The sequence below is a fragment of the Oceanisphaera sediminis genome (genome assembly GCF_039539745.1).
GTDB lineage: Bacteria > Pseudomonadota > Gammaproteobacteria > Enterobacterales > Aeromonadaceae > Oceanimonas > Oceanimonas sediminis.
This window is the reverse complement of the sequence record NZ_BAABDS010000014.1, coordinates 1-57499: the sequence shown is the minus strand read 5'-3', so window position 1 is coordinate 57499 and position 57499 is coordinate 1. Positions and strand designations below refer to the sequence as shown.

The following is a 57499-nucleotide window of genomic DNA, read 5'->3' as shown; positions in this document are numbered from 1 at the left end:
TATCGCATACCAGCAGGCAGTCTTTATGCCGCCGCAGCGAGGATATTGGCCACAAGGGGCTGACATCGCCTTCCAGGGCCGCTCGCAGCGCCTGCGCCTTGTGTTGGCCGGTCACCAGCAACATGACCTGTTCCGCTTCCTGCAAGGTGCCCAGGCCAATGGTCAGCGCCCGAGTCGGTACCTGTTGCGGATCCTGGTTGAAAAAGCGGGCGTTGTCCTGCCGGGTGATCTCGCTCAGGGTGCTGATATGAGTAGATGAGTCGAAAGGTGGCATGGGCTCATTGAAGGCGATATGCCCGTTGCTGCCCACGCCGCCCATAAACAGATGAACAGGGCCAAAGTGGCGAATGGCCGCTTCATAGCGGCGGCACTCGGCCTCGAGATCGTCGGCCATGCCGTCGGGAATATGAATATTATTCGGCTTGATATCCAGATGCCGGAACAGGTTTTGGTGCATAAAGTAGTGATAGCTTTGTGGATGTTCTGGCGGTAATCCGACGTATTCGTCCATATTGAAGGTAACCACATGACGAAAACTGAGCTTTCCCGCCCGATGCAAAGCAACCAGTTCATGATAGGTGGCCAGCGGCGTGCTGCCGGTGGGCAGCCCGAGCACGAAGGGGCGTCGGGCGTCGGGCGCAAAGGCATTGATGCGCTCGGCAAGGTAATGGGCAGCCCAGCGGCTGACCTGGTTTGCACTGGCGAAAGGAATTAAACGCATGGCGGGCTTCTCGTGGTGATATGCCAAAAGCCTACCATATTTCGAATGGCGACCTAAGCAAGACGCTGGCCGGCATGGGCCGTGCCGGGGTGTTCCATATTGCATAAGGAGATCTGCCGTGAAGGTGCTGGGATACTTTCAGAAGCTGGGCAAGGCGTTGATGTTACCTTTGGCCACGCTGCCTGTTGCGGCCTTGCTGCTGCGCCTGGGTCAGCCAGATTTGCTGGGCATCGCCTTGATGGCCGAGGCGGGGGCGGCCATTTTCAATCAACTGCCGTTGTTGTTTTGTCTGGGAATTGCGGTGGGCCTGACTCAACACCACGCCGGGGCCGCCGCCCTGGCCGGCGCCGTGGGCTACCTGGTGCTGACCGGTGCGGCCAGCGCCATCAACGGCGACATCGACTTGTCTTTTCTCGGCGGCATTATCGCCGGCATCATTGCCGGTCACAGCGATAACCGCTTTCATCGCGTGCGGCTGCCCGGCTTTCTGGCCTGCTTCGGCGGCAAGCGGCTGGTGCCCATCATGAGCGGACTCTTTGCCTTGCTGGCGGCCTTTATCATGGGCCTGGTCTGGCCGCTGCTGTTGCAGACGGCTGATAGTATCGCTGCGGGCCTTCCGGCCCTGGGACCCTTTGGCCCGTTTCTCTATGGGGTGCTTAATCGTGTGTTGACACCACTGGGGTTGCATCAGGTGCTGAGCAGCCATATCTGGTTTGATTTTGGCGCCTGTCTGCAGTTGAGTTATGAAGCGGCGGATAAAGTACAGCAGCTGTGTCTGGACCCGGCACTGGTGCAGACGCTGGCGGTGGGCGGCCCGGTGCCGGGCGAGGATGGCGGCGTGATCACCGGGCTGGCCACCGAGGTCACCCGGGGTGATCTGCACCGCTTCTTTGCCGGCGACCCTGGCGCCGGGGTCTTTATGGCCGGCTTTTACCCGGTCATCCTCTTCGGTCTGCCGACAGGGGCGCTGGCCATGACCCTGGCCGCCCCCAAAGGACAGCGTGCCCAGGTGGGCGGCCTGCTGTTGTCATTGGCGATAACCGCCATGCTGACCGGCATTACCGAACCACTGGAATTCTTTTTACTGTTTATGGCGCCGTTGCTTTATGTGTTGCACATATTGCTGACCGGGCTGGCGCTGCTGGTGACCAACCTGTTCGGCGTACTGCATGGTTTTGGTTTTTCCGCCGGGCTGTTCGACCTGATACTGAACTGGGATCTGGCTACCCGGCCCTGGACGCTGGTGGCCATCGGCGTGGCGTTTGGCGTGATTTATTTCGTGACCTTCTATTTCGCCATTCGGCTATTCACGCTGCGCCCCTTGGGGGACGAGACCACGCCGGTTGATGACGCCGGGGGGGAGCGAGGTGATCCGGCTGGGTAAGCAAAACCTGCAATTGGTCGGGGCTCCGGGCGGACGCACTGGCCGCCACGCTCAATGTGCTGATGGCACAGCACACTAGCGTAGCAACACGATGACCTCGCGATATTACAAGCGGGATCGGCGCAAGTCGGGCCCGTTTTTATTATTTCAGCGTATAAGCGATGCAAACAACGTGAAAAAACAGCTTAAGTCGGCTCAGACATGCCACTCGACGGCAGTTAACTGTAATTAGTCGACGGCGGTATTTCGGTGCCGGGGGAGTGTTTTTCGCGCTGTCAAGTGTGTGCCCGACGGCCGGGCTGGCCCTCAATGTTATGCACAGAGCGCCTGAGCCTTGTGGCAACCGGCTTGGCTGCACTTATCCACCATTTCTGTGGATAAGGTTGTGGATTACCATCATACAACCGGTGCAAAGCCAGACAGGGCAGGCCTCTCGGATAAACAGCTATTTTTTTAACCAGAAAATAAATACTTAAAAAACAATATCTTGAAAAAGTCACGACAAAATTTCGCTCGATATCTGAACGATAACAGCGACATTAGAGTAAAGGCACAAATTGTGGGTTTCTTGGCGAAGGCAGAGTGCTTCTAGTGGATAAGTCAAGAGAGGTAGTGCGAAATTTGGCTCCCCCTGCTGGACTCGAACCAGCGACATACGGATTAACAGTCCGGCGTTCTACCAACTGAACTAAGGGGGAATCTCGTGAAGAGGCCGCAGATAATACGCAGCCATAGCAGGCGGGTCAAGGATAAAATACGAATTTTGACCCTTAAGACAGTAGCGGCAGTTTTTGCTTAAATTCAGCGCTTCACCGGGGGTAAACTGGGGGTCGAATCAAGAGGAGAGTAGGTGATGAGCAAAGATTTCCAACTGGTCAGCGAATATCAGCCCGGAGGTGATCAGCCGACGGCGATTGCGCAACTGCTGGAGGGGATCGATGCCGGCCTGGCTCATCAGACCCTGCTGGGGGTAACCGGCTCGGGTAAAACCTTTACCGTGGCCAATGTCATTGCCGAGCTGAACCGGCCCACCATGATACTGGCGCCCAACAAGACCCTGGCCGCCCAGCTTTATGGCGAGATGAAGGAATTCTTTCCTCATAACGCGGTCGAGTACTTCGTTTCCTACTACGACTACTATCAGCCCGAAGCCTATGTGCCGACGACCGATACCTTTATCGAGAAAGACGCCTCCATCAACGATCACATCGAGCAGATGCGGCTGTCGGCCACCAAGGCGCTGATGGAGCGGCGCGACGTGATTATCGTGGCCTCGGTATCGGCCATCTACGGTCTGGGCGACCCCCAGTCTTACCTGAGCATGATGCTGCACCTGCGGGTGGGCGATATGCTGAACCAGCGCGACATGCTGCGCCGGCTGGCGGAACTGCAATATACCCGCAACGACGCCGGTTTTCAGCGCGGTACCTTTCGGGTGCGGGGGGAGGTGATCGATATCTTTCCGGCCGAGTCGGACAACCAGGCGGTGCGGGTCGAACTGTTCGATGACGAAATCGAGCGCATCAGCCTGTTCGACCCCCTTACCGGCGCGCAATCCCAGACCCTGGCGCGCTTTACCATTTACCCCAAGACCCACTACGTGACCCCGCGGGAGAAACTGCTCGGCGCCATCGAGCATATCAAGGTGGAGTTGCAGGCGCGCAAGGCGCAGCTGCTGTCGGCCAACAAGCTGCTGGAAGAGCAGCGCATCAGCCAGCGCACCCAGTTCGATATCGAGATGATTCAGGAGCTGGGTTATTGCTCGGGCATCGAAAACTACTCCCGTTACCTGTCGGGCCGGGGCGAAGGCGAGGCACCGCCCACGCTGTTCGATTATCTGCCCGGTGACGGCCTGCTGATCATCGATGAATCCCACGTTACTGTGCCGCAGATTGGCGGCATGTATAAAGGCGACCGTTCGCGCAAGGAAACCCTGGTGGAATACGGCTTTCGTCTGCCCTCGGCGCTGGATAACCGCCCCATGCGCTTCGAGGAGTTCGAGGCACTGATGCCGCAAACGGTGTTTGTGTCGGCGACCCCCGGGCCCTATGAACTGGACAAGTCCGGTGATGATGTGGCCGAGCAGGTGGTGCGCCCCACCGGGCTGCTCGATCCGGTGCTGGAAGTGCGGCCGGTGGCCACCCAGGTGGACGACGTCTTGTCTGAAGCGCGGCTGCGTATCGCGCAAAACGAACGGGTGCTGGTGACCACCCTCACCAAACGCATGGCCGAAGATCTGACCGAATACCTGAACGATCACGGCCTTCAGGTGCGTTACCTGCATTCGGATATCGACACCGTGGAGCGCATGGAGATCATTCGCGATCTGCGCCTGGGCAAGTTCGACGTATTGGTGGGCATCAACCTGCTGCGTGAAGGGCTGGACATGCCGGAAGTGTCTCTGGTGGCGATTCTGGATGCGGACAAGGAAGGCTTTCTGCGCTCGGAACGCTCGCTGATCCAGACCATAGGCCGGGCGGCCCGTAACCTTAATGGCAAGGCCATTCTGTACGCCGACCGCATTACCCGTTCGATGGCCGCTGCTATGAGTGAAACCGAGCGCCGCCGCGAAGTGCAGCAGCAGTTCAACGAAGAGCACGGCATCGTGCCCAAAGGACTGATCAAGGGCGTGACCGACGTGATGGATCTGGACGGCAGCCGCCGTATCGGCTCCAAGCGTGCCAAGGACAAAACGCCGTTACCCGAACATCTGCCGACCGCCAAAGAGTTGGACAAGCAGATTACCGCGCTGGAAAAAACCATGCTCGAGCACGCCCGCAACCTGGAGTTCGAACAGGCTGCCGCCACCCGCGACCGCATCCACGAACTGCGTGAGCAGTTGATCCGCAGTTAAGCGGTAATACCGAACCGATTAAGTAATTGATCTGTTAGGTTACTTTGTAAAGGTCGGACAAAGGGCCAGCTCCGCCGACTCGCCGTGAACCCATCCATGGGGGCTCCACCACGCCATCCCTGGCGCGAAGGGTCGGCGGAGCAGATCCCTTTATCCTCCCTGATGCCAAGGAGTTGCCTGAGTGAGCGCCCTGCAGACACCTTGGTGCTAGAGGAGAGGCAACAGAGATCGGCTCCCACGACCGTGAAATGCCAAGGATGGCATTTCCTGAGCCCCCATGGATGGGTTTATGGCGTGTCGTGGGAGGCGGCTGTGTTGCCTCTGATCTGAGGCCTTAATATGACCAGATCATTACTGGGATTGGTATTACTGACCAGTCTGGGGGAGCTGATAAGCCAGGGTACCCCACAGCGGCACGGTGGACATGGAATGTTTGTAGCTGCCGCTGGTTTCCTTGGTGCTGTAGGCAACATATAGCAATGACTGGCTTTGGTCGTCATAGATGCGGCGGATCTTCAGGCTCTTGAGAAAAATACTCTTCGATTTCTTGAACACGATTTCGCCGCTCTTGGAGGTATCGATGGCGGCGATCATGGCGGCGGTAATTTCGCCGGTCTGACGGCAGCTGATTGACATGTCGGAGGGATCGGCCAGGTCCAGATCGGCGACGATGTTGGACATGTGGCAGGTCACGCCGGGCACGCCCGGATCGGTCAGCACCTCGATTTTGATGTCTTTGGTGGTGAACATACCCAGAGACACATCGCCCACCTCATTGTTATCACAACCTAGCAGCAGGGTAGACAGGCAAAGCAGGGCGGCCGTTCTTTTGAACATGAGCAGGTTCCTTGTATCAAGCAGCGTATTAACAAACAACCCCAGTTCTTACCATACTCGGCCGGTGCCGCCAAACTTAACTGCCTTTGGGGGCGCGGCTCTACCTGCCGTTTTGCCGAGGTAATGGTCGGCCTCGGGGCCTGCTTCAAACGAATCTATCACTCTTAAATACCCTATCGGTTTGCATGCCGAAGACTGATCCAGATCAGTGAAACAGCTAATGCGGTTGTTCGGCTGTTTCCATATATGGTGTTTATATTTACTCTTGGCACAACATGTAGTGTTTTTGGTGCCGTTATGCTGAATGCGTTTGAACCCAGGGTCGTGCTGCAGGAAGTGCCGGGTGAAGTCAGCCTGGCCTGGCTGGTAACGGGGTGTCCACTGGCGTGTCCCGGCTGTCACAGCCAGGACAGCTGGGATCCGGCGGCGGGGACCCGGTTAACACCCGAGCGGCTGCAAGGCTGGCTGACGCGCTATCAGGGGCTACTGACCTGCGTGTTGTTTTTCGGTGGAGAATGGGATCGGGATGCATTGCTGCCTCTGTTGCAGCTGGCGCGGGAGCAGGGGCTGAAAACCTGCCTGTACAGCGGTCGGGACAGAATAAGCCAGACCCTGATGGCCGAGCTGGACTACCTGAAAACCGGGGCCTGGGTGGCGCACCTGGGTGGCCTTGACTCCAGACACAGTAACCAACAGTTGATTTGCCTGCCCAGCGGCGAATCCCTCAATCATCATTTTTGGAGACGTTCATGATACACCTGCACCCCGACCAGCTTGAGGCCAAGATCGCCAGCTTCAATGCCTATCTGAATGCTAACAATGCGGCGGATGGTTCTGTAATGGACCCCAACGCCAATGTGACTCAAAAGAACATCGCTACCGCCGAGGCGGAGCTGATGAAGGATTTTTTTGTGCAGGTGAACCGTGGCCTGGTGAAAAACAAGATAGCCGAGTTGTTTGATGATGCTCTGGCCACGGAGTATGAACGCCAGATTGAAGCACATGAAATTTATGTGCACGATGAGACCAGTCTCAAGCCCTATTGCGTGTCGGTGACCATGTATCCCTTCCTGCTCGACGGCCTCACCAAACTCGGTGGCGAGAGCAAGGCCCCCAGACACCTGGAAGCGTTCTGCGGTGCCTTCGTCAATATGGTGTTTGCCATCAGCTCCCAGTTCGCCGGGGCGGTGGCTACGGTCGAATTTCTCACCTATTTCGATCATTTTGCCCGCCGGGATTATGGCGATAATTACCTGACCGAGCATACCCATGCCATCAACAATCATCTGCAGCATGTGGTCTATGCCATCAACCAGCCGGCCGCGGCCCGTGGCTACCAGAGCGTGTTCTGGAACATTTCCCTGTTCGACCGGGACTATTTCAACACCATGTTCGAATTCTTTGTGTTTCCCGACGGCAGCCAGCCCAACGGCGACTCGGTAAGCCGACTGCAGGAGCATTTTCTGGAATGGTTCAACGAGGAGCGGCGCAAGGCGATATTGACCTTCCCGGTGGTGACCGCCGCCATGCTCACCAAGGATGGCGCACCGGCAGATGATGCCTTTGCCGAGATGTGCGCCGAGCAGATGAGCCGGGGCAACAGCTTCTTCATCTATATGTCCGACACCCCCGACTCGCTGGCGTCCTGCTGTCGGTTGCGCAATGAGGTGACCGATCACACCTTTTCCTACACCCTGGGTGCGGGTGGAGTGGCCACCGGCTCCATTAATGTCATCACCCTGAACATGAACCGGCTGGAGCAGGACGGACGGGACCTGCTGGTCGAAATCGAGAAGATTCAGCGTTATCAGGTGGCCTACCGGAGCTTGATGGAGGACTTCCTGGCCAAAGGCATACTGACGGTGTATGACGCCGGTTTTATCAGCCTGGACAAGCAGTTTCTGACCATCGGCATCAACGGCATGGTCGAGGCGGCGGAATACAGAGGCATCAAGGCCAGTAACAACCCCGACTACCAGGCCTTTGTCAGTGAACGGCTGAAAATTATCTATGATGCCAACCGTAAGGCGCGTCAGGACTACGGCTACCTGTTCAATACCGAGTTTGTGCCGGCGGAAAACCTGGGGGTGAAAAACGCCAAGTGGGACAGGGCCGACGGCTATCAGGTGCCCCGTGACTGCTATAACTCCTACTTCTATGTGGTGGAAGACGAGGATGATACTCAGGTTCTCGACAAATTCGTGCTGCACGGGCGCGAGTTGGTGCAATTCCTGGACGGTGGTTCGGCGCTGCATCTGAATCTGGACGAGCATCTGACCCCTGCCGGCTACCGACAGTTGTACCGTGTTGCCGCCGCCACCGGCTGCCACTATTTTACCGTCAATGTACGCAGCACCATCTGCAACGAATGCAGCCATATCAGCAAGCATACCGACTGGAGCTGTAGCGCCTGTGGTAGTGAAGACATAGACCATGCCACCCGGGTGATCGGTTATCTGAAGCGGGTGTCGGCGTTCAGCGCCGGTCGCCGGAACGAGCATGGCCGGCGTTTCTACCACCGGTAATATCGGGACTGGGGACTGGGGACTGGGGACTGGGGATTCGGGGGAGCGGTTTTAAGCTCTTTCCCTAATCCCTGATCACAAATCCCTAGTCCCTGAAGTTACAGCCAGCCTTTGCGTTTGAAGAAGTAATAGGTGCCGCAGGCCGACATCAGCATCATCACCAGCGACATCGGATAGCCGTAATCAAAGCCCAGCTCCGGCAGGATCTTGAAGTTCATGCCATAGATGCTGGCAATCAGGGTAGGGGGCAGAAACACCACCGCCGCCACCGAGAAAATCTTGATCACCTTGCTCTGCTCCAGGCTGGTAAAGCCCATGGCGGCTTCCAGCTGAAAGTTGATCTTGTCGAACAGAAACTGGGTATGGGGCAGCAGCGATTCGATGTCGTAGAGCATTTCGTCGATCCATTTGCGCTGCTCGTCGTTGCCGCTCTGGCGCATGGATCGCTTCATGAAACGCAATGCCCGCCGGGTATCGTACAAGGCCAGCCGAATGTGGCCGTTGCCGTCTTCCTGCAACATCAAATCCGACATGGTCTGGCGCAGATCATCCACCTGCAGCACCTGTTTGGCGGTGGCTTCCAGGGTTTTGTAGCCGTCTTCAATCAAATCGGAAATATATTCGATTTTGAGCTGAAAAATTTCCAGCAGCAGCTCCGGGGCGTCTCTCGCTTCTAGCCGATCCTGCCGCATATAGTGGCGCAGCAGCCGCATCAGGCCGAGATCGTCTTCCCGAAAGCTGATCAGCATGTCTTTACGCAAGGTAAACAGCACGTTGATGCCGTCTATTTCCTTGCCCATGCGCTGAGGGAACAGCGAATGGATATGCAGTCCGTCTTTATCCCGGTAGAAACGGGCCGAGGCTTCGATATCGTCCAGCTCGTCCAGCTCCGGCACTTCTTCCACGAACAGCTGTTTCATCCAGCGTTGTTCCTGCTCGTCCGGTTTGAGGATATCCAGCCACAGGGTGTTGGGAGGCAGGCTGTCCTCCAGGTTGAGTGGCTGAATATCGAGAGATTTTCCATTCAGGGTGTAGGCTGTGATCATGCAGCGCTCCAACCGGTAAACAATGACTTGCACTATATAGAGGCCACTGCCGGATGTCAGGCAATCTATGTATGAGCGTGTTTTTTGGCGCGAATTTTAGCCTGAAGAGGGGTAGACTCAAATGACTTGACTCGGCGCCCGGCCTATAATGACAGGATCCCGCTACATAATGTGCCATCGGAGAACGCCAGTGAAACAGATATGTTGTGCCTTGATGCTGCTGCTGGCGATGCCTGTCGCTGCCGACATGGTGCTGAAGGCACGGCAAACCGTGGACGTTTATGGCTCCAGTGAGCTAGAGCCCAGCCTGGCCGATGTAGACTACCGCATGTCCTGGCAGTTATCGGGCCAGCATACGGATTACGGCTGCCGTCCGGGCCAGGTGGTGGTGTCGTTGACGGCCACGGTGACCGAGCCGCTGGAGTGGCCGCAAACCCCGGCCTGGCAGAATTACCGGCTGGCACTCACCGCTTACGAGCGACTGGTGCGCGAGCGGGCCTTGCTGTCGGCCGAATGGCTGGAGCGCTCACTGTTTCAGATAGCGCCCCAGGAAAATTGTGACCAGTTGCGCCAGGTCGCGGACAATGTCGGCTATCACCAGCTCGACATTGCCCGCACCCTGTTACAGCACTTTCAGCAGCAGAATGACTATGGCCGTAACCTGGGGCTGATCCGCCCGGATTCAGCCGCAGCCGAATAATACCGATTACATTAAACAAACGATCACTTTCCATTGCTGTGTAAGCGTCGGACAACGGACCCGCTCCGCCGACTCGCTATGAATACCTCCTTGTACGCTCTCTGTTTCATCCCTGAAACAGAAGGTCGGCTGAGCAGATTCCGTTATCCGACCTGATACTCCGGCACGGCTTGTTGGGTTCAGGTATGACTTGTACCGAATCGGCTGATGCTATTACTCCACGGGTTTTCCCTTCAACAGCTTGCGCACCCAGTGTCGGTTGGGGTTAAGCACCGCCAATTGCCCCTGGGACAGCGGGTAAGGCTCATCCAGCAACTGGGCGGTGATAAGCTCGGCCAGCAAGGGCGCCGAGCACAGACCGCGTGAACCCAAGCCGGACATCACAAAGAGCCCGGCATGATCGTCCGCCAGCGGCAAGGCTTCCCACTTTCGACGTGGCATCAGGGCATATTGCTGTAGTTGGGCGGTCTTGTCCGGCGCGGCGCCGGCCAGTGGCAGATGATCGCGACAGGCGGCGCGCACACTCACCCGGCCGGCGCCCGCCCTGGGCGTCAAATCGTCCAGCGCGGGCAGGGTGCGCACCAGCTTGTGCAGGTTGTCCTGCTCGTCCTGCTCTCGATAATCCAGTGCCGACTGCCTGCGACCATAGCTGGCGCCAACGCAATGGGCACCCTGCCAGGCCGGAGTGAGATACCCTTCGTAACAGACCACGGTATTCAGTGGCGCTATGCTGGGGCTGGAAGGCTGATAGTTTACCTGACCTCGCACCGGCGACAGCGCCAGTGCCCGGGTTTGCGGCCAGGTGGTTAATTCATGGCCGTTGGCCAGTACCAGGGTGTCGGCACAAAAAGAGTCACCGTCGGTGGTGATGTGCCACTGGCTGTCTTTTCGTGCCAGCTGCTCGACCCGGGTCTGGTAATGACACTCAAGCAGGCCGGTGTTCTGTGCCTCGACCAGCAGGGCGGCGGTCAGCTCAAAGGGGCAAATCCAGCCGCCCAGCGAATATTCGATGCCGGGCAGGTTGGCCGCGATACCGGTACGTGCATTGACCTGCTCGGCGGTTAACGGTTGCACCAGGGCGCGGGCAACGGGGCTTGCCAGCAACTTGTCTATTTTGGCGCTGCTCTTGGCGTCGTAGGCCAGCTGCACCACGCCACACCAGTCATGAATCACATCATGGCGTTCGGCCAGGGTGGGCAAGGTGCGGCGGCCGTACAAAAAGGCCTGCAGGTAGAACTGGCTCAGGTGATCATGATCGCCGTTGATAAGCGGATAGACGGCGGCCTGGCGGTTGCCCGAAGCACCCATCGCCGGTGCTGCATTCTGCTCAAGCAGGGTTACCTTTTGACCGCGCCGGGTCAGGGCGTGCGCCAGGGTGGCCCCGGCAATACCGGCCCCTACAATAATGGTGTGCCCGGCCCGACCCGGACGGCGCCAGAACCAGGGCGCAGGGTAGGGGGCACGGTTATCGCTGCCACGCACACCTGCCAGCATTTCCCGCTTGCGGCCAAAGCCCTTGACGCGCGCGACCCTGAAGCCGGCTTCGTTCAGCCCGCGGCGCACGAAACCGGCGGCAGTAAAGGTAGCGAGGGTGGCGCCACTACGTGCCAGACGGGCCAGTTGTGCGAACAGTTGTGGCGTCCACATCTCGGGATTCTTGCTCGGCGCAAAGCCGTCCAGATACCAGGCATCCACCTTGCCGGCCAGGCCCGCTTCCATCTGCGGCAGCAGTTCGGCCACGTCTCCGAGCCACAAATCCAGGCACACATCGTCGGCCAGATGCAGCCGATGACAACCGCCGATTGCAGCCGGATATTCAGCTAACAAACGTTCGCTTAAAATGCTAAGCTCTGGCCATTGGCCCAGTGCCTGCTGCAGATCGGCGTGGGTAAGCGGAAATTTTTCCACGCTGATCAGGTGCAGGCGTTGGGTGTTACCTTGCGGATGTTGCCGGCGATAGTCGATAAAGGCCTGCCAGGTGGCCAGAACATTCAGGCCGGTACCAAAGCCGGTCTCGGCCACCACAAACAGCGAGCGATCATGGTTAATCCAGCGCTCGGGCAGGCCATTATGGCCAAGAAACACGTAACGGGTTTCGGCCAGACCGTCGTCATTGGAAAAGTAAACATCGTCGAACGCAGCGGCGACCGGCGTGCCCTGGTCATTCCAGTCCAGACTCGCGGTTGTAATGAAGTGGGGTGACACTGAACCTCCGGGGCCGTAAAAACGGTCATTTTATGTGAAAGCAGACCAGTTTGACCATGTTTTATGGTTAGAATTGGCGGCAAATCAAGACAGTAGGAAAGATAGATGAGAAGAGCAGTCATTACCGGTATCGGCGTGGTATCCAGCATTGGTAACAATCAGGAAGAGGTTCTGGCCTCACTCAAGGCTGGCCGCTCCGGTATTAGCTTCTCCCAGCAGTTTGCTGATCATAACCTGCGCAGCCAGGTATGGGGGAACATTAAACTGAACCCGTCCGAGCATATCGACCGTAAAGTCATGCGCTTCATGGGCGACGCGGCGGCCTTTGCCTATCTTTCCATGGAACAGGCGATCGCCGATGCGGGCCTTGATGAGTCCATGGTTTCCAACGAGCGTACCGGCCTGGTAGCCGGCTCGGGCGGTGCTTCTTCCAAGAACCAGATTGAAGCCTGCGACACGCTGCGTGAAAAAGGCGTGCGTCGGGTTGGTCCCTATATGGTGCCGCGCACCATGTCCTCGACCGTGTCCGCCTGTCTGGCGACCCCGTTCAAGATCAAGGGTATCAACTACACCATCAGCTCGGCCTGTGCGACCTCAGCCCACTGTATCGGCCATGCACTGGAACAGATTCAGTTGGGTAAGCAGGACGTCGTGTTTGCCGGTGGCGGTGAAGAAGTAGACTGGACCCTGGCCCTGCAGTTTGACGCCATGGGCGCGCTGTCGAGCAAATACAACGAGACGCCCGAGTTGGCCTCCCGTACCTACGATGCGGGCCGTGACGGCTTCGTTATCTCCGGTGGCGGCGGCATGGTGGTGGTGGAAGAGCTGGAGCACGCCCTCAAGCGCGGCGCCAAGATCTATGCCGAAATTACCGGTTACGGCGCCACGTCCGACGGTTACGACATGGTGGCACCGTCCGGTGAAGGCGCGGTTCGCTGCATGCAGCAGGCCATGGCCACGGCACCGGCCCCGGTGCAGTACATCAACACTCACGGTACCTCGACTCCGGTCGGCGATGTGAAAGAGCTGGAAGCCATCAACAACCTGTTTGGCGACCATGCCCCTTACATCTCCGCCACCAAGGCGATGACCGGCCACGCGCTGGGCGCCGCCGGTGTGCATGAAGCGGTCTACTCGCTGCTGATGTTGCAGCACGGCTTCATCGCGCCAAGCATCAACATTACCGAGCTGGACGAAAAGGCCAAGAACCTGCCTATCGTGAGCGAGTACAAAGAAGCCGAGCTGGACACCGTCATGTCCAACAGCTTCGGTTTTGGCGGCACCAACGCCAGCCTGGTGTTCAGCAAGTATAAAGGCTGATAGCCGGTTAATACCGCACTAAAAAAGGGCGCTTCGGCGCCCTTTTTGTGCTTCATTTTCACGCCTCACGCCTCACGCCTCACGCCTCACGCCTCACGCCTCACGCCTCAGCGCTGGTCCCAGCGAATAAAGGCCCAGGCGCCGAGCATGCCGAAGGTAGCGCCCAGTACGCTGCTGGCCAGAATATCCACCGGCCAGTGCAGGCCCAACAACAGCCGCGAATAGCAAACGGCGACCGCCCAGGTGGCCAAAGCACCAACCAGCCAGAGCGAGCGGCGCCGATACAGCAGCAGCAGGCAATAGAAGGCGGCGATGGTCATGGCGGCAATCGAATGCCCGGACGGGAAAGAATAGCTGACCTCATCCTGCCAGTGCAGCTTGAGCCAGCCCGGCACCTGCCGCTCGGGCAGGCTGCTCAGCCCGTCGGCCAGCCACTGTTCCCGTATTGCGGGTAGCTGGGCATAAAAACGGTCGCTGTCGGCGAGTCGTCCTTTTTCGGCCAGCCACAGCACATAGGGACGGGGCTCTTTAAAATACTGTTTGGCCAGGGTCTTGGTAACAAAGGCGCTGCCCAGGGCGGCCATCAGGCAGAAGAAGAACATCAGCAGCAGGCCGGGTCTGTGCTTCCAGCGGTGCAGCACCAGCAAACTTAACAGCAGCAGGGTAATGCCGATACCGATTTTGCCGACCGACAGCGTCAGTCCATAGGCCAGCAGAGCCGGGGTGTCATCCAGATCCAGCAGCGGAAACCAGTGCCAGTGCCATTGGTAACCCATGCTGGCAATGGCGACCGGCAATATCAGTATTGCCAGTACCGTGAGTAACCGTAGTGTCATGAAAGAAAGTCGTGTGAGAGGAAAGCGCCGATTCTAGCAAAACCGCAGGCCGATGGAAGCTGAAGCCTGCCGCAACTCGGGGTACAATGGCCCGCCATTCAGGGAGCTCGTCATGTCAGGAGCCCGTTATGCAAGGAAAGAGTCGATGAAATTGCTGGCCGATGAAAACATGCCCTTTGTGCAGGAACTGTTTGGTGACCGGGCCGAAGTAGTGACCTGCCCCGGGCGGGATCTCAGACCCGAGCAACTGCGTGATATAGACGTATTGCTGGTGCGTTCCATTACCCGGGTAGATGCGGCGCTGTTGGCTCAGGCCGAACGACTGAGCTTCGTGGGTACCGCCACCATTGGTTGCGATCATATCGACACCGACTTGCTGGCCCGGCGGGGCATTGCCTTTGCCAGTGCCCCGGGTTGCAACAAGGTGGCGGTGGGCGATTATGTGCTGGCGGCTCTTTTACGGGTGGCCGAGCACAAGGGCTGGGCGCTGCAGGATAAAACCCTGGGTGTAGTGGGGGTTGGTAATACCGGCGCCGAGGTGGCAGCAAGGGCGCGGGCGCTGGGTATGCGGGTGTTATTATGCGATCCGCCTAAAGCGCTACAGAAAACGACAGATTTTGTCGATCTACAACAGGCATTGGCCTGCGATATCGTCAGCTTTCACGTGCCGCTGACTCGCGACGGCGATCATCCGACCTGGCACTTGCTGAACCGGCATGCCATCGACCGGCTCAACGGCGATCAGGTACTGATCAACGCCTGCCGGGGAGATGTATGGGACAATCAGGCCCTGCTCGCTCGGCAACAGGGCAAGGCCCCGCTGACCCTGGTGATGGACGTGTGGGAACATGAACCCGAGGTGCTGGCGCCGCTGGTGCCCCATGTTCTGCTCGCCACGCCGCATATTGCCGGCTACAGCCTCGAAGGCAAGGCGAGGGGCACCTTTGCGCTTTATCGGGCCTGGTGCGAACAGCAGCAGCTTGGTATGCAGCTGACTCCCGAGCAATTGTTGCCACCCTCGTCGATAGGCACCATTCACCTGCATGAGGCGCCGGATCAGGCGTTGGCGGCACGGCTGGTGCGGCTGGTGTATGACATAGAGCAGGACGATGCCGCTTTTCGCCAGGCACTGGGCCAGCCGGGATTTTTCGATCGGTTGCGCAAGCAGTATCCGCAGCGTCGCGAGCTGGGGTCGGTGCAATTGACGGGGCTGACCGGCAGCGGCGAGGCACTGGGTTTTAAAGTATGAAGGCCGGGTGCCGATAGTTTGTTGATGCCGATAGTCCGTTATATTGAGAAAGCAGACAGACAAGTTCCTATTGGCACTGTTTTTTTCTACACTGGTGCTAACGCACGCCTCTACCGCCGGACGATACGGTTCCGAGTCAGGAAAAGGATACAAGAGAAATCATGAAACGATTCAGACCCCATATCGGTTTTGGTCTGGCTGGGTGGCTGGCCTGCTCCGTCCCTGCTGTTGCGCAAGGCGAATTTTATATCGAGCTGCGAGGCCCGGAATCTTCGTCTTCGGCACCTGCCGCCGCGGCCCCGGTTCAACCGCCTGCCGCTCAGCCGGTGGCGAGCCCCGGCCGTTACGGGCCGGTACGCAGCACCGATACCCTCTGGGCCATTGCCGCCCGGCATACCCGGGCACCGGTGACCGTGCAGCAGACCATGGTGGCGCTTTACCACCTCAACCCCCAGGCGTTTGTTCGTGGCAATATCAATTATCTGCAGCGCGGCGCACGCTTGCGGCTGCCGACCGAATCTCAGGCCCGCCAGCGCTCGCCGCGTGACGCCGAGGCCGAATTTCGCCGTTTAAGCCGACAGGGTAACCGCAGCGCCACGCGTGCCGCCACGGCACCCAAGCCTGCCACTACGGCACCCAAGCCTGCCGCCAAACCTCAGGCGGTGGCACAGGTCAAGCCCAAGGCCACGCCGGCGACACCGGTGGCGAGCAAACCGGCCGCCCCGGTGACGGAGCCGCCGCCGGTGGCCGCCCGTCCCCCGGTTCCGTCCTCCGAGGCCCGGCCCGCGGCTCCGGCTGAAAACACCGTTGCCGAAACACCGGCAGCGATGCCGCCGGAAAGTGGGTCTTCCGGGCTGACAACGCCCAAGGCCGCAACGGCACCGTCCGTTGCCGTGGCGCCGGCCATGGCGGATCCCGCGCGGGCCGAAGAGATAGCGCTGGCCAGGTTGCAGTTGCAACTGATGGATGAATTGCGTGAACAGGTGGCAATGTCCAATGAGCAGCTGGCGAACCTGGCGGACAATAACCAGGCGCTGCGGCAACGTCTTACCCGGTTAACCGCCGAGGTGGAAGAACTGAAGCAGGACAGGACCGCCGATGCTGCGCCCGAATCTGCACCCAGTCGAGCCGGCATCAGTAATGAATTGTTGTCCAATCCGCTGAATCTGGCGCTGATCCTGACCTTGCCGGCCATGTTGCTGCTGGCGCTGTTTACCCTGTGGTGGCGCAGGCGCGTACGGCGAGAGCTGGCCGAGCAGGAGCAGGAATGGTCCGAGAACTCGGCGGCGATGATGGACGACGAGCGTAACGAGTTTGACGAGCTGTTCGCGGCCGAGTCTGAGCCCGAGCCGACGGCGGCCGGCGAACCTGATGCGGCCCTGCCGGTGCAGGAAATTGACGAAGATGCCTTCGCGCGTTTCCTCGAAGAGCAGCAGCTGATGGAAGAGCAGGAAGCCGAGCGTCAGCAGCCGGCGCCTGAAGATGTGTCTGAAGCCGGCTTCGATGATGACGTTGCGCTGGCAGACACGCTCAACCGGGCCGCTGCCGAGGATGTCGCCGAGGATGTACTGTTTGAAGACGAGATGGCGGTCGACGACAAGGAGTCGGCCGCTCAGGTATCCAACGACGACATCGACGATCTGCTGTTTGAAGATGAAATGGCGGCCGACGACAAGGCGTCGGCCGATCAGGTATCCAACGACAATATCGACGATCTGCTGTTTGAAGATGAAATGGCGGTCGACGACAAGGAGTCGGCCGATCAGGCATCCAATGACAACATCGACGATTTGCTGTTCAATCCCGAGCCGGCAGTGTCGCCCGAGCCTGCATCACCGCGACCGGCTGCCGACAACGGTTTTGTTTCGGTCGATGAGCTGATGGCAGAGGCGGATCTGAGTGACGAATCGGGTCGTGAATTCGAGCGTAAACTGGATCTGGAGCTGGACGACTATGCCGATGTGCTCGGCCAGGGGCAGAATGTGGATATCGACCTCGATGAGGGAGGTATGGGCGCACAGCTGGATCTGGCCCGGGCCTATATCGAAATTGATGATATCGACAGCGCGCGGGAATTGCTGAACGAGGCACTGGAGCGCGGCAATGAAGAGCAGCAGCGCGATGCGAAGAAGCTGTTGCAGCGGTTGGCCAAACGCTGATTTCCTTTCACCGGCCTCGTTCCGAGGCCGGTTCTTCAAATTGACTCGGTAACGGGTATAATTGCCGTCCTTTTTACCCTTGGAACTGAATATGCGCATTGCCCTTGGCATCGAGTATGACGGCAGCCGTTATTATGGCTGGCAACGGCAACGAGAAGTCCCCAGCGTGCAGGCTGAGGTGGAGAAAGCCCTGTCCAAAATTGCCGACCATCCGATTAGCATTCAGTGTGCCGGCCGTACCGATGCCGGTGTGCACGGTACCGGCCAGGTGGTGCACTTCGATACCCATGCGGATCGGCAGGCCGGCGCCTGGACCCTGGGCATGAATGCCAATCTGCCGTCCGATATTGCGGTGCGGTGGGTCAAGACGATGAATGACGACTTTCACGCACGCTTCAGCGCCACCGCTCGTCGCTATCGCTACATCATTTTCAACCACAACATGCGGCCCGCCATTCATGGCAGCGGTGTCAGTCATTATGTGGGTGATATCGATGCGCAGAAGATGCATGAGGCGGGTCAGTGCCTGCTGGGAGAGCACGACTTTACCTCTTTTCGTGCCGTGCAGTGCCAGTCGCACAGCCCTCATCGCAACATCATGCAGCTGAAGGTAGAGCGCTATGGCCATTATGTGGTGCTCGACATCAAGGCCAACGCCTTCGTACACCACATGGTGCGCAATATCACCGGCACCCTGTTGAAGGTGGGCATGGGAGAGGAAAGCGTCTCCTGGGTGCAACAGGTGCTGGACGGGCGCGATCGCAACCTGGCCGGGCCCACCGCCAAGGCGGGCGGGCTTTATCTGGTGGCGGTCGATTACCCGGAACACCATGGCTTGCCGGACGCACCGCCAGGACCATTATGGCTACCGGATCAACTGCGCTGATTGGGGCAGAAACAGTAGCAACAGGCTTAAGTTTTTTATCAACGAGCATGCAGATATATGGTTTAATGCCAGCCATAACGCCTCGGGCGCCGCGAGTAAAAGCGCCCGGCAGCCGGGCTGGAGAGGGCAGGGTAGGAGCGAACAGCACCGGGCATCGGTGATGGTCGGCCCATACCGCTGGCCCAACCTGACCAGACTGCATGATAACGATGCAATTGTTTTGCAATAACCAGGCAGCGTCAACGCTGCAATAACGATGCAATAACGCTAAGGATTTCCATGAGTTGGCTTGAGAAAATTCTTCCCAAGAATAAGAACATCGGTGTTCGTCGTCATAACATTCCGGAAGGGGTCTGGACCAAGTGCGCCAATTGCGAGCAGGTATTGTACCGTGCCGAATTGGATCGCAATCTGGAAGTCTGTCCCAAGTGCGATCATCACATGCGCATTGGCAGCCGGGCACGACTGGACAAGTTTCTCGATCAGGATGGCCGGGTCGAGCTGGGTGCCGAACTCGAGCCTCAGGATGTGCTCAAGTTCAAGGACTCCAAGAAATACAAGGACAGGATCAGCGCCGCCCAGAAAAGCAGCAATGAAACCGACGCCATGGTGGTGATGACCGGTACCCTCAAGGGTCTGCCGTTAGCTGCCTGTGCCTTCGAATTCTCCTTTATGGGGGGGTCCATGGCCTCGGTGGTGGGTGCACGCTTTATCAAGGCGGTCGATGCCTGTATCGCGGAAAACCGGGCCCTGGTGTGTTTCTCCGCCTCCGGTGGCGCGCGCATGCAGGAAGCCCTGTTCTCGCTGATGCAGATGGCCAAGACCAGTGCCGCGCTCAATCGTTTGTCACAGGCCGGTCTGCCGTATATTTCGGTGCTGACCGATCCGACCATGGGTGGCGTATCCGCCAGTCTGGCGATGCTGGGTGACGTGAACGTCGGTGAGCCCAAGGCCCTGATCGGCTTTGCCGGTCCGCGCGTGATTGAACAGACAGTACGGGAAAAACTGCCCGAAGGTTTCCAGCGCAGCGAATTCCTGCTGGAGCATGGTGCCATCGACATGATCGTCGACCGTCGTGAAATGCGCGACAAACTGGCCGGCCTCATCGGCAAGCTGATGAATCAGGAGCCGGCAGCGGTCTGATGAGCAGCCTCGTCGACTCTCGCAACCGCTCGCTGGCCGATTGGCTGGCGGTACTGGAAGGCCTCAACATGGCGCATATCGAGCTGGGACTGGAGCGCATGGCGCTGGTCGCCGGCCGTTTGGGTCTGCTCAGTTTGCCAGGCCATGTGATCACCGTGGGCGGCACCAACGGCAAGGGCACCACCTGTGCCCTGCTTGAGGCCATGCTGCGCGCCGGTGGCCACAGCGTGGGGGTCTATTCGTCTCCCCATCTGGTCGATTATCGCGAACGGGTGCGCATCAATGGCGAAAGCCCGGCGGCAGACGTTTTTTGTGCCGCCTTTGCCGCGGTAGAAACGGCGCGGGCCGAGGTGGCGCTGACCTACTTCGAATTCACCACCCTGGCGGCGCTGTGGCTGTTTCGCGATGCGGCGCCCGAGGTGGTCTTGCTGGAAGTGGGGCTGGGCGGGCGGCTGGACGCCACCAACGTGGTGGCCTCGGATCAAACCGTGGTCACCACGGTGGCACTCGACCATACCGACTGGCTGGGCGCTGACCGGGAAACCATCGGCTTCGAAAAAGCCGGTATTTTCCGCGCCGGCAAGCCGGCGGTGTGCGGCGATGCCGAGCCACCGGCCAGTCTGCTGGCCCATGCCGAACAGCTGGGTACCCCGCTGTGCTGTACCGGACGGGACTATCGGTGGCAGGCACTGGATGACCAGTGGCAGTTTCAGGGGGCGGGCCTGAGCCTGAACGCCCTGCCGTTGCCGAGCTTGCCGCTGATGAACGCGGCCACGGCCCTGGCCACCCTGGCGTTGTCGCCTTTTACTCTCGATGTCGAGGCGATAAAGACCGGGTTGACCCAGGCCCGCCTGAGTGGTCGGCTGCAGCAGTTGACCCCAAGGCTGTGGATAGACGTTGCCCATAACCCGGAGTCGGCCGGCTACCTGGCCAGCCGGCTACCGGGCATCAAGGGCAGCCGCCGCTGCCGGGCGGTGGTCGGCATGCTCAAGGACAAGGACATTGCCGCCAGCCTGGCGCCGCTTCGTGAGCTGGTTGATGACTGGTATCTTGCCAGCCTCGGCGGCCCGCGTGGCGCCAGTGCCAATGAGCTGGCCGAGTGGCAAGCGGGTCGCTGTTTCGACTCGGTCACGTCGGCATTGACGGCGGCAGAAGCGGAAGGCGGCGAACAGGACATCATCATCGTGTTCGGCTCCTTCTTTACCGTCGCCGAGGTATTGGCGAGCAGAACATCACCAACGGCATAACTGGCAGTAACCGAGGAAGGGCGCTTTGGCGACACAATTTCAGCATCGATTAGTGGGAACCGTCATTCTGGTGGCGTTGGGCGTTATTTTTTTGCCCGACCTGCTGGATGGCAAGCAGCAGCTGGCCGTTGATGAGGCCGTCACCATACCGCTGCGCCCGGAACTCGAACCGGCTCGCCCGGTAGTGACGGCGCCGCCAGCGGTTGCCGAGCCGCCTGCAGCCGAGGCCAAGCCTGAGGTCTGGACCATGGAACAGGCCAAAGAGGCGCCGCCGGTGGCACCCCAACCTGCTGCTAAACCCGAGCCGAAGCCGGCACCAAGGCCCGAGCCGAAACCCGAACCGGCTCCCAGGCCGGCGCCGGTGGTGAAACCCGCCCCGGTCGTGCAGCCTGCACCTGTGATCAAACAGATAGCGCCGCAGCAGGGGGAGTATATCGTTCAGCTGGGGGCGTTTCGTAATGCCGACAACGTCAATGCTCTGGTCAAAAAACTGCGAGCATCCGGTTACCGGGCTCAAACCACCCCGGCGGTTCCCCGTCAGGGTGAGCTGAACCGGGTCTGGGTGGGACCGGACAGTAAAGCTCGACTGGAGCAGCAACTGGCGCCATTGGAGCGGCTCACCGGCCTCAAGGGCAGTGTACGGTCCCGGTAGTGCGCTAATACGATTGCGATACCAAAAAGCCCCGTTCAGCAATTCGCTTAACGGGGCTTTTTATTGCGATATGATCGAAGGCGGTCACTTGCGTAGGGTCGAATGAATTCGACCCTACGACGGCAGGCTTGCGCCACATAAATGGGCGTCCACAACGCCGCCTCACGCCATTACACCGCCGGGATCTGCTGGGTAATGCAGTGAATATTGCCACCGCCAAGCAGAATTTCCCGTGCCGGTATGCCGACGACGTCCAGCTCGGGGAAAATGGTTTCCAGCATCTGGCGCGCTTCTTCGTCGGTACGCTCGTCCAGCAGCGGAAACACCAGCCGGTTGTTGGTGATCAGAAAGTTGACATAAGAGCCCGCCATCCGCTCACCGGCGATGCGAGGCACGCCAGGGCCGGGGGCGACACCGGCGGCTTCCTGCTTGGTGATGAACAGGGGGCCGGGCTGGGGCAGCTTCCATATTTTCAACGGGCGACCTTTGGCATCCCGGGCCTGACTCAATACCTTGTAGGCCGCCTGTGAGCGGGCATACTGGGGATCATTCCTGTCATCGGTCCAGTGCAGTATCACTTCGCCGGGGCGGGCGAAACAGGCCATGTTGTCGATATGGCCGTTGGTTTCGTCCAGATAAACCCCTTCTGGCAGCCAGATAAAGTGGCTGACGCCCAGATAGTCTCTGAGCTGCTGCTCTATGTCTTCCTGGGTGTAGTCCGGGTTACGGTTGGGGTTGAGCAGGCACTCGGCGGTGGTCAGCAGGGTGCCTTCGCCGTCCACGTGAATGGAGCCACCTTCCAGCACCAGCGGGGCCTTGTGCACCGGCAACTGCTGGTGTGCCAACATGGCCGCCGCCATCGCCTGGTCCTTCTCCCAGGGATAATACAGGCCTTCTTCGTGGCCGCCCCAGGCATTGAATATCCAGTCGATACCGGCGGCCGCGCCGTTACCGTTGATGACCACTGTGGGTCCGGTGTCCCGGGCCCAGGCGTCGTCGCTGTCGATCTCGACCAGGGTGACGGCGGCCGGCATGATCTGGCGGGCCTGGTCCATTTCTTCTGCCGGCACCGCCATATACACCGGCGTGGCGGCGGCAATCGCTTCGGCCAGCCTGGCAAAGGTGGCCTGCGCCGGTTTGCCCTGCTCGCGCCAGTTATCGGGTCGGTGCGGCCAGATCATCCATACCGCCTGCTGGGGAGCCCATTCGGCGGGCATGTGAAAACCCTTCAGTGCATCCATCAGCGGCCTCCCTGCTGCTTGCCGTCAGACGTCAGCAGTGTCTGGTACATGGCCGGACGGCGATCGCGGAACAGGCCCCAGCTGATACGGGTCTTGGCGATGGCGTCCAGATCGAAGCTGTGCACCAGTACGCCTTCGGTGGTCTTGTCCGCCTGCGCCACCAGCTCACCGAATTCATCGGCGATGAAGGAAGAGCCGTAAAAGGTGGTTTCCAGCCCGTCGATGTATTTGCTTTGCTCGGTACCGATACGGTTGGAGGCGATTACCGGCACCAGGTTGGCGGCGGCATGGCCCTGCTGGGTACGGGTCCAGTGCGGCTGGCTGTTGATGCTGGGGTCCTGGGGCTCGGTGCCGATGGCGGTCGGGAAGAACATCAGCTCGGCGCCCATCAATGCCAGGCTGCGGGCGGTTTCCGGGAACCACTGATCCCAGCAGATGGCCACGCCGATTTTGGCATAGCGGGTCTGCCATACCTTGAAACCGGTGTCGCCGGGGGTGAAGAACTGTTTTTCCTGATAGCCGGGGCCGTTGGGAATATGGGTCTTGCGATACAGATCCAGCACGCTGCCGTCGGCGTCGATCACCACCAGCGAGTTGTAATAGGCATTACCCGCTTTCTCGAAGAAGCTCAATGGCAGCACCACGGCCAGCTCTTTGGCCAGCGCCTGAAAATGGCCGATCAGCGGGCTGTTATCCACTTCATGAGCCAGGGCGAAATGCTCCGGGCTCTGATCGATGCAGAAGTAGGGGGCCTCGAACAATTCCTGAATCAGGATGATCTGAGCACCCTTGCCGGCGGCGTCGCGCACCAGTTTCTCGGCACGGCTGATGTTTTCTTCTTTGTTCCAGCTGCAGGCCATCTGGGTGGCGGCTACGGTAACCATTGCCATAATCAACTCCTTACAGATTGTCGGTGAGACGTCGTCAGACTGTCCACGCTCATTCAGATAGTACTTAACGGGTAGCTCCGTTCTTGAGAGGAAGCCAAAGGGTGCTACGCCTCCGACCGTTGGCGCCATGGTCGAAAAAATGCTCCTGCATTTTCGACATTTCCACCATCCATGGCGGTCAGATGGCGCCGTCGAGCCCCCAGGGATGGGTTTACGGCGAGTCGGAGGCGTTGTTCCTTTGGCTGACTGCTCCGGTGCTGTCACCGCCACAATAGGCTAAGTCTTCAGGCTGCAGTGTGCTCCTTGCGTTATCATCCATCAAATGAATAGTATTAATTTAATTATTTATCTGGTGAATAAAGATGAAGCTGCACCAACTCGATCTCAACCTGCTGCTGGCCTTCGATGCCTTGATGACCCAGCGTAACGTCACCCGGGCGGCCCGGCAGTGTTTTATCAGTCAGCCCGCCATGAGTCACGCGCTCAACCGGCTGCGCCAGTTTTTCGAAGATCCGCTGCTGGTGCGCAGCGCCACCGGCATGCAGCCTACCGGGCGGGCTCAGGCCCTGCATCAGACAGTGCGCCAGGCCTTGGAACTGCTGGAGCAGGAGCTGGGACGGGAAGACAGCTTCGTGCCGGCTACTTCCAACCGGCGCTTCGTGATCAGCACCACCGATTATGTGGAGTGCGTGCTGATCCCGCCCTTGATTCGCCGCCTGCAGGCCGAGGCCCCGGGCATACGTATCGAAATCGAGATCTTGCGTGACCGGCTGCCCGAGCAGGCGCTGGCCAACGGCGAGGTGGATCTGGTGCTGGGCTTCGATGAATACATGGAAGTGCCGGGGTCGCTCTGTACCGAAACCTGGCTGACCGAACCGCTGGCGGGGCTGGTGGCGCGGGAGCATCCGGTGGTTGGCAAGCGGCTCACACTGGCGCAACTGACCGAGCTGCCGCATGTGTTTCATTCACCACTGGGCACCCGGGAGTCAATCGTCGACACCTGGCTGGCGAGCCAGGAGCTGAAACGCAGCATTTCGGTTAACAGCCAGAGCTACATGTCGGCGGCGGCCATCGTCAGCCAGAGCGATCACCTGCTGATTTTGCCGCACAAGGTGGCAACCATGCTGGCGGCGGCACTGCCGTTGAAAACGGTGGTGTTACCCGAAGATTTGCCTGCCTATCATCTCAACTGCGTCTGGCACCCGTTGCACGACCGCCAGCCGGCCTTGCAGTGGTTACGGGGGTTGCTGCGATCCTTGATATGAATTGGATATGAGGAGTGATACCAATCCCACTAAACAAATGATTTATTCCATTTTTGTATAAAAGTCGAACAAAGGGCCCGCTCCCCCGACTCGCCGTGAATCCCTCCCTGGAGGCTCAGCCGCGCCATCCGTGGCGCGGCCGGGAAATGCTCCTGCCGTCCAGGCATTCCCGCCGTCCATGGCGGTCAGATGGTCGGCTGAGCAGATCCCTTTGTCCTCCTTGATGCACCGGCGTCGCCTGTTGGCGTTGTCAGCCGATGACTCAGAGGTTAAAAGAGGCGGCAGGGATTGCCTCAGCCGACCGTCAAATACCATGGATGGTATTTGCTGAGCGGCCCATGGATGGGCTAGAAGCGTGTCGGAGGAGGCAACCCTGTTGCCTCTTTGCACGCCATAAGCTGTGAGATCTGGCAGGCAGAAAAATGCCGGGCAGGGCCCGGCACACAGACTTAAAGCTGATCGCTTACAGCTTACAGCTTGATTTAAAGCACCATGGCCGCAACCCAGCCGAAGCCGACCAGCGGCAGGTTGTAGTGCAAAAAGGTCGGTACTACCGAATCCCAGATATGATCGTGCTGACCGTCGGCATTCAGGCCCGAGGTGGGGCCCAGGGTGGAATCCGAGGCGGGAGATCCCGCATCACCCAGGGCACCGGCGGTGCCGATAATGGCCAGGGTTGCCAGCGGCGAAAAGCCCAGCGCAATGCACAGCGGCACATAGATGGGGGCAATAATCGGAATGGTGGAAAACGACGAGCCGATGCCCATGGTGATAAAGAGTCCCACCACCAGCATGGCCAGGGCCGCCAGCGGCTTGTTGTCGCCGAGCATCAGTTCTACGGCCTGTACCAGGCTGCCGATACCGTCGGTGGCCTTCATCACGGCGGCAAAACCGGCGGCGGCAATCATGATAAAGCCGATCAGCGACATCATCTTCACCCCCTGGGTAAAGGCGTCCTGGCTTTCCTTATACTTGATAACGCCGCCCAGGGTGAAAATCACGAAACCGACCATGGCGCCGAGAATGATGGAGTCGCTGTACAGCTGCAGGCTCAGGGCACTCACAATGGCCACCACGGCGATGGCGATGTGGGCAATGTTGACCTGAATATGCTCGGGCTCGACCGCCAGTATCTTGCTTTCATCGTACAGACGCGGCTTGCGATAGCTGATAAACAAGGCCACCAGCAGTCCCAGAAACATGCCGCCGACCGGAATGGCCATGGCGGTGGGCAGCATCGACTTGCTCACGGCCACGCCGTTCTCGATCAGGTTGGCCAGCAATATGTTGTTCAGGAAGATGCCACCAAAACCGACCGGCAGCATCATGTAGGTCGCGGTCAGGCCGAAGGTCAGCACACAGGCTACGGCGCGACGGTCCAGCTTGAGTTTGGCCATCACATGCAGCAGCGGCGGCACCAGAATGGGAATAAAGGCGATATGAATGGGAATCAGGTTCTGGGATGAAATGGCCACCAGCAGCAGGGCGCATAACAGCATCGCCTTGATCCACAGCACGCGGCCGGCGGTGGCGTTCTGGCCCAGGGCCTTGATGACCTTGACCGCCAACAGGTCGGTAATGCCGGAGCGGGCGATGGCCACGGCAAAGGCACCCAGCATGGCATAGCTCAGGGCGATGGTGGCACCACCACCTAGACCATCGGCAAAGATTTTGGCGGCGTCGGTCAGCGACAGGCCACCAACCATGCCACCCACCAGGGCGCTGAGCGCGAGAGAGATCACCACGTTGATGCGTAGCAGGCTAAGGGCCAGCATCAGGCAGACGGCGACAACAACAGGATTCATTACTTATCCTTATGGTATTTTAGGCAGAAGAGAATTAAGGAGGGCTAGTTTGCAAACTCAGCCCGTAATGTCGAGCTTTTTTGTCCATAATCTGCATTCACCGCCGGTGTAACTTTGCGCAACCGGTAATATATCCGGTGTGCTGCCCCTTGGGTTTGCCGAACGGCGCCCATATACTGTGTAGTCGAACGACGTGGTTTCCTGGAAACCCATTAGTGTAATCACCAAGGAGAAAGACATGAGCGTACTGGTAGGCCGTCAGGCCCCCGACTTTACCGCTGCTGCTGTACTGGGTAATGGCGAAATCGTTGATAACTTCAACCTCAAGGAATTCACCAAGGGCAAAGCGGCCGTGGTATTTTTCTACCCGCTGGACTTCACCTTCGTGTGCCCGTCAGAGCTGATCGCCTTCGATCACCGCTTTGAAGAGTTCCAGAAGCGCGGCGTGGAAGTGATTGGCGTGTCCATCGATTCCCAGTTCAGCCACAACGCATGGCGTAATACCGCCGTGGAAAACGGCGGTATCGGCCAGGTTAAATACCCGCTGGTTGCCGACGTCAAGCACGAAATCTGCAAGGCCTACGACGTTGAGCATCCGGAAGCCGGTGTGGCCTTCCGCGGTTCTTTCCTGATCGACGCCAACGGCCTGGTCCGTCACCAGGTGGTTAACGATCTGCCGCTGGGTCGTAACATCGACGAAATGCTGCGCATGGTTGATGCCCTGCAGTTCCACGAAGAGCACGGCGAAGTGTGCCCGGCTCAGTGGGAAAAAGGCAAAAAGGGTATGGAAGCGTCTACCGAAGGCGTAGCCAAGTACCTGACCGAGAACGCCAGCGGCCTGTAAGCCTTTCGCGATTCGAATGAAATAAAAATGCCGGCAATTGCCGGCATTTTTTATGGCTGATGATCGAGTCAGGCGGTGGCAGGCTCGCGCAACAGCGTCAGCAGGCTCTGGGCATGTTCGCTGGCTTCCCGCCCCAAATCGGTCAGGTAGCCGCCGTCCGGCAGGGTGCACAGCCCTTTGTCATGCAGTCGCCTGGCGGCGGCAATCAGTGCCGGCTCGGCGTCGTGATGTACCTTGATGCCTTGCTGAGTGGTATCGAGATTGAAATGCAGCAGTAAATTCAGTTCGTTGAGCAGGTCAGGGTGATAGCGCATATGAATTCCTCGATGAAAAAAGACCTTTAAACGTTAGCCTGTTGCGGCGCTTTTGGTTGCGCGCTGGCTCACAGTTAACGATTTACCCTGACATTTTGTTGCTTGCATCGAGGCGTCGGGTTGCCGATGATGTGCCTTTTTGCCATTTATCGAGAAGGAATTTTGATTTTATGACCGCCATTCGTATCAGCAACGCCGACTTTTTCATCAGCGAGCATCATCGTCTGTCCATCAAGGCGCTTGAGCTGGACGCCGGGCAATGCTGGAGCTTTGTCGGCGCCAATGGCAGCGGCAAAACGGCGCTGGCTCGCGCCCTGGCCGGCGAACTGAAACAGCTGGGCGGCGAGGCCGATAATGGTTTCAAGCGTATCGAGTGGGTGTCGTTCGAGCAGTTGCAGCAACTGGCCGACCGGGAACGGGAAGAAGACGAAAGCGATTTGCTCGACTACGAGGATCAGGGCCACAGCGCTCGGCAGATCATGCTGGAAACCGGCGGTGATGCAAGCCAAATGGCACAGCTTGCCGACCGCTTCGGCATTACCGCCTTGCTCGACCGGGGCTTTCGGTTTCTGTCTACCGGTGAAACCCGCAAGGTACTGTTGTGTCGGGCCCTGTTGCAACAGCCGGAATTACTGGTGCTGGACGAGCCCTTCGATGGCCTGGACGTGGATGCCCATGCGGGCCTGATGAGCCTGTTGCAGGAACTGACGGCGGCGGGGCAGACCCTGGTGCTGATCCTCAACCGCTTCGAGGAAATTCCCGACTTTTCCGACCGGCTTGGTATTCTGGCCGAATGTGAACTGAGCCTGGCCGGCCCGCGCGATGAGGTAGCGGCCTCGGCCGAGTTGTTGCAACTGACGCATCTGGCGGCCATGGAAAACGCCACTGAGGCGTTGCCGCCGGCCGATCCGGATGCACAACGTCGAGAGCTTACCGCCGATACTCCGCGCATCATCATGCGCGATATTAACGTCAGCTATGGTGACAAGCGTATTCTTACCGATCTGAACTGGCAGGTGGATCCGGGCCAGCACTGGCAGATCATAGGCCCCAACGGTGCCGGCAAGTCGACGCTGCTGAGTCTGGTCACCGGCGATCATCCTCAGGGGTACAGCAACGATCTGACCCTGTTCGGCCATCGCCGGGGCAGCGGCGAGAGCATCTGGGACATCAAGCAGCATATCGGCTACGTCAGCACCACCATGCAGCAGGACTACCGGGTAACGGCCACTCCCAAGGCGGTGATCCTGTCCGGCTTTTTCGACTCCATCGGCGTCTATCAACAGCCGGGAGATGCCCAGCTGGCGCTGGTCGACCAATGGCTGAACCTGCTCGGCATGCAGGAGATGGCCAACGAGCCGTTCCGTCACCTGTCTTACGGTCAGCAACGACTGCTGCTGATTGCCCGGGCCATGGTCAAGCATCCGCCCATTCTGATCCTGGATGAACCCTTGCAGGGGCTGGACAGCTTTAATCGTCACTGGGTTAAACGCTGGATCGATCTGCTGGTGGCCGAAGGCGGCACCCAGCTGCTGTTTGTATCGCACCATCAAGCAGATGCGCCGAGTTGCATCAGCCACCGATTGACCTTCGTGGCCGACGGCGAGGAGTATCGGTATATCACTACAGCCGTAAGCCATAAGCCTGTCTCTTAGTCACAAGTTTTTGTTGATCTTAATGAGGCCATCAGGCAAAGCGCACTGCTCAGCCGACACGCCGTAAACCCCTCCCTGGGGGCTCAAACCGCGCCATCCTTGGCGCGGATGGTCGGTTGAGCAGACACCCTTTGCCCTCCCGTCGGCAGCGGTGTGCTCTGTCAGTGGTGCTCACCGACGACTCTGAGCCCGAAAAGAGGCGGCTGGGATAGCCTCAGCCGGCCATCACATGACAGGACGTCATGTGCTGAGCGTCGCAGGGATGCAGTTTAGCGTGTCGGAAGAGGCTACCCAGTTGCCTCTGAGCATATCTTATGGACTGACAGACTTGTGACTAAGAGACAGGCCATAAGCCATAAGCTGTCAGTTAAAAGATAAAAACAGATAAGTGCCAAGCCCAACAGAAAGCAAAGCCGTCTGGCATCGCCGCTGCTACAAAGGGGGGGTCTGTAGCTGATCGCTTACAGCTGACGGCTTCCAGCTTTCTTTCAGGCTTGACCCAAACGCGAGGGCAGGGGAGGATAACGCTACCCTCGTTTGTCGGGACATAAACCGATGCTGAACATGAACTTTTCCCAACCCCTTTCTCTTAACTACGACGTCAGCCGCTGGCAGCCATCGCCGGCCGCCGGGGTATGGCGTTACCCGCTGGAGCGACAGCAGGCCGAAAGCGGTCATGTTACCAGCCTGGTGCGCTTTGAGCCCGGCGCCAGCTTTCCCGAGCATCTGCACCCCATGGGGGAAGAATTCTGGGTACTGGAAGGCACCTTTTCCGATGAAAACGGCGATTATCCCGCCGGCAGCTATGTCCGCCATCCGCCCGGCAGCCGCCACGGCTCCTTCACCCGCGAGGGTTGCGTGATTTTCGTCAAGCTGAATCAGTTTGATGAAGATGATGATACGTGGCTGAAGGTGTTGCCGGAGCAGGGGTTATGGATCACCGGTGGTCAGGGCTATCGCCGGCTGCCGCTGCATCACCATGGTGGTGTACATACCAGCGTGCTGCATTTTCCCGATGGGGGGGCCTTTCCGTCTTGTTGTTATCGACACGGGCTGGAAATTCTTGTCCTGGAAGGAGAGCTGCAGGAAGAAGACATACCTGCCAAACAAGAGCTGGAAGAACAAAAGCAGGTGGGGGAGGCGAGCCGGGGGGCGACGAACTACCCGGGATTAAGCTGGTTGCGCTTTCCTCCCGGTAGCCAGCCCCAGCTGCATGCCGGCCCCGGCACTCGCCTGTGGGTCAGAACTGGGCACCTTGGGGAAAACAGCAACGAGCAATACCAATCTGACTAAACAAATGACCTATTTGGTCGTAGTGTAAACATCGGACAAAGGGCCCGCTCAGCCGACTCGCCGTAAATACCTCCCTGTAGGCTCAGCCGCGCCATCCATGGCGCGGATGGTCGGCTGAGCAGATCCCTTGATTGGTATAAGCTATCCCGACCCGGGTTCGATATGACGGCCTGGGTCGGGAACAGACATGACGGTGGAGAAGGCGGCGGTTATGCGAGAGGAACCGACTCGCTCTGGCCATCGTTTTCGTTATTGTTTTCGCTTTCACTCACGCTGTCGTTATTGCTATCGCTTTCTTGCTCGCTGTCACTGTCGGTGACGATGGGAGCGAGGGGCCAGCCGCCCAGCTCTTTCCAGCGGTTGACGATGCGGCAGAACAGATCGGTGGTTTTCTGGGTGTCATAGAGGGCGCTGTGCGCTTCTTTATTGTCGAAGTCCATACCGGCGGCCTTACAGGCTTTGGCGAGCACCGTTTGTCCTAATGCCAGACCCGCCAGGGTGGCGGTGTCGAAGGTGGCGAAGGGGTGAAAGGGATTACGCTTGATGCCCGCCCGCTCTGCCGCCGCCATCACGAAGCCGTGATCGAAAGAGGCGTTGTGGGCCACGACGATGGCGCGCTGGCACTTGTTGGCCTTGAGCCCTTTACGAATGCCCTTGAAGATTTGCTCCAGCGCTTCCTGTTCGGTTACGGCCCCGCGCAGGGCGCTGAAAGGGTCTATGCCGGTAAAGGCCAGGGCGGCGGGTTCCAGATTGGCGCCTTCAAAGGGGGAGACATGAAAATGAAAGGTCTGATCCGGTACCAGCCAGCCGTTCTTGTCCATCTTCAGGGTAATGGCGGCAATTTCCAGCAAGGCGTCGGTACTGGCATTGAAACCGCCGGTTTCCACGTCGATCACCACCGGATAATAGCCCCGAAAGCGCTCGTTAAGCTGAGTTAAAGCTGCTGTTGCCGTCATTATTGTCCTAATTTACCTGAAAAAACCGGGCCGCCATTATGCCAGAGTCGCCCGACGACGTCGCCTGTCTCGGCCGTTCGGCAGCAGGCGGCCGCCATGGTGGCGTAATATTGTGCAAACAGTTCAATGCAGGCAAAAAAAGATTGCACCCCGGGAGCGGCTTGCCTACTATACGCCCCGCTCGCCAAGGTCGTTAACGAACAGGCAGCATTAAGCAAGCTGGTGAAAGTGACACCAGTCATCAAAAAACACAAAAAATGGTGAGGTGTCCGAGTGGCTGAAGGAGCACGCCTGGAAAGTGTGTATACGGCAACGTATCGAGGGTTCGAATCCCTCCCTCACCGCCATATTGAAACGAAAAAACCCGCTGATTATTCAGCGGGTTTTTTCGTTTTGGTGTTCCCGATTCATGTCACATCCGGCTGATCCTGCTGCCAGTGTCGACCTTTAAATGTTTCCATATAGAGCCTATTCACCTAGAGTGGGACTCGGCCTGAAGCAGACCTCCTACAAATAGCGGTATTAGCCCTGGCCTGGTACACCCTGTCTGACGCGAAAGGAATCAATACATTGAAGCGACATCTTGATTTTATCTGGAACCGTTGGTCACTGCTTACCCTGGCGATCGGACTGGTTGTGAGTGTGCTATTGGCCTGGCAACTGCAACAAAGTAATGAGCAGAGGGTCGATAAGGCGGTAACCGACGCGGCAAATAAAGCCAACACCGCAGTGATCAATCGGCTTGAACTCTACCAGTATGGACTGCGCGGTGCTCGTGGCGCCGTGCTGAGCGCCGGAGATGAGCGACTCAGCCGTGAACTTTTTCATCGTTACAGCCTGAGCCGAGACGTCGACCGGGAGTTTCCCGGTGCCCGTGGGTTTGGCTTTATTCGTCGGGTGCCGCAGGCGGGCGTGGAATCGTTTGTCGGGCTGGCGCGTGCCGATGGCTGGCCGGATTTTCGTGTTAAAGCACTGAACCCTCATGATCGTGAACGTTATGTCATTCAGTATGTTGAACCGGTAGCACGTAATATCGAGGCGGTCGGCCTGGATATCGGCTCGGAAAAAAACCGCCGTGATGCGGCGGATGCAGCCATGCGTACGGGAAAGGTGAGGCTGACCGGCCCCATTACCCTGGTGCAGGCCAGCGGCAAACCACTGCAATCTTTTTTGATCCTGATGCCCATCTATCGTGATGGCATGACGCCGGCTACCGAAGCCGAGCGCGTACAACAGGTGTTTGGCTGGAGTTATGCCCCCCTGCTGATGGAAGAGGTACTGTCTTCCCTGCATCTGGACGCCGATACGGTACAACTCGAGCTGTTTGATGTGACCGAGCCCGGCAACCAGGAAATGTTCTACAGTAACGCGTCAGAGACCAGCGCGGCCGCCAGTGACTATACCGAGACGACTCGGTTTGATGTTTACGGGCGGCGTTGGGAGTCCCGGTTCAGCGTTTCTCCTGCCTTCGTCATCGCCCAGCATCGGGGGTCACCGCTGCAATTTCTACTGCTGGGAGCGCTGATCAGCCTGTTGGCGGCGTTGCTCATCGGTACCTCTCACCTTAGTCGTGAGCGTCGTCGACAGGTGCTGGACGAACAGGCCCGTCTGGCGGCGATTGTCGAGAGCTCGGCCGATGGCATTATCGGCAAGACGCTCGATGGCGTTATTACCAGCTGGAACCGGGGCGCCGAGCAGCTGTTCGGCTATCCCGCCCGGTTGGCTATTGGCCAGGAGATGGCCAGCCTGGTGGTGCCGGAAGATCGGCAGCAGGAAGAAGCCGATCTTCTTGCCCGGGTTCGCAACGGCGAGCATATCCCCCATTTCGAGACGGTTCGTCAGCGACAGGACGGCAGTCGCTTCCATGTATCCGTGACCGTGTCGCCCATTCGTAACAGCGCAGGCCAGGTGATCGGTGCCTCCAAAACGGTGCGCGATATCACCAGCCAGAAAGAAACCGAGGCGCGGGTACTCGAGCTCAACAGTAACCTGGAAGCTCAGGTTGCCCGGCGTACGGGTGAGCTGACGGCGGCCCGGGATCAACTGTTGATGGCGGCGGATGTGGCGGAACTGGGTGTCTGGACCTGGAGTCTGGCGGACAATTCGCTGGACTGGAATGACAAGATGTTCGAACTCTATGGCTACCCTGTCAGTTTGCGTGAGCAAGGGGTGGGCTACGAGCACTGGTATGCCCGGCTACATCCGGACGATGCAGAGTACGCCGTTTCAAGCATGCAAGCGGCCGTAGAGGGCATCGGCAGCTACGACCCCGTGTTTCGGTTGAAGTTGCCCGGTGGTGATGTTCGTTATATGCAGGCGGGCGCCCAGATCGAACGTGATGCCGAGGGCCGGGTCATTCGGGTCACGGGCATCAACCTCGACATCACCGCTCAGCGTGAACTCGAAACCGGATTGCGTCAGGCCAAGGCCCGGGCCGACGAAGCCAGTGCGGCCAAGTCGATCTTCCTCTCCAACATGAGTCATGAAATCCGTACTCCCCTTAATGCGGTGCTGGGCCTGCTGCAACTGGTGCAGCAGACGGCGCTGGATCCGCGGCAAAACGATTACATCGGCAAGGCGTACAAGGCCGCCCGCTCCCTGCTGGGACTGCTCAACGATATTCTCGACTATTCCAAAATCGAAGCCGGCAAGCTGCAGTTGGAGCCGCATCTGTTCGAGCTGGAAGAGCTGATGCAGGAAATGGCGGTGGTGCTGTCCGGTAATCTGGGCACCAAACCGGTTGAGTTGATGTTTGATTTCGCGCCCTCGCTGCCCGGCAGCCTGATTGGCGATCGCTTGCGACTGCAGCAGGTGCTGATCAATCTGGCGGGAAATGCCATCAAGTTCACCGAACAGGGGGAGGTGGTGGTTCGTCTCAGTGAGCTGGGGCGGGGCGCGGAATGGGTGCAACTGCGGGTGGAAGTTACAGACACCGGTATCGGCATTGCCGAAGATAAACTCGAATATATTCTAGAGGGATTCAATCAGGCAGAAGCCTCGACCGCCCGTCGTTTTGGCGGTACCGGCCTTGGGCTGGTGATCAGCAAACGCCTGCTGGCACTGATGGGGAGCGAGCTGCATGTGCGCAGTACCCTGGGAGAGGGAAGCTGCTTCTGGTTCGAGGTGACGTTTGGCCTTGAAGAAGCGGTGCCGCCACTGGTGACGGCCGAGGTATCCGAGCAACCGTTACGGGTACTGGTGGTGGATGATCATCAGGTATCGGCCGATATTCTGGCCCGGGTGGTTCGCCAGCAGGGGTGGCAGGTGAATACCGCCCACAGCGGACAGGCGGCATTGCTGGAAGTGGAGCAAAACAATCATTATGACCTGGTGCTGATGGACTGGGCCATGCCGGACATGAACGGGATGGAAGTGGCGACGCAGATCCGGACCCTGGTCCAGGATCATCTGCCCACCGTTATCATGATCACGGCCTACGGTCGCGAGCAACTGGCCGAGGCTCAGCAGACGGCGAACCCGCCCTTTACCGACTTTCTTACCAAGCCCGTGACACCGCAACAGCTGATCAGCACCGTTCAGCGGGCACTGGCAGGAGATACCCTGGCGTCGGATCACAAGACGTTTCCTGCTCCTTCACTGCAACGGCTCACGGGGTTGCGTCTGCTGGTGGTGGAAGACAATGCCCTCAACCGTCAGGTCGCCGCCGAATTGCTGCGCGGAGAGGGGGCCAGTGTCGAACTTGCCGAAGGAGGCCTGGAAGGGGTCGGCAAAGTGGTCGAGGCGCCGACGTCGTTCGACATGGTGCTGATGGACATGCAGATGCCCGATATCGACGGCCTGGAAGCGACCCGGCGTATTCGGGCTCATGGTTCCTGCCAGGAGTTGCCGATACTGGCGATGACGGCCAACGTGACCCTGGCCGATCAGCGAGCCTGCCTGGCGGCGGGCATGAATGCGCACATCGGCAAACCGGTGGACATAGAGCAACTGGTGGCCGTGCTGCTGTCGTTTGGTGCCGACAAGGGTAACCGGGTCGTGGAGCCGTCTGTTGCGCACCAGGCCGATCCTTGCAGCAATATCGATGCCATTATTCGCCGCTTTGGCGGGGACGTGCGTCTGTATCAACGGCTGCTGACGGGGTTCGAGCAGGATGCCGTTGCCTTGTTTGATGAGCTGGAGCGCCATGTGCGAGAGCGGGATCGGGTGGCGACGGCGGCAACGCTGCACACCTTCAGAGGCGCGGCGGCCACCATGGGGGCGGCGACGTTTGCATCACGGCTGTTGGAGTTTGAGCAGCAGTTCGGCGATCCGAACACAGAACAGGTATTTTCCGCGCTGAATACCGCGACCCTGTCTGCACTGAAAGCACAGCTGGCGCAGGAGCGGGCGGCCTTGCTTGCGGCCGTTACCGTGCCGGCGCCAGCCGAGTCGACAGCAAATCTCTCACCTGACGCCCTCGAGGTGACAGGTGATCGCACCAAGGAGCAATTCGAGCAACTGCTGGCACTGCTGGATGCGGGGAATATGGCTGCCATCGACTGCGTTGAACAGCTGTCTGCAGACATGCCCGATACGCATCGGGAAACACTGGCCGCCGAGGTACAGAATCTTAACTTTACCGTCGCGAGCAACATGGTTCGCGAGTTACTGGAGGCCCTATGAATCTTGAGCAATTACTGGAAGCGTTCCCGCACCCGGTGGGCCCGTTACGCATTCTGGTCGTGGACGATCAGCCGGTGAACATACGGGTGCTGTACGAGGTGTTTCGGGGCGAGTTTGAGGTACTGATGGCGACGAGCGGAGAGCAGGCACTGACGGTGTGCCAGGAGCAACGCCCGGACATCATACTGCTGGACGTGGTCATGCCGGGGATCAGCGGCCATGAAGTGTGTCGTCGGCTGAAAGCAAACCCGGACACGCGGGATATTCCGATTATTTTTGTCACCTCCCAGCGAGAGGAAGCGGAAGAAGCCCGGGGATTTGAAATGGGGGCGGTCGACTTTATTACCAAACCCGTCAACCCGGTGATCGTCTCGGCCCGGGTACGCACGCATCTGGCATTGAAGCTGCAAAGTGACCTGTTGCGTTCCATCGCCATGATCGACGGCCTGACCAAGGTGGCCAACCGGCGCAAATTTGATGAAGCGCTGGCCATCAGCTGGCGTGCCTGCCTGCGCGAGGGACGGCCGTTGTCGCTGGTACTGCTGGATCTGGACTGTTTCAAGCAATACAACGACCGGTATGGACATCAGCAAGGAGACAATTGTCTGATTGCGGTGGCCGGCGCACTCGGTCACGGCCTGCGCCGGCCCCATGATTTGCTGGCCCGTTATGGCGGCGAGGAGTTTGTTTGTATTCTGCCCGGCACCGACGTTCAGGGAGCCATGCAACGGGCGGAGGTGATGCGAAAGGCGGTAAGGGCGCTGGAGCTCGAACATCAGCACTCGACCGCCGGTCTACTCGTTTCCATCAGCCTGGGCATTGCCACTCTCATACCCGACAACGACTTCAGCCCGGAGAGCTTGCTGGCGGCGGCCGATAAGCAATTGTATCGGGCCAAACAGGAAGGGCGGGATCGGGTCTGTGCCATCGAATTGGCATAGCGGAGCGCGCCGGTGATTTGTGAAATACATCAATAACCTGGCTATATCACGGCGGATTCTTTCGGCTATGCTACTAAATACCAGACTCCCCGTTGCCAAGGACGCCCATGACCGACACTTCCGACAAGCTGCCATTGGAAATGCTGTATCACCGGGCCGAACAGCAGCCCGAAGACGTCTATCTGCGCCAGCCTAAAGACGGCCACTGGCATGAATACAGCTGGTCGCAGGTGCTGGAGCAGGCTTCCCGGCTGGTGGCGGGCCTGCAAACGCTTGGGCTGGAACCCGGCGACAAGGTGGCATTGCTGTCCAAAAACTGTGCCGAATGGTTTATCTGCGACTTTGCCCTGCAGATGGGGGGCTTTGTCAGCGTACCCATCTATCCTACTGCCGGCGCCGATACCGTGCGTTATGTGCTGGAGCACAGCGAAAGCCGGGCCATTATCACCGGCAAGCTGGACGATCCACAGGTACAGGCGCCGGGCATTCCCGACAGTATGATTCGTATTGCCATGCCGTATCCGTCCACCCTGCACACTCAGCATGACTGGGGCAGTATGCTGGCACACGAGCCGGTAGCGCAGCCGCCGGCTCCCGCGTCGGATCGGCTGATGACCCTGGTATACACCTCGGGCAGCACCGGCAATCCCAAGGGGGTGATGATTGAATTTGGCACCTACGCGGCGGCCTGCCGGGGCATAGTGGAAACCGCGGGGCTGAACAGCGAAGATCGTGCCTTTTCCTACCTGCCGCTGTCGCACATTACCGAGCGGGTCTATGTACTGGGGGCCAGTCTTTATGGCGGAGTGCAGGTGGGTTTTGCCCAGAGTCTGGACACCTTCATCGAGGATGTAAAAACCATCTCGCCCACCGTGTTTATCTCTGTGCCCCGGCTGTGGACCAATTTTCGTAGTCGTATCCTGGAAAAACTGCCTCAAAATAAACTGGATCTGCTGCTGAAGATTCCGTTTATCTCGAATCTGGTTAAAAAGAAGATTCGTGCCGGCCTGGGGTTGAATGATGCCCGTATTCTGGGGTGCGGTTCGGCTCCGGTGTCGCCGTCGTTATTGCGCTGGTACGAGCAGCTCGACATGCCCATTACCGAAGCCTGGGGCATGACCGAAAACCTGGCCTATTCGACTCTGAACTATCCCTATCGATCCGACAAGGTCGGTACCGTGGGCAAGCCCGGCGTCCATGTCGACATTCGTATCGCCGACAATGGCGAAATTCTCTGTCGTTGCCCGGGCATGATGCGCGGCTATTACAAGCAGGAGTCGGCCACGCGTGAGACGCTGCAGGACGCCTGGTTGCATACCGGCGATCAGGGGCAGTTAGACGAGGACGGCTACCTGACGATTACCGGCCGGCTAAAAGACGCCTTTAAAACCGCCAAGGGCAAGTATGTACTACCGGTGCCTATTGAAGCCATGCTGACCGACAACGCCCTGATCGAGCAGGCCTGTGTGATTGGCAGCGGTCAGGCTCAGCCGGTGGCCCTGGTGCAGTTGGCCGAAGGCACCGACCTGCAGCATAAAGGCCCCATCGCCGAGCAACTGGACGCGACGCTGGGCCATATCAACCGGCAGCTGGAATCCCACCAGCGGCTGGGCGGTATTCTGATCATGCAGAAGCCCTGGACCATAGAGAACGACATCATGACCCCCACGCTCAAGATAAAGCGTCATCTGCTGGAGCAGCACTATGCCGATCTGGATCAGCGCTGGCCACAGGGGCGTATCGTGCTGTGGGAGCAGGATCTACCCGAGAAAACGTGATTATTGCAAAAACGGAACAATCGCTTTTTTTATTTTGCGTAATAACGGCTAATTTGCTTGTAAAAGCTATGTTACCGTCGTTGGCAGAATACAGATTAATATCTTTTGTTAGTGGAATCGGGCAGAGGGAAGCTGCCCATTTTTTTTGCCTGCCGTTTATTCCTCTTCGTTTTTCCCCGGCCGTTGCCTGACCCAGGTTGACGCCAATCGTTCGCGCATATGCTGATCGATAAACTCGATAAAGGTATTGAGCCGTACCGGCGCCAGTTCCCGATTGTGATATACCATGTGAAAAGGGCGCTTGCCGCCGAGCCAGCCGGGCAGTACCGGGTGTAAAAGACCGGCCGCCACATGGTGCGCCACATAATGCTTGGGTACGTTGACGATACCCAGCCCCTGAATCGCCACCTTGACCGCCGATTGCATCTGATTGACCGAGAGCCGGGCCACCGGCTTGAGGTGAAAGCGGCGGCCGTCTTCATGGGTCAGTTGCCAGTTACGGTGCGGCCAGCACTGAATGATATGGTGTTGATCCAGTGCCTCCGGCTCCTGTGGCATGCCCTCTTGTGCCAGATACCGGGGGGAGGCGAACAGGCCGTACTGCACCTCACCGAGTCTTCTGGCCCGCAGGCTGGAGTCCGGCAGCTCACCACTGAAGAACACCACATCCAGATCCGTATCCAGCAGACTGGTGTAATCGTTACTTTGCAGCAAATCGATGCGTATTTCCGGATATTCAAGGCAAAATTCGGTAATGCCGTCGATCAGGAAGGTGTTGGAAATGGCGATGGGCGCGGCGACCTTGATAAGCCCGCTCATACGCTGGCGCTGACCCTGAATATCGCCGGTTGTCTGCTCTATCTCGGTCAGCAGCGGGTTGAGTCGTTCATAGTAGCGCCGACCTTCTTCGGTCAGCTGCAGTTTGCGGGTGGTTCGGTTCAGCAGTTTGCAGCTCAGCCCTTGCTCCAGGGCCGAAATGCGCCGGCTGAGGGTGGCGGTGGGCATGGCCAACTGGTTGGCTGCATGCGAGAAGCCACCTTGTTGTACCACCTTGATAAACAGATAAAACGAATCCAGATTCATCATCGGCCTTGTGTATGTTGGTCTTTGGATTGAGGTTGGTATGGAAGGCAGTTCGTCAGATCTCGGGCTGCAGATAACGGCGTAGCAGAACAATAAACTCGGGCGCCTCCCGATCAAGATTGGACTCGTGTATCAGCAGATCGTAACCATAAAGCTCGCGCAAATGGGTCATGCGGTGACCCAGCATGGCGGCCAGCCCCTGATAATGTCGGCCGTTGGCCGAGCGATAGTGACTGTCTTCCACCAGCCAGTCTTGCAGATGATGGCGGCTGATGGCGCCATGACGCAAGGCCATGGCCAGCAGGGGCCTTTGTTCGGTCAGCAGATGCACCACCAGTCGTGGCGTCATCAATGGCAGCAATTCATCGTAATCGCGGATCTTGATACCGATGTAGGGGAGCTCGACCAGATCCATTCCGCTCTGCAGCCGGGGCTGATCTACCCGTATGATATTGCTCCAGTGCAGGCTCCAGCCGCCGATTTTATGATGAAAATGCAGGTTGTCGGCACTGAGCGAAAAGCTGTACACCGGCTCCCGCAGTTTGAGAATGCCGAGCACCGTTATCACCAGGCCGACCATAAACAGAAAAATCACCACCAGCCGACTGCGCTCTTCCAGCCAGTAGCCGGCCAGCAGCAGGGTCAGCATCATGGTCATACCCGCCAGCGTCAGCGCCAGACCGTTGCGGCGTGACATGGGCTCTATGTGTTGTGTTTCCCGCACTCTGCCTCCCATTTAGTGCGCGATTCCTTTAAGGTGATAATACACATAGACCGACCGCAAGAGGTAACAATGTCAGCCGCCATCGAGGTGATGCGTCATCACCGCTCCATCCGCAAATTTACCGAACAAGCCCTGAATGACGAGCAGCGCGAGGCGATCATGGCCTCGGCTCAGGCGGCATCCAGCTCCAGCTTTTTGCAGGCATCCACGGTGATTAGAGTGACGGATCCCGAGCTGAGAGCTCGGGTGATGGCCCTGTGTGGCAACCAGGCCTATATCGGCAGTGCCGCCGAATTCTGGGTATTTTGTGCCGACTTTCATCGTCATCTGCAGTGGGTACCCGAGGCCAAAACCGGCTTTGCCGAGCAACTGCTGATTGGCGCCATCGATACCGCCTTAATGGGACAGAATGCCCTGACGGCGGCGGAGTCACTGGGGCTGGGCGGCGTTTTTATCGGCGCTGTGCGTAATCAGCCGCATGAGCTTTGCGATTTGCTGGCACTGCCCAAAGGGGTGATTCCGTTGTTTGGGCTTTGCCTGGGTTATCCGGATCAGAACCCCGAGCCCAAGCCCCGTTTGCCGACCAGCCTGATATTTTGTGACAACCGTTATCCGGCACAGTTCGACGAGGAGAGAATGCAGCGCTACGATGAACAGGTGCAACAGTATTATCGCACCCGTACCGGGGGCAACAAGAACATGAGCTGGACCGGACAGATAGGGGAAACTCTGGCCAAAGAGGCGCGTCCTTTCATGCTGGAATTTCTGCACCGTCAGGGCTTTTGTTTGCGTTGATATCATTGTGAAGGGTGAGGCGACGATTCACTCCTCACCCCTCACGTCAAAGTCACGCCTTGTCCGACAGCTTGATCACCAGCAAATCACAGCCGTTGATATCGAGAAAGCCGGTCGAGTGAGCAAACAGGTGGCCGAGAAAAGGCCGTTCCAGCTGGCGGCCGCAAATCAGTAAATCCGCCTGTTTTTCCTCTACCGCCTGCTGCACCGCCTGGCGAACATCGCCGTGAGGCAAAGATACACTGCTGGCATTGCGTTGCTCTTCTTTGAGCATCTGCATGATTTCATGGCCACTTTCCAGGCGCAGCTTGTTCTTGAGCTGGCGTAAATCGAGACTCAGGCTCCCCATGTACACGCCGCTCAAATCGGGCTCGACATGAATGATATGCAGCCCGGCCTGATGGCACTCGGCCAGCTCTACGGCCCGCTTCAACAGCGGTTTTTCCCTGTGGTTCAGCTCCAGAGCAACCAGAATATTACGATAAGGCATAGTCCCCTCCTTGGAGCCGATGGCGTCAATACCATCGTCTTGCAACCAGGATCTGGCGTTGTTAGTCACTATTAGCCTTGCCATCATCAAATGCAAGAACAGCTTCTCGACCCGTAACCGGGTCTTGGCTGATCGGCGATGCCGGGCCGGGGCGGCATCGAGGTGCTATGTGAAGTAAATACCAGCCGATGCGCAATAAGTGTGTCAGTGCAGCACGCTCCCCAGACTGACAAGTCGGCGGGGGCTGTGATAATATTTGACCATCAGGAGGTCGGTTTATGATCCTTATTCTTACACTGGCAGCCCCCTTGTTTGGTGGGCTGTTTTACGTTGCTGCATTGCAAAGTGCCTTGCCGCCACGCCGCTGGGCCTTGCTGGGCTGCCTGTTCGGGCCGGCGGTTTTTCCCTTGTTTATGGCCAAACGCCGCTGGTCACTGATCTGTGCCAGAGGCATGGGCTATGGCTTGCTGCGGGCCTGAAAAGGGCTTCATCTGAAGTCGAAATGGTTATGTATGATCTTGTCGGGACTTGCCGGGAGCACTTATGAGTATATTGGAAACATTTTTCTGGGACGTCCTGGATCATGCCGCCATGCCACTGATTTTTTTACTGGGCTTTGTCGGAATATCGGCAGGGGCTTGTCTGGTACTGATGTGGCTCGATAAACGGCGGCGTTGAGAGCTCCCTTTGTTGATGGGCCAAACTCTTTTCGGATGACAAGGATCAAGCTGCGCGATGGCCGCAATACCGGTGTTCATCGTGGCAAACTCAGACGCTGATGCACATTCACTCGTCAGTCGGTTGTTTTTTCAACCCCGCGACGGGACTGCTTTTTTTACCTTTGTTTTCATCATATTGTCATCAGGCCGCAGTAGACTCACATCCGTTTTCAACCCGAATAAAGCGCCTTAATCTCGCCTGGATCGTAAAAAACGAACGATTTCCGGTGTAACTGTGTTCTTTATGTTATAGCTAAGGATAAGAACAAAAACAGTGTTCCCGCCACTTCCTTAAAGGGTGAGCTGGATCCTTGAGCACAACAAAATGCAGGGGTATGATGCCCGCCGTTGAACAGGCGGGTTAGCCTGAAAGTGAGGTGGAGATGAATATCTTTATCATGCGCCACGGGCAGGCGGCAGCGGAAGCATCAAGCGATGCATTACGGCCGTTAACCGTACAGGGAAGGGACGAAACCTGTTTAATGGCGCAGTGGTTGGCACCACAGGTACCGACGTTTGATCGTGTCCTAGTCAGCCCTTATCTACGCGCCACGCAAACCTGGCAGCAGCTTTCAAATTACATTGTCGGCACCCAGGTAGAAATGTGTGATGAACTCATGCCCAACGCCGATGCGGATATTGCAGCCAGCCTGCTGCTGGCGTACGGCGATCTTCATCCCGATGGCAATCTGCTGGTGGTCAGCCACATGCCGATAGTCGGTTTTCTGGTCGAGAGTCTTTGTCCGGCGACCATGGCCCCGATTTTCGTGACGGCGGGTATTGCCAGGGTATCTTTCGGTAAAGAGCAAGGGGCGGTGTTTGACTGGCTGGAAGGACCGCATAATGTGCGTCCTCATTATCAGCAACATTGCCAGGCACTGGGGTCTTTGGGATAAGACCTTGAATTGAGCGATAACAAGAAAACTGTTACCAGATAAAAAAAGCAGAGGTGAAACATGCGTATATTTAACAAGTATCAGCCTTTGTTGATTGCCAAGTATGTAAAAACCTTTTTCAGTGGACGGTTGTACATTCATGGCCGCGGGGCTTTCAACTACGCCAGGGGAATACTGGTGATGCCGGAGCATGCCGATGAGCGGCACCGCATCACGGTACAGGAAATCAATCAACTGATCGGCAAGATGCAAACGCCGACCGAGGCCGTGTGAGTAGATAGCCATAAGCGGTCAGCCATAAGCCGTAAGTAAAACAACGCCGCTTGCAGAACCGGGTTTATTCGGTCATCAGAGCGGCGTTTTCGATCAATGTTTCTACAAACCACTCAGGCTACTGATAGCTGAAAGCTGACGGCTTACAGCTTTTTTCCCCGCTAAATCTCGATTCTCAACAACACCAGCAGGGCGGCGTTGCCACCCCAGCTTCGGGTCGCCTGATGAAAGGCCAGCACCTGCGGGTGTTGCACCAGCCACATGGGCAGTCGCTGCTTCAGAATATGCTTGCCATGCCCATGCATGATGGACACACAGTTCACATGCTGGCGCCGGGCCGCTATCAACAGCGCCGATAATTCTTCTTTGGCCTGCTCCTGGGTCAAGCCATGCAGATCCAGAAACAGCTCCGGCACATAATCGCCCCGGCGCAGTTTTTTCAGCTCATAGGCCGAGGTATCGGGATCGCGATAGCGGGTCGGTCCTTCCTGATCCAGATAAGGCTCGTACACATCCGAAAAAGGATGCGCCTCGGCCCTGTCTTTACGTACCATTTGCCGCTGTGCTTTCACCTTGACCGGCGCCCGGTGCGGACTTATGGTATCCTGCTTCAATTTGCGGACACCCTGCACCGCTGCCTTAAAGAGCGCTTTTTCATCGTCTTCTGGGTAAGAGGTGGGGGACATGTCTGTATCCGATTATTAAAAAACAGCCATTTTATCGAGGCGGAGGGGTTTTGGACACGCTTTTTAATGATGAAGCACTCATCGAGCTGCACACTGTAGGCGATTGGTTACGTTTTGCCGTCAGCCGTTTTCAGCAGGCCGGCCTGTTTTATGGCCACGGTACCGACAACGCCTGGGACGAAGCGGTGCAGCTGATACTGCCCTTGCTCCATCTGCCCCAGGACTGCCCACCGCAGGTACGGGATGCCCGTTTGCTGACCAGCGAGCGGCAAGTGCTGCTGGACGCCCTCAAGATGCGGGTCGAGCAGCGCATTCCCACCCCTTACATTACTCACACCGCCTGGTTTGCCGGTTACGAGTTTCATGTGGACGAGCGGGTGCTGATCCCGCGCTCGCCCATCGCCGAGCTGATTGACGGGCGCTTTGCCCCCTGGTTGAGCCTGGAGCCGCGCCGCATCATGGACCTGTGCACCGGCTCCGGCTGTATCGCCATTGCCCTGGCGCATGCCTTTCCGGATGCCGAAGTGGATGCACTGGATATTTGCCGTGATGCGCTCGACGTGGCCGAAATCAACATCCAGAACCACGGTCTGGAGCAGCAGGTGATTCCGATTGAATCGGATCTGTTCTCGGCGCTGCCGCCGGGCGACCAATACGATCTGATCGTGGCCAATCCGCCCTACGTAGACGCCGAAGACATGAGCGATCTGCCGGAAGAATTCCAGCACGAGCCCGAGTTGGCGCTGGCCTCCGGCTGCGATGGCCTCGACTTTACCCGTCGTTTGCTGGCCCAGGCCTGCGACTTTTTGAGCGAAGACGGCATCCTGGTGGTGGAAGTGGGCAACAGCCAGATCCACATGGAAGAGGCCTACCCCCAGCTGCCGCTGTTGTGGGTTGAATTCGAGCACGGCGGCCACGGCGTCTTCGTGATCAGTCGGCGCGACCTTGAACCCTTTCGGGACCAGTTTTAAATATCAATAAAGGAAATCACAGATGGCAGGGAACAGTATCGGCACCCTTTTTCGCGTTTCAACTTTCGGTGAGAGCCACGGCCTGGCACTGGGCGCCGTGGTTGATGGTGTACCGCCGGGCATAGAGTTGAACGAAGAAGACCTGCAGCAGGATCTGGATCGGCGCAAGCCGGGGACCTCCCGCTTTACCACCCAACGGCGGGAAGCGGACGAGGTCAGGATCCTGAGTGGCGTGTTCGAAGGCAAGACCACCGGTACCTCCATTGGCCTGCTGATCGAAAATACTGATCAGCGCTCCAAGGACTACTCGGACATCAAGGATCTGTTTCGGCCGGGTCATGCGGATTACACCTATCACCAGAAGTACGGCATTCGCGACTATCGTGGCGGCGGCCGTTCTTCGGCGCGCGAAACCGCGATGCGGGTGGCCGCCGGTGCCATCGCCAAGAAGGTGCTGGCCAAATACGGCGTGTCCATTTTCGCGCACCTGACCCAGCTCGGCCCGATCAAGGCCGAAGCCTTCGACCGGAGCCTGATTGAAACCAACCCCTTCTTCTTTGCCGATGGCGGCAAGCTGGAGGAGCTGGACCAATACATGCGCGACCTGAAAAAAGAAGGCAACTCCATTGGTGCCAAGATTCAGGTGGTGGCCCAGGGCGTGCCGGTAGGGCTGGGCGAGCCGGTGTTCGACCGTCTGGATGCCGACCTTGCCCATGCGTTGATGAGCATCAACGCGGTCAAGGGAGTCGAAATTGGTGACGGCTTTGCGGTTGTGGAGCAAAAAGGCTCCGAGCACCGGGACGAACTGACCCCCGACGGCTTTGGCAGTAACCATGCCGGCGGCATTCTGGGCGGTATTTCCAGCGGGCAGGACATAGTGGCCAGCATAGCGCTCAAGCCGACGTCCAGTATCACGGTACCGGGCAACACCATCGACACCGATGGCGATGCCGCCGAGCTGGTGACCCGTGGTCGTCATGACCCCTGTGTCGGCATTCGGGCCGTGCCCATTGCCGAGGCGATGATGGCCATCGTGCTGCTCGACCATCTGCTACTCAATCGAGGCCAAAACGCCGAGGTACATACCGGAACGCCGAAGCTGAGTTGAACTGTGAGGCGTGAAGTGTGAAATGTAAGGAGTAAGCTGTAGCTCTGCTGACCCCTTGCTTGCCTGCCGGCAGCGGGTAGAATAGCGGCCCTGAACAGAGGGCCGCTTTTTATTATGTCATTTTGCTACCGGGATCTGATTTCCCTGTTTAACCAAAGCTTCGCAGCCACGTACAATACCCGCCTTGAGCTGGGCGATGACGAACCCATCTACCTGCCGGCCAACGCCGAGGTAGACCATCATCGCATTGTTTTTGCGCATGGTTTTTTTGCCAGCGCCCTGCACGAAGTGGCGCACTGGCTGCTGGCGGGCGAGGCCCGGCGCACTCAGGTGGATTACGGCTACTGGTATTGCCCGGACGGTCGTGATGGCGAACAGCAACGGCAGTTTGAAGACGTTGAGATCAAACCCCAGGCCATCGAATGGGCGCTGTCGCTGTGTTGCGGCTTTCACTTCAACGTGAGTTGCGACAACCTTAACGGCAGCGTGGAGCCGGACCGGCACGCCTTCAAGGCGCGAGTGCGGGAGCAGGCGCTGCGTTATCTGGAGCAGGGGTTTCCGCCTCGGGCCCAGACGCTGATGGCGACCTTGCGGCGTCATTACCGGCGGCCGGCACTCACGGCGGCCGATTTTAGCTGAGACAAGAGGGCAGAGATGTTCAAAATTGGTTTGATTATCAACCCGCTGGCCGGGCTGGGTGGCAGCGTGGCGCTGAAAGGCAGCGACGGCATGGCCGAACAGGCCCGGGCACTGGGTGCAGAGCCCCGGGCGCTGGCGCGTACGCAACTGGCGCTGGCCGAGCTGGCCGACCTTAACGACCGGTTGATGATGTTTACCGTGGGTGGCGACATGGGTGAAACCGTTTGCCGCCAGCTGAATCTGCCCTTCGAAACCTGCTATCAGCCCGCCAGCCCCAGCACCGCCGACGACACCCGCAATGCAGTAGCAAGGCTGGTGGAGCAGGGTATTGATCTGCTGCTGTTCGCCGGTGGCGACGGCACGGCGCGGGATGTTTGCGCTGCCGCCCCCGAAAGCCTCTGTGTGCTGGGTATACCGGCCGGGGTGAAAATTCACTCCGGTGTGTATGGCGTCACCCCCGCCGGCACCGGTCGCCTGCTGGCCAAACTGGTGCGCGGCGAGCCGGTCAGCCTGATGGCGGCAGACGTGATGGACATCGATGAAGTCGCCTTTCGCGAAGGCCGGGTACGGGCACGCCGCTACGGCGAAATGCTGATACCGGGTGAGCTCAGCTACGTACAGGCGGTCAAGGTGTCTGGCGTAGAGTCCGACGAGCTGGTGCTGACCGACATTGCCGACGACATTATCGAACGCATGCAAGAGCACGATGACTGCTATTACATCATGGGCTCGGGCAGCACGGTGGCGGCGGTCATGGAACGGCTTGAACTCGACAATACTCTGCTGGGCGTGGATCTGGTTTACCAGCAACGCCTGCTTGCCTCGGATTTGGATGCCAGAGGTCTGTATCAACACATCAGGGATAAAAAATGCAAGCTGGTGATTACCCTCATCGGGGGCCAGGGCCATATATTTGGCCGAGGCAATCAGCAGCTGAGCCCCGAGGTGATCAAGGCCGTGGGGCGCGACAATATCTGGCTACTGGCGACCAAGACCAAGCTTAATTCGCTGCAAGGCCGCCCGTTGCGAGTAGACACCAATGAGCCCGAACTGGACCGAGAACTTGGCGGTTTGATGCGGGTGATCACTGGCTATCATGATGAAGTTCTGGTTCGGGTAGCAAACCCGGAAGACGAGGCGCAATAAATGAATATCTTTGAATTTGAACGGCTGCTGCTGGCAGAAATCGACGGTAACATCGCCACCGCCACCGACGACCAGCTGTTTGCCGGTGGTTACCTGCGCGGGCACATCACCCTGTCGGTGGCCCAGAGCGAAATTGCCGGTCGCAACCATGTGCGTGACGTAAAAGCCCGGGTCAGCACCAGCCTCAACCAGGCCATACTGAGCGGCGAGCTGAACGATGCGGATCAGAAACTGGTACTGGCGCACTGGGCCGAACTGGTCGGCAAGGTAGAACGCGCGACCGCCACCGCCTAATCGGCGCAGCACCTCAGACACCAATATCAAAGGCCGGAGCAATCCGGCCTTTTTGCGTGATTCTGGATTGCTGAAAAATGACACCCCCATCCAGCCTCCCCCTGGCGAAACCCCGCCGCGACCCTGTGGTTCCGCTGCCACGGGGGAGGGGAAGTTCGGCGAAGCGCTCGACACCAGGCGTCGATCTGCTCCCTCCCCTTAATCGTGAATACTCAGAATGACAGCGGGGTGCAACGCAAGGGGAGGGTTGGGGAGGGGTTGCTGTAGGTGTAAAAAAGGAGTCTTTCGGCTCCTTTTTTTCTTACGGTGTCACGTGGGTTACTTACCCGGCAATCACGCCGCGCTGGCGTAGTTCGGCGATAACCTGGTCGGCGGCTTCGTCGGCGCTGAGGCGGGTGGTATCCAGGTGGATTTCTGCCGCTTCCGGTTGCTCGTAGGCCGAGTCGATGCCGGTGAAGTTTTTCAGCTCACCGCGACGGGCTTTCTTGTACAGGCCCTTCACGTCACGCTCTTCGGCCACGTTCAGCGGGGTGTCGACAAACACCTCGATGAACTCGCCGTCGGCCAGTGACTCGCGCGCCATGCGGCGTTCGGCACGGAACGGCGAGATGAAGGCGGTCAGCACAATCAGCCCCGCGTCGACCATCAGCTTCGATACTTCCGCTACCCGGCGAATGTTCTCTACCCGGTCGGCGTTGGTAAAGCCCAGATCCTTGTTCAGACCGTGGCGCACGTTGTCGCCGTCCAGCAGATAGGTGTGGCCACCCAGGGCGTGCAGCTTTTTCTCCACCAGGTTGGCGATGGTCGACTTGCCGGCACCGGACAGGCCGGTAAACCACAGCACGCTCGGCTGCTGGCCCTTGGTCAGTGCGCGGGCTTCCTTGTTGACATCCACGTGCTGCATGTGAATGTTCTGGCTGCGGCGCAGGGCAAAGTGCAGCATGCCGGCGGCCACCGTGGTGTTGCTGAGGCGGTCGATCAAAATAAAGCCGCCGGTGTCCTTGTTGGTCTGGTAGTCATCAAAGGCGATGGCCCGATCCAGACTCAGGTTACAGACGCCGATGCCGTTCAGCTCCAGCTGCTTGGCGGCGGTGTGCTCCAGGGTGTTGACGTTCACCTGATACTTGATGTCGGTAACGCTGGCGGTCACGGTCTGGGTGCCGATTTTCAGCAAATAGGGGCGACCGGGCAGCAGGGCGTCGTCGTGCATCCACACCAGGGTGCTTTCAAACTGATCGGCGGTTTCTGCCGGGGCCTCGGCGATGGAGATCACATCACCGCGGGAGATATCGATTTCATCGGCCAGGGTCAGGGTCACCGACTGGCCGGCCACCGCCTGCTCCAGATCGCCGCTGTAGGTGACGATGCGATCAACCGTGCTTTCCTTGCCCGAGGGCTGCACGCGAATGCGGTCACCGGGCTTGATCACGCCGCTGGTGATGGAGCCGGAGAAGCCACGGAAGTCCAGGTTGGGGCGGTTGACCCACTGCACCGGCAGACGGAACGGCGCGCGCTGCATGCGGGTGTCGTCCACTTCCACCGTTTCCAGAAAGCCCATCAGGGTGGTGCCGTGGTACCAGGTCATTCTGGGGCTGGGCTCAACGATGTTGTCGCCCTTGAACGCCGACATCGGAATGTAGGTGATGTTGCTCAGACCCAGCTGCTCGGCAAACTGACCGTATTCTTCCACGATCTCGTTAAATCGCTGCTCGGAATAGTCGACCAGATCCATCTTGTTGATGGCCACCACAATCTGGCGAATGCCCAGCAGTGACATCAGATAGCTGTGACGACGGGTCTGGGTCAGAATGCCTTTACGGGCATCGACCATCAGAATGGCGGCGTCGGCGGTCGAGGCACCGGTGACCATGTTGCGGGTGTACTGCTCGTGCCCCGGGGTGTCGGCCACGATGAACTTGCGCTTGTCGGTGGAGAAAAAGCGGTAGGCCACGTCGATGGTAATGCCTTGCTCGCGCTCGGCGGCCAGGCCGTCAACCAGCAAGGCAAAGTCGATATCCTCGCCCTGGGTGCCCCACTTCTTGGAGTCGGCCTCCATGGCGGCGAGCTGATCTTCAAACAGCATCTTGGATTCAAACAACAGGCGCCCAATCAGGGTACTCTTGCCGTCGTCCACGCTGCCGCAGGTAATGAACCGCAGCAGACTCTTGTGCTCGTGGGCCTGCAGATATTGCTCGATATCGGAGGAGATGAGGTCGGATACGTGCGCCATTAGAAGTAGCCCTCTTGTTTTTTCTTTTCCATGGAAGCGGCGGAGTCGTGGTCGATCATGCGGCCCTGACGTTCAGACGTTTTGGTGAGCAGCATTTCCTGAATAATCGCGGGCAGGGTGTCGGCTTCCGACTCCACCGCACCGGTCAGCGGATAGCAGCCAAGCGTACGGAAGCGCACGTTCTTCATCATCGGCACTTCACCGTCTTGCAGCGGCATGCGTTCATCATCCACCATGATCAGGGTGCCGTCGCGCTCCACCACCGGGCGCTGGGCCGCGTAATACAGCGGCACGATGGGAATGTTTTCCAGGTGAATGTACTGCCAGATATCCAGCTCGGTCCAGTTGGACAGCGGGAATACCCGAATCGACTCGCCTTTTTTCTTGCGGGCGTTATACAGCTTCCACAATTCCGGGCGCTGATTTTTGGGGTCCCAGCGGTGCTGCTCGGTACGGAACGAGAAAATGCGCTCTTTGGCACGGGACTTCTCTTCATCCCGGCGGGCACCACCAAAGGCGGCATCAAAGCCGTACTGGTCCAGCGCCTGCTTCAGGCCCTCGGTCTTGGTAATGTCGGTATGCACCGCCGAGCCGTGGGTGAAGGGGTTGATGTCTTTTTCTACCGCTTCCGGGTTAACGTGCACCAGCAAGTCCATGCCCAGCTTCTCGACCATCTGATCGCGAAATTCGTACATTTCGCGAAACTTCCAGCGCGTGTCCACATGCAGCAGCGGGAAAGGGGGAAGGGACGGGTAAAAGGCTTTCATGGCCAAATGCAGCATCACGGCGCTGTCTTTACCAATGGAATAGAGCATGACCGGATTGTCGGCCTCTGCCACTACTTCCCGCATGATGTGGATACTTTCGGCTTCCAGCCGTTGCAGATGCGTCAGATTCATATGTGATACCGCTCTCAATTATGGATTATGCTAATAACCAAATGTTATAGATGATCTATATATCCAGTTTATTTGATATATGTTTACAATGATAGCCCTGCTAAAGAGCGAGTGGTTATATATGTCAGCATATTTGGTATTAGCATCAATTGGCGCCTTGCTGGCCCTGCTGATCCAGGGGCGAGTGCCGCCGGCGGTGCTGTTTACCAGCTGGGCGGTAGGCTATGTGTTGTTCGGGGTGGCCGAACAACAGGCGCTGCTTTCCAGTTTTTCCAACCCGGCATTGATCACCCTGCTGGTGCTGATGCTGGTGTCGCTGGCGCTGGAACGTTCGCCGCTGCTCGACCGGGTGTCGGACACCCTGCTTAAGGGCCGCGAGTCGATGGCCAGCCTGCGGCTGATGGGGCTGACCGCCTTTCTTTCCGCCTTCTTGAACAACACCGCCGTGGTGGGCTCCTTGCTGGGCGTCATTTCCCGCCAGCGTTACATTCCGGCCTCGCGCTTGCTGATCCCGTTATCTTACGCCTCCATTCTGGGCGGGGTAACGACCCTGGTGGGTACGTCCACCAACCTGGTGGTGAACTCCTTTGTTATCAACGCCGGCCTGCCGCCGCTGGGCATGTTTCAGTTCACCCTGGTCGGTTTGCCGGTGGCGCTGATCTGTATTCTGGGGCTGATGTTCAGTACTCGCCTGCTGCCGCAAAACCGGGTGCAGGATCAGGAAACCCCCCAGTCCTATTTTCTTGAAGCTCAGGTGATGGCCGACTCGCCACTGATCGGCAAAAGTATTGAAGACAACCAGCTGCGTAACCTGAACGGCCTGTTCCTGCTGGAAATATTGCGCCACGATCGGCTGCTGAGCCCGGTGTCGCCAGACGAAGTGCTGCAGCAGGGCGACGTGCTGGTGTTTACCGGCGAAGTGGAAAAGGTACAGGCGTTGCAGCGTTTTCCCGGCCTGCAGCTGTTTGGCAACGGGGTGGATCGGCTGCTGGCCTCCAACCTGGTGGAAGTGGTCATTGCCAACGAGTCGGAGCTGGCCAACCGTACCCTGCGTGAAGTGGACTTCAGAACCCTGTTCAACGCCGGCGTGGTGGGTATTCGACGTGGCAGACGCCGGCTGACCGGCAAGCTGGGGCAAATACCGCTGCGGGTAGGCGACAGCCTGCTGCTGGCGGTGGGGCCGGACTTTACCGATCAACGCAACATAGACCGCAACTTTCACGTGTTAAGCGGCAGCCTGCAGCGGCCCAAATTGCGCAAAAATCAGAGCCTGCTGGCCTTTTGCGGCTTTGGCGTGGTCATCGCCCTGGCGGCGGCAGGGTTGGTACCGCTGCTGAACGGCCTGCTGGTGCTGCTGGCGGCGCTGCTGGTGACGCGTATTCTTACCCTGAGCGAGCTGCGTCGGCGTTTTCCGTTCGAACTATGGCTGATCATCGGCTCTGCCCTCACCGTGGCCAAGGCGCTGGAAAGCTCGGGCGGGGCGCAGCTGGTGGCCGATGCGGTGCGCAGCGTATGCAGCGGTTATGGGGTGTATGGCGCCTTTATCGGGGTCTTTGTGATTACACTGATCCTCACCGAGGTGGTCACCAACAATGCCGCCGCTCTGGTATTCCCGATCGCCTTGTCTACCGCCAGCGCCTTTGGCGCCGATACCATGCCCTTTATCATGGCGGTGGCCTTTGGTGCCAGTGCCTGTTTTATCATCCCGTTTGGCTACCAGACCCATTTAATGGTGTACTCGCCCGGGCGCTATCGTATGACGGACTACCTGAAGGCCGGGCTGCCGATCAGCCTGTTGTATTCGGCCGGAGTCATCATCCTGGTGCCGCTGATGTTTCCGTTTTAAGGACACAATAAAGGGAAGGAGTGGGGGAATTTTTCCCCCTCACACCTCACGCTTTACCCCTCACGATCTGCCTGGTTGGCCAATAAACCCGCAAACAGTCAGTGGCTTGTTGCATTAAAAACATTTTTTGCTATAGTGGCCGCTCTTCGATGGTGACCCCGTTGGTCCTCTCGCATCAGAATCTTGTTTACCAGGCCAGGCCCGGAAGGGAGCAACCAAAGCAGGAACCTCTGAGTGCCGGGATGTGGCTGGCGGCGGTCACCTCCAATTTCCAGATTTATCCCTCGAAAATTCCCCAATACCGTTTTAACTCATTTTTTAATCTCTGCTCTGCATTGAACATTCCGTTGCGCCTTGCCGACGACCCTCCGCCTGTTTTACCAATTCCCCCTGCACATTGGCGAACTGCCGATAGCTGTGCTAAAAAATATTAATTATCAACCGTTTATCGGATAGCTCCGCTGATGGAAAACCCTTTTCCCCAACGGCTTAAAGCCGCCCGTTGTGCCGCCAAGCTGACTCAAATGCAGCTTGGGCAACGCCTTGGCCTGGACGACAACACCGCCAGCGCCCGCATGAACCAGTACGAAAAAGGCAAACACAGTCCGGATTACCAGACCCTGCGGCGTATTGCCGGAGTACTGGGTGTGCCGGTGGCCTACTTCTATTGTGATGACGATGCCCTGGCCGAACTGATCTGCGTGCTGGCCAAACAGTCGCTCGCTACAAGGGCCGCATTGCTGGCGGCACTCAACACCGACAATACTGTTTGATTGTTATATAAATCCCTTTGTTCTCCTTGATGCTCCGATGTCGCCTGTTTGTGCTGTTTATCCTTCCAATTTGCAATCCACAGTGCCTATAATGCGAAAGCTTCATATGGATTACATCAAGATCTCGGCAGCATAGCCTCATCACAGGGAAGGAGAGAGGCAAGGTCGCCCGCAAGACTCGGGCGGTAGCGTGCCAGAAAGTCACAAAACACCCTTACTGCATACATGTAAAGCGCTGAAAAACCTGTTCACCATCCCACTACGGTGCCGAGGGCTAGAAACCATCGTCGACAGGACTGCGCACACCGAATCCTCCCTTGCGTACAACATGCGTATAAATTTCTGTGGTACGCACATCGGCATGGCCAAGCAGTTTTTGAATAGTACGAATGTCGTACCCGGCCTCCAGTAGCCGGGTAGCAAAGCTGTGACGCAGAACGTGGCTGTTTGCCTGTTTGTAGATACCTGCTTTGCGGATGGCGGCCCCAATGGCACGCTGAACGCTGCGATCCAATAAATGGTGACGACGAAGAACATTGCTGCGTGGGTCTATGGCCAGCTTGCCAGCCGGAAACAGGTATTGCCAGGCCGGCTCTTTGGCAGCGTTCGGATACTTGCGATTCAGTGCAAATGGCATGTAAACCTCGCCATGACCACTGGCCAGATCCTGCTTATGCTGTATCAGGCAGGCTTCAATTTGCAGTGTCAGTGGCTTTAGTAATGAGTCCGGGAGCAGGGTTGTTCGGTCTTTATTGCCTTTACCGCTGCGAACAATAATTTGCTGCATGCCAAAATCGATATCTTTTACTCTCAGCCGCAACGCTTCGTTAATTCGCAGGCCTGAACCGTACATCAAGCGTGCCACCAGTTGAGGCGCGCCTTCCAGATGGCCTATTACGGCTTTGGCTTCATCATGCGTAAAAACGGTAGGCAGGCGCCGAGGTTTTCTTGCCAGTTCAAACGACAGCTCACCCAGCGGTTGCTGAAGAAATTCACGAAAGAGAAAAACGATGGCATTCAGAGCGGTGCGTTGTGTGCTAACGCTGTTGTTGCGCTGTACCGCGAGTTGAGAAAGAAACTGCTCTACCTCTGTTGTAGAGCAGGTAGAAGGATGTCGCATGCCATGAAAGCGGATGAACCGCTTAATCCAGTGGCAATAGGTTTGCTCGGTTTTGTAGGCCAGATTCCGGCTACGAATCAGAGAACGGAGCTGATCCATGAAGCGAGTAGGCTTGTCTGGCAGTCTTGGCGGTACATCCGGAATCATGCGTTAGCCCCTGTACTGTTTTAATATACAGTAGTCTAGAACCTGACTGCGGTCATTGCACCTTGATGAAAGCGGAGCTATACGACAGTTGTCGTAAAACGTCGTGATTTTGGGTCTGCAAAGCTTACAACTCACTGAAAAATATGGAACAGTTGATGTGAGTGAAAAATGGATAAGCGAACAGACTTTTTGCGTATAAAGCAACATTTGACGCTTAGTCCCCGGGGCGTTGTACTTATGGTGCCTCAGGTTATTGATAAAAAAGAAATTTTAATGATGATATGTATGCTTCAGCGGGATAAGAGCGGTTTGCATAGATGTCATTTATCGTTGAATTAGCTGTTAGGTGCACAAAATTCGGAGTTTGTTGGTAAAAACCGCGCTGTTTAAACTTTGGCGCTAAACGTGCCAAAATCCTTGGGCAGGTGCCAACCGGAGGCAACGCAGTAAAATCCGGCAAAATGGAAAACAGGGTTCCACCAAAAAAGTCCGCTGCCAAACGTTAATTGGCAGCCTTCGTTCTTGGTGGCATAAAACAGAAATTGAGCAAAGGGAAGTTGCTGTGCCACATTCTTCAAAAGCCAACTTCGGCTTTATCGCGCAAAAAACACCGGCAGTTCTCGGGCACCTAACCAGTGGGTCGTGTGGGACTGCGTTCCGCTTCGCTCCTCTGGCCCCACACCCTAAGCGTTAAGCCGCAATGGGGCCCTCAACTAGGCTGAGGACCATTTACAATTTTACTTATGGTACTTTGTTGTACTCCATACTGAGATGCTAGCTCTACCTGTGTATATCTACCAGAATGGTAGAAATGGTATATTTCTCTTTTGGCTTGGTCTCCAAGCCTTGTCGATGGAAACTGAACATTTGCTAGCTGTATAAGCTGATTGTATGAAGTGATATGTCTGTTTAAGTTATCCCTACACCTATTGAGCTCAAGCATCAGGCTAGCATATTGTACTGCATCTTCTTCAGTCGTCATGTTATTTTGGAGAAGACGTAATTGAGACTCATAGTTGTCATAGTGGTATTGCAGCTCAGTTATTGCTTGTTTAGAACGAGCTAACTCTTCTCGGCTAACTTGTTGCTGCTGCTGAATAATGATTGGTTCTAGTGCCATTGGTACTGCCTTTGGAATAATTGGAATATCTTTATAGTATGGGAATATTCCAATTATTCCAAATGTTTTTTGTTTGTCATTTGGCGTAGCAATGCGGCTTAACAAATAAGGATAAGTGTCGCGCAGCCGACACTTCATCCGGGTGTTGAACAAGCCCGAAGCTGCCTTTAT

The 57499-nt window shown here is 57.9% G+C and carries 49 protein-coding genes, 2 tRNA genes and 1 other RNA gene (1 of these 52 cut by a window edge); 33 read left to right on the top strand and 19 right to left on the bottom strand.

Annotation, left to right across the window (positions count from 1 at the left end; all coding sequences use genetic code 11):
* Positions 1 to 721, bottom strand: the 5' portion of a protein-coding gene (gene nagB, locus ABD827_RS05730) for a glucosamine-6-phosphate deaminase (RefSeq protein ID WP_344963184.1). Its footprint begins 89 nt before the window's first position; the window shows 721 of its 810 coding nt (coding positions 1–721); the start codon lies at positions 719 to 721; the stop codon falls past the left edge of the window.
* 118 nt (positions 722 to 839) lie between these two features.
* Here nagB and ABD827_RS05725 point away from each other — a divergent pair, with 118 nt between their 5' ends.
* Positions 840 to 2105 carry a PTS transporter subunit EIIC gene (locus tag ABD827_RS05725; RefSeq protein ID WP_344963182.1) on the top strand — a complete coding sequence of 422 codons (1266 nt, stop codon included), beginning with the start codon at positions 840 to 842 and terminating at the stop codon, positions 2103 to 2105.
* A gap of 622 nt (positions 2106 to 2727) precedes the next feature.
* On the opposite strand, the gene ABD827_RS05720 is transcribed toward ABD827_RS05725, so the two are convergent.
* Positions 2728 to 2803: transfer RNA gene (locus ABD827_RS05720), tRNA-Asn, on the bottom strand.
* A 155-nt stretch (positions 2804 to 2958) separates the two neighbouring features.
* Here ABD827_RS05720 and uvrB point away from each other — a divergent pair.
* A complete protein-coding gene (gene uvrB / locus ABD827_RS05715) occupies positions 2959 to 4959 on the top strand; it encodes an excinuclease ABC subunit UvrB (protein ID WP_344963180.1) in 2001 nt (666 codons plus the stop codon).
* Positions 4960 to 5325: 366 nt separating this feature from the next.
* On the opposite strand, the gene ABD827_RS05710 is transcribed toward uvrB, so the two are convergent.
* Entirely contained in the window at positions 5326 to 5796 is a 471-nt protein-coding gene (locus ABD827_RS05710; protein ID WP_344963178.1) for a CreA family protein, read from the bottom strand.
* A 297-nt stretch (positions 5797 to 6093) separates the two neighbouring features.
* Here ABD827_RS05710 and nrdG point away from each other — a divergent pair, with 297 nt between their 5' ends.
* Both nrdG and nrdD read left to right on the top strand, forming a co-directional pair.
* Positions 6094 to 6549 (top strand): anaerobic ribonucleoside-triphosphate reductase activating protein, encoded by a 456-nt coding sequence (gene nrdG, locus ABD827_RS05705; protein WP_344963176.1) that lies wholly within the window; start codon positions 6094 to 6096, stop codon positions 6547 to 6549.
* Entirely contained in the window at positions 6546 to 8321 is a 1776-nt protein-coding gene (gene nrdD / locus ABD827_RS05700; protein ID WP_344963175.1) for an anaerobic ribonucleoside-triphosphate reductase, read from the top strand. Before nrdG ends, nrdD begins: the two co-directional genes overlap by 4 nt.
* 98 nt (positions 8322 to 8419) lie before the next feature.
* On the opposite strand, the gene corA is transcribed toward nrdD, so the two are convergent.
* Entirely contained in the window at positions 8420 to 9367 is a 948-nt protein-coding gene (gene corA, locus ABD827_RS05695; RefSeq protein ID WP_344963173.1) for a magnesium/cobalt transporter CorA, read from the bottom strand.
* 190 nt (positions 9368 to 9557) lie between these two features.
* On the opposite strand from corA, the gene ABD827_RS05690 reads away from it, so the two are divergent.
* The gene (locus tag ABD827_RS05690; RefSeq protein ID WP_344963171.1) at positions 9558 to 10067 is read left to right on the top strand and encodes a DUF922 domain-containing protein; all 510 of its coding nucleotides are present in this window, start codon (positions 9558 to 9560) and stop codon (positions 10065 to 10067) included.
* Between the two features lie 213 nt (positions 10068 to 10280).
* Here ABD827_RS05690 and mnmC read toward each other — a convergent pair whose 3' ends face one another.
* Positions 10281 to 12272: a bifunctional tRNA (5-methylaminomethyl-2-thiouridine)(34)-methyltransferase MnmC2/FAD-dependent 5-carboxymethylaminomethyl-2-thiouridine(34) oxidoreductase MnmC1 gene (mnmC, locus tag ABD827_RS05685; RefSeq protein WP_344963169.1), complete on the bottom strand. Its 1992-nt coding sequence runs from the start codon at positions 12270 to 12272 to the stop codon at positions 10281 to 10283.
* Positions 12273 to 12377: 105 nt separating this feature from the next.
* Between mnmC and fabB the strand changes: the two genes are divergently transcribed.
* Positions 12378 to 13592 carry a beta-ketoacyl-ACP synthase I gene (gene fabB / locus ABD827_RS05680; protein WP_344963167.1) on the top strand — a complete coding sequence of 405 codons (1215 nt, stop codon included), beginning with the start codon at positions 12378 to 12380 and terminating at the stop codon, positions 13590 to 13592.
* 107 nt (positions 13593 to 13699) lie between these two features.
* Here the strand turns inward: fabB and ABD827_RS05675 are convergent, their stop codons facing one another.
* Complete coding sequence (locus ABD827_RS05675; protein ID WP_344963165.1) at positions 13700 to 14428, bottom strand: phosphatase PAP2 family protein; 729 nt, start codon at positions 14426 to 14428, stop codon at positions 13700 to 13702.
* Between the two features lie 145 nt (positions 14429 to 14573).
* On the opposite strand from ABD827_RS05675, the gene ABD827_RS05670 reads away from it, so the two are divergent.
* From ABD827_RS05670 to dedD, 6 genes are all read left to right on the top strand, one after another.
* Positions 14574 to 15677 (top strand): 4-phosphoerythronate dehydrogenase, encoded by a 1104-nt coding sequence (locus ABD827_RS05670; RefSeq protein WP_344963163.1) that lies wholly within the window; start codon positions 14574 to 14576, stop codon positions 15675 to 15677.
* Between the two features lie 161 nt (positions 15678 to 15838).
* Positions 15839 to 17836: a FimV/HubP family polar landmark protein gene (locus ABD827_RS05665; RefSeq protein WP_344963161.1), complete on the top strand. Its 1998-nt coding sequence runs from the start codon at positions 15839 to 15841 to the stop codon at positions 17834 to 17836.
* Positions 17837 to 17927: 91 nt separating this feature from the next.
* The gene (truA, locus tag ABD827_RS05660; RefSeq protein ID WP_298722052.1) at positions 17928 to 18722 is read left to right on the top strand and encodes a tRNA pseudouridine(38-40) synthase TruA; all 795 of its coding nucleotides are present in this window, start codon (positions 17928 to 17930) and stop codon (positions 18720 to 18722) included.
* A gap of 279 nt (positions 18723 to 19001) precedes the next feature.
* Positions 19002 to 19865, top strand: a complete 864-nt coding sequence (accD, locus tag ABD827_RS05655) for an acetyl-CoA carboxylase, carboxyltransferase subunit beta (RefSeq protein ID WP_344963156.1) — start codon at positions 19002 to 19004, stop codon at positions 19863 to 19865.
* On the top strand, positions 19862 to 21112 hold the full coding sequence (folC, locus tag ABD827_RS05650; RefSeq protein ID WP_344963313.1) for a bifunctional tetrahydrofolate synthase/dihydrofolate synthase: 1251 nt from the start codon (positions 19862 to 19864) through the stop codon (positions 21110 to 21112). Before accD ends, folC begins: the two co-directional genes overlap by 4 nt.
* Positions 21113 to 21137: 25 nt before the next feature.
* A complete protein-coding gene (gene dedD, locus ABD827_RS05645) occupies positions 21138 to 21764 on the top strand; it encodes a cell division protein DedD (protein ID WP_344963154.1) in 627 nt (208 codons plus the stop codon).
* A gap of 170 nt (positions 21765 to 21934) precedes the next feature.
* Here the strand turns inward: dedD and aguA are convergent, their stop codons facing one another.
* Positions 21935 to 23005, bottom strand: coding sequence for an agmatine deiminase (aguA, locus tag ABD827_RS05640; RefSeq protein WP_344963152.1), 1071 nt, complete (start codon positions 23003 to 23005; stop codon positions 21935 to 21937).
* Positions 23005 to 23895: an N-carbamoylputrescine amidase gene (gene aguB / locus ABD827_RS05635; RefSeq protein WP_425567966.1), complete on the bottom strand. Its 891-nt coding sequence runs from the start codon at positions 23893 to 23895 to the stop codon at positions 23005 to 23007. The genes aguA and aguB overlap by 1 nt, the downstream gene beginning before the upstream one ends.
* Before the next feature lie 362 nt (positions 23896 to 24257).
* On the opposite strand from aguB, the gene ABD827_RS05630 reads away from it, so the two are divergent.
* Complete coding sequence (locus tag ABD827_RS05630; protein ID WP_344963150.1) at positions 24258 to 25160, top strand: LysR family transcriptional regulator; 903 nt, start codon at positions 24258 to 24260, stop codon at positions 25158 to 25160.
* A 482-nt stretch (positions 25161 to 25642) separates the two neighbouring features.
* Here the strand turns inward: ABD827_RS05630 and ABD827_RS05625 are convergent, their stop codons facing one another.
* Positions 25643 to 26965 (bottom strand): Na+/H+ antiporter family protein, encoded by a 1323-nt coding sequence (locus ABD827_RS05625; protein WP_344963148.1) that lies wholly within the window; start codon positions 26963 to 26965, stop codon positions 25643 to 25645.
* A gap of 238 nt (positions 26966 to 27203) precedes the next feature.
* On the opposite strand from ABD827_RS05625, the gene ABD827_RS05620 reads away from it, so the two are divergent.
* Positions 27204 to 27809: a peroxiredoxin C gene (locus tag ABD827_RS05620; RefSeq protein ID WP_344963146.1), complete on the top strand. Its 606-nt coding sequence runs from the start codon at positions 27204 to 27206 to the stop codon at positions 27807 to 27809.
* Positions 27810 to 27877: 68 nt separating this feature from the next.
* On the opposite strand, the gene ABD827_RS05615 is transcribed toward ABD827_RS05620, so the two are convergent.
* Positions 27878 to 28123 carry a TIGR02647 family protein gene (locus ABD827_RS05615; protein ID WP_298723576.1) on the bottom strand — a complete coding sequence of 82 codons (246 nt, stop codon included), beginning with the start codon at positions 28121 to 28123 and terminating at the stop codon, positions 27878 to 27880.
* A gap of 170 nt (positions 28124 to 28293) precedes the next feature.
* Here ABD827_RS05615 and modF point away from each other — a divergent pair, with 170 nt between their 5' ends.
* The gene (modF, locus tag ABD827_RS05610) at positions 28294 to 29778 is read left to right on the top strand and encodes a molybdate ABC transporter ATP-binding protein ModF (protein WP_344963143.1); all 1485 of its coding nucleotides are present in this window, start codon (positions 28294 to 28296) and stop codon (positions 29776 to 29778) included.
* Between the two features lie 564 nt (positions 29779 to 30342).
* Entirely contained in the window at positions 30343 to 31071 is a 729-nt protein-coding gene (locus tag ABD827_RS05605; RefSeq protein WP_344963141.1) for a cupin domain-containing protein, read from the top strand.
* Between the two features lie 209 nt (positions 31072 to 31280).
* Here ABD827_RS05605 and rnt read toward each other — a convergent pair whose 3' ends face one another.
* Positions 31281 to 32027, bottom strand: coding sequence for a ribonuclease T (gene rnt / locus ABD827_RS05600; protein WP_344963139.1), 747 nt, complete (start codon positions 32025 to 32027; stop codon positions 31281 to 31283).
* A gap of 259 nt (positions 32028 to 32286) precedes the next feature.
* On the opposite strand from rnt, the gene ABD827_RS05595 reads away from it, so the two are divergent.
* The 4 genes from ABD827_RS05595 (at position 32287) to ABD827_RS05580 (ending at position 39369) form a co-directional block, all read left to right on the top strand.
* A tRNA-Ser gene (locus ABD827_RS05595) sits at positions 32287 to 32374 on the top strand.
* A gap of 223 nt (positions 32375 to 32597) precedes the next feature.
* Positions 32598 to 36650: a CHASE domain-containing protein gene (locus ABD827_RS05590; protein ID WP_344963137.1), complete on the top strand. Its 4053-nt coding sequence runs from the start codon at positions 32598 to 32600 to the stop codon at positions 36648 to 36650.
* Positions 36647 to 37591 (top strand): diguanylate cyclase domain-containing protein, encoded by a 945-nt coding sequence (locus tag ABD827_RS05585; protein ID WP_344963135.1) that lies wholly within the window; start codon positions 36647 to 36649, stop codon positions 37589 to 37591. Before ABD827_RS05590 ends, ABD827_RS05585 begins: the two co-directional genes overlap by 4 nt.
* 107 nt (positions 37592 to 37698) lie before the next feature.
* On the top strand, positions 37699 to 39369 hold the full coding sequence (locus ABD827_RS05580) for an AMP-binding protein (RefSeq protein ID WP_344963134.1): 1671 nt from the start codon (positions 37699 to 37701) through the stop codon (positions 39367 to 39369).
* A 156-nt stretch (positions 39370 to 39525) separates the two neighbouring features.
* Here ABD827_RS05580 and ABD827_RS05575 read toward each other — a convergent pair whose 3' ends face one another.
* A complete protein-coding gene (locus ABD827_RS05575; protein ID WP_344963133.1) occupies positions 39526 to 40455 on the bottom strand; it encodes a LysR family transcriptional regulator in 930 nt (309 codons plus the stop codon).
* Positions 40456 to 40507: 52 nt separating this feature from the next.
* Complete coding sequence (locus tag ABD827_RS05570) at positions 40508 to 41149, bottom strand: DUF2982 domain-containing protein (RefSeq protein WP_344963131.1); 642 nt, start codon at positions 41147 to 41149, stop codon at positions 40508 to 40510.
* A 96-nt stretch (positions 41150 to 41245) separates the two neighbouring features.
* On the opposite strand from ABD827_RS05570, the gene nfsA reads away from it, so the two are divergent.
* A complete protein-coding gene (nfsA, locus tag ABD827_RS05565) occupies positions 41246 to 41971 on the top strand; it encodes an oxygen-insensitive NADPH nitroreductase (RefSeq protein WP_344963129.1) in 726 nt (241 codons plus the stop codon).
* 52 nt (positions 41972 to 42023) lie between these two features.
* Here nfsA and ABD827_RS05560 read toward each other — a convergent pair whose 3' ends face one another.
* Positions 42024 to 42461 carry a universal stress protein gene (locus tag ABD827_RS05560; protein ID WP_298723600.1) on the bottom strand — a complete coding sequence of 146 codons (438 nt, stop codon included), beginning with the start codon at positions 42459 to 42461 and terminating at the stop codon, positions 42024 to 42026.
* Positions 42462 to 42739: 278 nt separating this feature from the next.
* Between ABD827_RS05560 and ABD827_RS05555 the strand changes: the two genes are divergently transcribed.
* From ABD827_RS05555 to ABD827_RS05540, 4 genes are all read left to right on the top strand, one after another.
* Positions 42740 to 42940 carry a hypothetical protein gene (locus ABD827_RS05555; RefSeq protein WP_298723602.1) on the top strand — a complete coding sequence of 67 codons (201 nt, stop codon included), beginning with the start codon at positions 42740 to 42742 and terminating at the stop codon, positions 42938 to 42940.
* A gap of 64 nt (positions 42941 to 43004) precedes the next feature.
* Entirely contained in the window at positions 43005 to 43139 is a 135-nt protein-coding gene (locus ABD827_RS05550; protein WP_298723603.1) for a TIGR02808 family protein, read from the top strand.
* Between the two features lie 424 nt (positions 43140 to 43563).
* Positions 43564 to 44076: a phosphohistidine phosphatase SixA gene (sixA, locus tag ABD827_RS05545; RefSeq protein WP_298723605.1), complete on the top strand. Its 513-nt coding sequence runs from the start codon at positions 43564 to 43566 to the stop codon at positions 44074 to 44076.
* Between the two features lie 60 nt (positions 44077 to 44136).
* Entirely contained in the window at positions 44137 to 44349 is a 213-nt protein-coding gene (locus ABD827_RS05540) for a DUF1107 domain-containing protein (protein WP_344963125.1), read from the top strand.
* 161 nt (positions 44350 to 44510) lie between these two features.
* Here ABD827_RS05540 and smrB read toward each other — a convergent pair whose 3' ends face one another.
* Entirely contained in the window at positions 44511 to 45035 is a 525-nt protein-coding gene (gene smrB / locus ABD827_RS05535) for an endonuclease SmrB (RefSeq protein ID WP_344963123.1), read from the bottom strand.
* Positions 45036 to 45085: 50 nt separating this feature from the next.
* Here smrB and prmB point away from each other — a divergent pair, with 50 nt between their 5' ends.
* The 5 genes from prmB to ABD827_RS05510 all read left to right on the top strand — a co-directional run bounded on the left by prmB (position 45086) and on the right by ABD827_RS05510 (position 49193).
* Positions 45086 to 46006: a 50S ribosomal protein L3 N(5)-glutamine methyltransferase gene (gene prmB, locus ABD827_RS05530; RefSeq protein WP_344963121.1), complete on the top strand. Its 921-nt coding sequence runs from the start codon at positions 45086 to 45088 to the stop codon at positions 46004 to 46006.
* A gap of 22 nt (positions 46007 to 46028) precedes the next feature.
* Positions 46029 to 47114 (top strand): chorismate synthase, encoded by a 1086-nt coding sequence (gene aroC, locus ABD827_RS05525; RefSeq protein ID WP_344963119.1) that lies wholly within the window; start codon positions 46029 to 46031, stop codon positions 47112 to 47114.
* 114 nt (positions 47115 to 47228) lie between these two features.
* Positions 47229 to 47753 carry an elongation factor P hydroxylase gene (locus tag ABD827_RS05520; RefSeq protein ID WP_344963117.1) on the top strand — a complete coding sequence of 175 codons (525 nt, stop codon included), beginning with the start codon at positions 47229 to 47231 and terminating at the stop codon, positions 47751 to 47753.
* A gap of 15 nt (positions 47754 to 47768) precedes the next feature.
* Positions 47769 to 48899 carry an ATP-NAD kinase family protein gene (locus ABD827_RS05515; RefSeq protein WP_344963115.1) on the top strand — a complete coding sequence of 377 codons (1131 nt, stop codon included), beginning with the start codon at positions 47769 to 47771 and terminating at the stop codon, positions 48897 to 48899.
* Positions 48900 to 49193 (top strand): YfcL family protein, encoded by a 294-nt coding sequence (locus ABD827_RS05510; protein WP_344963113.1) that lies wholly within the window; start codon positions 48900 to 48902, stop codon positions 49191 to 49193.
* A gap of 322 nt (positions 49194 to 49515) precedes the next feature.
* Here ABD827_RS05510 and cysN read toward each other — a convergent pair whose 3' ends face one another.
* Positions 49516 to 51423 (bottom strand): sulfate adenylyltransferase subunit CysN, encoded by a 1908-nt coding sequence (cysN, locus tag ABD827_RS05505; RefSeq protein WP_344963111.1) that lies wholly within the window; start codon positions 51421 to 51423, stop codon positions 49516 to 49518.
* A complete protein-coding gene (cysD, locus tag ABD827_RS05500; protein ID WP_298723617.1) occupies positions 51423 to 52322 on the bottom strand; it encodes a sulfate adenylyltransferase subunit CysD in 900 nt (299 codons plus the stop codon). Before cysD ends, cysN begins: the two co-directional genes overlap by 1 nt.
* Positions 52323 to 52443: 121 nt before the next feature.
* Here cysD and ABD827_RS05495 point away from each other — a divergent pair, with 121 nt between their 5' ends.
* The 3 genes from ABD827_RS05495 to ABD827_RS05485 all read left to right on the top strand — a co-directional run bounded on the left by ABD827_RS05495 (position 52444) and on the right by ABD827_RS05485 (position 54941).
* Positions 52444 to 54168, top strand: coding sequence for an SLC13 family permease (locus ABD827_RS05495; protein ID WP_344963108.1), 1725 nt, complete (start codon positions 52444 to 52446; stop codon positions 54166 to 54168).
* Positions 54169 to 54327: 159 nt separating this feature from the next.
* Positions 54328 to 54425, top strand: an RNA gene (gene ffs / locus ABD827_RS05490) — signal recognition particle sRNA small type.
* Positions 54426 to 54632: 207 nt separating this feature from the next.
* Positions 54633 to 54941 carry a helix-turn-helix domain-containing protein gene (locus tag ABD827_RS05485; RefSeq protein ID WP_344963105.1) on the top strand — a complete coding sequence of 103 codons (309 nt, stop codon included), beginning with the start codon at positions 54633 to 54635 and terminating at the stop codon, positions 54939 to 54941.
* 274 nt (positions 54942 to 55215) lie between these two features.
* On the opposite strand, the gene ABD827_RS05480 is transcribed toward ABD827_RS05485, so the two are convergent.
* Complete coding sequence (locus ABD827_RS05480; RefSeq protein ID WP_344963103.1) at positions 55216 to 56208, bottom strand: integron integrase; 993 nt, start codon at positions 56206 to 56208, stop codon at positions 55216 to 55218.
* 709 nt (positions 56209 to 56917) lie between these two features.
* On the bottom strand, positions 56918 to 57499 hold a 582-nt coding region (locus ABD827_RS05475), incomplete at its 5' end, for a hypothetical protein (protein WP_344963101.1).

Excerpts from the sequence above, each read along its gene's own strand:
- uvrB (WP_344963180.1), top strand. The coding sequence starts at position 2,959 with ATGAGCAAAGATTTCCAACTGGTCAGCGAATATCAGCCCGGAGGTGAT.
- ABD827_RS05710 (WP_344963178.1), bottom strand. The coding sequence starts at position 5,796 with ATGTTCAAAAGAACGGCCGCCCTGCTTTGCCTGTCTACCCTGCTGCTA.
- nrdG (WP_344963176.1), top strand. The coding sequence starts at position 6,094 with ATGCTGAATGCGTTTGAACCCAGGGTCGTGCTGCAGGAAGTGCCGGGT.
- nrdD (WP_344963175.1), top strand. The coding sequence starts at position 6,546 with ATGATACACCTGCACCCCGACCAGCTTGAGGCCAAGATCGCCAGCTTC.
- corA (WP_344963173.1), bottom strand. The coding sequence starts at position 9,367 with ATGATCACAGCCTACACCCTGAATGGAAAATCTCTCGATATTCAGCCA.
- fabB (WP_344963167.1), top strand. The coding sequence starts at position 12,378 with ATGAGAAGAGCAGTCATTACCGGTATCGGCGTGGTATCCAGCATTGGT.
- ABD827_RS05675 (WP_344963165.1), bottom strand. The coding sequence starts at position 14,428 with ATGACACTACGGTTACTCACGGTACTGGCAATACTGATATTGCCGGTC.
- ABD827_RS05670 (WP_344963163.1), top strand. The coding sequence starts at position 14,574 with ATGAAATTGCTGGCCGATGAAAACATGCCCTTTGTGCAGGAACTGTTT.
- ABD827_RS05665 (WP_344963161.1), top strand. The coding sequence starts at position 15,839 with ATGAAACGATTCAGACCCCATATCGGTTTTGGTCTGGCTGGGTGGCTG.
- truA (WP_298722052.1), top strand. The coding sequence starts at position 17,928 with ATGCGCATTGCCCTTGGCATCGAGTATGACGGCAGCCGTTATTATGGC.
- accD (WP_344963156.1), top strand. The coding sequence starts at position 19,002 with ATGAGTTGGCTTGAGAAAATTCTTCCCAAGAATAAGAACATCGGTGTT.
- aguA (WP_344963152.1), bottom strand. The coding sequence starts at position 23,005 with ATGGATGCACTGAAGGGTTTTCACATGCCCGCCGAATGGGCTCCCCAG.
- aguB (WP_425567966.1), bottom strand. The coding sequence starts at position 23,895 with ATGGCAATGGTTACCGTAGCCGCCACCCAGATGGCCTGCAGCTGGAAC.
- ABD827_RS05630 (WP_344963150.1), top strand. The coding sequence starts at position 24,258 with ATGAAGCTGCACCAACTCGATCTCAACCTGCTGCTGGCCTTCGATGCC.
- ABD827_RS05625 (WP_344963148.1), bottom strand. The coding sequence starts at position 26,965 with ATGAATCCTGTTGTTGTCGCCGTCTGCCTGATGCTGGCCCTTAGCCTG.
- ABD827_RS05620 (WP_344963146.1), top strand. The coding sequence starts at position 27,204 with ATGAGCGTACTGGTAGGCCGTCAGGCCCCCGACTTTACCGCTGCTGCT.
- ABD827_RS05615 (WP_298723576.1), bottom strand. The coding sequence starts at position 28,123 with ATGCGCTATCACCCTGACCTGCTCAACGAACTGAATTTACTGCTGCAT.
- modF (WP_344963143.1), top strand. The coding sequence starts at position 28,294 with ATGACCGCCATTCGTATCAGCAACGCCGACTTTTTCATCAGCGAGCAT.
- ABD827_RS05605 (WP_344963141.1), top strand. The coding sequence starts at position 30,343 with ATGAACTTTTCCCAACCCCTTTCTCTTAACTACGACGTCAGCCGCTGG.
- rnt (WP_344963139.1), bottom strand. The coding sequence starts at position 32,027 with ATGACGGCAACAGCAGCTTTAACTCAGCTTAACGAGCGCTTTCGGGGC.
- ABD827_RS05585 (WP_344963135.1), top strand. The coding sequence starts at position 36,647 with ATGAATCTTGAGCAATTACTGGAAGCGTTCCCGCACCCGGTGGGCCCG.
- ABD827_RS05580 (WP_344963134.1), top strand. The coding sequence starts at position 37,699 with ATGACCGACACTTCCGACAAGCTGCCATTGGAAATGCTGTATCACCGG.
- ABD827_RS05575 (WP_344963133.1), bottom strand. The coding sequence starts at position 40,455 with ATGATGAATCTGGATTCGTTTTATCTGTTTATCAAGGTGGTACAACAA.
- ABD827_RS05570 (WP_344963131.1), bottom strand. The coding sequence starts at position 41,149 with ATGTCACGCCGCAACGGTCTGGCGCTGACGCTGGCGGGTATGACCATG.
- nfsA (WP_344963129.1), top strand. The coding sequence starts at position 41,246 with ATGTCAGCCGCCATCGAGGTGATGCGTCATCACCGCTCCATCCGCAAA.
- ABD827_RS05560 (WP_298723600.1), bottom strand. The coding sequence starts at position 42,461 with ATGCCTTATCGTAATATTCTGGTTGCTCTGGAGCTGAACCACAGGGAA.
- ABD827_RS05555 (WP_298723602.1), top strand. The coding sequence starts at position 42,740 with ATGATCCTTATTCTTACACTGGCAGCCCCCTTGTTTGGTGGGCTGTTT.
- ABD827_RS05550 (WP_298723603.1), top strand. The coding sequence starts at position 43,005 with ATGAGTATATTGGAAACATTTTTCTGGGACGTCCTGGATCATGCCGCC.
- sixA (WP_298723605.1), top strand. The coding sequence starts at position 43,564 with ATGAATATCTTTATCATGCGCCACGGGCAGGCGGCAGCGGAAGCATCA.
- ABD827_RS05540 (WP_344963125.1), top strand. The coding sequence starts at position 44,137 with ATGCGTATATTTAACAAGTATCAGCCTTTGTTGATTGCCAAGTATGTA.
- smrB (WP_344963123.1), bottom strand. The coding sequence starts at position 45,035 with ATGTCCCCCACCTCTTACCCAGAAGACGATGAAAAAGCGCTCTTTAAG.
- aroC (WP_344963119.1), top strand. The coding sequence starts at position 46,029 with ATGGCAGGGAACAGTATCGGCACCCTTTTTCGCGTTTCAACTTTCGGT.
- ABD827_RS05520 (WP_344963117.1), top strand. The coding sequence starts at position 47,229 with ATGTCATTTTGCTACCGGGATCTGATTTCCCTGTTTAACCAAAGCTTC.
- ABD827_RS05515 (WP_344963115.1), top strand. The coding sequence starts at position 47,769 with ATGTTCAAAATTGGTTTGATTATCAACCCGCTGGCCGGGCTGGGTGGC.
- ABD827_RS05510 (WP_344963113.1), top strand. The coding sequence starts at position 48,900 with ATGAATATCTTTGAATTTGAACGGCTGCTGCTGGCAGAAATCGACGGT.
- cysN (WP_344963111.1), bottom strand. The coding sequence starts at position 51,423 with ATGGCGCACGTATCCGACCTCATCTCCTCCGATATCGAGCAATATCTG.
- cysD (WP_298723617.1), bottom strand. The coding sequence starts at position 52,322 with ATGAATCTGACGCATCTGCAACGGCTGGAAGCCGAAAGTATCCACATC.
- ABD827_RS05495 (WP_344963108.1), top strand. The coding sequence starts at position 52,444 with ATGTCAGCATATTTGGTATTAGCATCAATTGGCGCCTTGCTGGCCCTG.
- ABD827_RS05485 (WP_344963105.1), top strand. The coding sequence starts at position 54,633 with ATGGAAAACCCTTTTCCCCAACGGCTTAAAGCCGCCCGTTGTGCCGCC.
- ABD827_RS05480 (WP_344963103.1), bottom strand. The coding sequence starts at position 56,208 with ATGATTCCGGATGTACCGCCAAGACTGCCAGACAAGCCTACTCGCTTC.